The organism is Bacillus sp. P14.5 (assembly GCF_003316765.1).
Classification (GTDB): domain Bacteria; phylum Bacillota; class Bacilli; order Bacillales; family Bacillaceae_B; genus Rossellomorea.
The window spans coordinates 1-56,338 of sequence record NZ_NIJF01000060.1; the positions used below are offsets into that span (position 1 = coordinate 1).

Annotated in this window: 59 protein-coding genes, 4 pseudogenes and 2 riboswitches; of the genes and pseudogenes, 14 read left to right on the plus strand and 49 right to left on the minus strand. The window is 41.4% G+C overall.

The genetic code is table 11. From position 1 onward, the window contains the following. Positions 1-724: 724 nt before the first annotated feature. Both B9Z54_RS07370 and B9Z54_RS07375 read right to left on the minus strand, forming a co-directional pair. Positions 725-3,151 (minus strand): helicase-related protein, encoded by a 2,427-nt coding sequence (locus B9Z54_RS07370; RefSeq protein ID WP_345840699.1) that lies wholly within the window; start codon positions 3,149-3,151, stop codon positions 725-727. Between the two features lie 203 nt (positions 3,152-3,354). Further along, on the minus strand, positions 3,355-4,167 hold the full coding sequence (locus B9Z54_RS07375) for an Fpg/Nei family DNA glycosylase (RefSeq protein ID WP_113927783.1): 813 nt from the start codon (positions 4,165-4,167) through the stop codon (positions 3,355-3,357). A gap of 313 nt (positions 4,168-4,480) precedes the next feature. Between B9Z54_RS07375 and B9Z54_RS07380 the strand changes: the two genes are divergently transcribed. Then, positions 4,481-4,720 carry a hypothetical protein gene (locus B9Z54_RS07380; RefSeq protein ID WP_113927784.1) on the plus strand — a complete coding sequence of 80 codons (240 nt, stop codon included), beginning with the start codon at positions 4,481-4,483 and terminating at the stop codon, positions 4,718-4,720. A 181-nt stretch (positions 4,721-4,901) separates the two neighbouring features. Here the strand turns inward: B9Z54_RS07380 and B9Z54_RS07385 are convergent, their stop codons facing one another. The 6 genes from B9Z54_RS07385 to B9Z54_RS07410 all read right to left on the minus strand — a co-directional run bounded on the left by B9Z54_RS07385 (position 4,902) and on the right by B9Z54_RS07410 (position 11,823). After that, positions 4,902-6,806 (minus strand): PTS fructose transporter subunit IIABC, encoded by a 1,905-nt coding sequence (locus B9Z54_RS07385; protein ID WP_113927785.1) that lies wholly within the window; start codon positions 6,804-6,806, stop codon positions 4,902-4,904. A 2-nt stretch (positions 6,807-6,808) separates the two neighbouring features. Next, the gene (gene pfkB / locus B9Z54_RS07390; protein ID WP_113927786.1) at positions 6,809-7,732 is read right to left on the minus strand and encodes a 1-phosphofructokinase; all 924 of its coding nucleotides are present in this window, start codon (positions 7,730-7,732) and stop codon (positions 6,809-6,811) included. Continuing rightward, on the minus strand, positions 7,729-8,478 hold the full coding sequence (locus tag B9Z54_RS07395; protein WP_113927787.1) for a DeoR/GlpR family DNA-binding transcription regulator: 750 nt from the start codon (positions 8,476-8,478) through the stop codon (positions 7,729-7,731). Before B9Z54_RS07395 ends, pfkB begins: the two co-directional genes overlap by 4 nt. A 209-nt stretch (positions 8,479-8,687) precedes the next feature. Continuing rightward, the gene (locus tag B9Z54_RS07400) at positions 8,688-9,587 is read right to left on the minus strand and encodes a GNAT family N-acetyltransferase (RefSeq protein WP_113927788.1); all 900 of its coding nucleotides are present in this window, start codon (positions 9,585-9,587) and stop codon (positions 8,688-8,690) included. Between the two features lie 40 nt (positions 9,588-9,627). After that, positions 9,628-10,407: an SDR family oxidoreductase gene (locus B9Z54_RS07405; protein ID WP_113927789.1), complete on the minus strand. Its 780-nt coding sequence runs from the start codon at positions 10,405-10,407 to the stop codon at positions 9,628-9,630. 810 nt (positions 10,408-11,217) lie between these two features. Beyond that, the gene (locus B9Z54_RS07410; protein WP_240189836.1) at positions 11,218-11,823 is read right to left on the minus strand and encodes an FMN-binding negative transcriptional regulator; all 606 of its coding nucleotides are present in this window, start codon (positions 11,821-11,823) and stop codon (positions 11,218-11,220) included. A gap of 69 nt (positions 11,824-11,892) precedes the next feature. Here B9Z54_RS07410 and B9Z54_RS07415 point away from each other — a divergent pair, with 69 nt between their 5' ends. Further along, positions 11,893-12,573, plus strand: coding sequence for a serine/threonine protein kinase (locus tag B9Z54_RS07415; RefSeq protein WP_113927791.1), 681 nt, complete (start codon positions 11,893-11,895; stop codon positions 12,571-12,573). 538 nt (positions 12,574-13,111) lie between these two features. Here the strand turns inward: B9Z54_RS07415 and B9Z54_RS07420 are convergent. The 6 genes from B9Z54_RS07420 to B9Z54_RS07445 form a co-directional block, all read right to left on the minus strand. Next, the gene (locus tag B9Z54_RS07420) at positions 13,112-13,702 is read right to left on the minus strand and encodes a branched-chain amino acid aminotransferase (RefSeq protein ID WP_113927792.1); all 591 of its coding nucleotides are present in this window, start codon (positions 13,700-13,702) and stop codon (positions 13,112-13,114) included. 161 nt (positions 13,703-13,863) lie between these two features. Beyond that, on the minus strand, positions 13,864-14,289 hold the full coding sequence (locus tag B9Z54_RS07425; RefSeq protein WP_113927793.1) for a cell wall hydrolase: 426 nt from the start codon (positions 14,287-14,289) through the stop codon (positions 13,864-13,866). 107 nt (positions 14,290-14,396) lie between these two features. Further along, positions 14,397-15,341, minus strand: coding sequence for an MBL fold metallo-hydrolase (locus B9Z54_RS07430; RefSeq protein WP_113927794.1), 945 nt, complete (start codon positions 15,339-15,341; stop codon positions 14,397-14,399). Between the two features lie 117 nt (positions 15,342-15,458). Then, complete coding sequence (gene mtnA, locus B9Z54_RS07435; protein WP_113927795.1) at positions 15,459-16,505, minus strand: S-methyl-5-thioribose-1-phosphate isomerase; 1,047 nt, start codon at positions 16,503-16,505, stop codon at positions 15,459-15,461. 11 nt (positions 16,506-16,516) lie between these two features. Beyond that, entirely contained in the window at positions 16,517-17,689 is a 1,173-nt protein-coding gene (mtnK, locus tag B9Z54_RS07440; protein WP_113927796.1) for an S-methyl-5-thioribose kinase, read from the minus strand. A gap of 91 nt (positions 17,690-17,780) precedes the next feature. Further along, positions 17,781-17,933, minus strand: a riboswitch (SAM riboswitch). Positions 17,934-18,557: 624 nt separating this feature from the next. Further along, on the minus strand, positions 18,558-19,346 hold the full coding sequence (locus B9Z54_RS07445) for a carbon-nitrogen family hydrolase (protein WP_113927797.1): 789 nt from the start codon (positions 19,344-19,346) through the stop codon (positions 18,558-18,560). Positions 19,347-19,449: 103 nt separating this feature from the next. Between B9Z54_RS07445 and B9Z54_RS07450 the strand changes: the two genes are divergently transcribed. The 5 genes and pseudogenes from B9Z54_RS07450 to B9Z54_RS07470 all read left to right on the plus strand — a co-directional run bounded on the left by B9Z54_RS07450 (position 19,450) and on the right by B9Z54_RS07470 (position 24,021). Beyond that, complete coding sequence (locus B9Z54_RS07450) at positions 19,450-20,628, plus strand: pyridoxal phosphate-dependent aminotransferase (RefSeq protein ID WP_113927798.1); 1,179 nt, start codon at positions 19,450-19,452, stop codon at positions 20,626-20,628. 144 nt (positions 20,629-20,772) lie between these two features. Then, positions 20,773-20,873: riboswitch (SAM riboswitch) on the plus strand. Between the two features lie 91 nt (positions 20,874-20,964). After that, positions 20,965-22,172, plus strand: a pseudogene (locus B9Z54_RS07455) (2,3-diketo-5-methylthiopentyl-1-phosphate enolase). After that, positions 22,169-22,864, plus strand: a complete 696-nt coding sequence (locus tag B9Z54_RS07460; protein WP_113927799.1) for a 2-hydroxy-3-keto-5-methylthiopentenyl-1-phosphate phosphatase — start codon at positions 22,169-22,171, stop codon at positions 22,862-22,864. Before B9Z54_RS07455 ends, B9Z54_RS07460 begins: the two are co-directional and overlap by 4 nt. Continuing rightward, positions 22,836-23,462, plus strand: a complete 627-nt coding sequence (locus tag B9Z54_RS07465) for a methylthioribulose 1-phosphate dehydratase (protein ID WP_113927800.1) — start codon at positions 22,836-22,838, stop codon at positions 23,460-23,462. The genes B9Z54_RS07460 and B9Z54_RS07465 overlap by 29 nt, the downstream gene beginning before the upstream one ends. Positions 23,463-23,478: 16 nt before the next feature. Continuing rightward, positions 23,479-24,021: a 1,2-dihydroxy-3-keto-5-methylthiopentene dioxygenase gene (locus B9Z54_RS07470; RefSeq protein ID WP_113927801.1), complete on the plus strand. Its 543-nt coding sequence runs from the start codon at positions 23,479-23,481 to the stop codon at positions 24,019-24,021. 740 nt (positions 24,022-24,761) lie between these two features. On the opposite strand, the gene B9Z54_RS07475 is transcribed toward B9Z54_RS07470, so the two are convergent. The 4 genes and pseudogenes from B9Z54_RS07475 to B9Z54_RS26650 form a co-directional block, all read right to left on the minus strand. Further along, positions 24,762-25,397 (minus strand): FMN-dependent NADH-azoreductase, encoded by a 636-nt coding sequence (locus B9Z54_RS07475; protein WP_113927802.1) that lies wholly within the window; start codon positions 25,395-25,397, stop codon positions 24,762-24,764. Between the two features lie 396 nt (positions 25,398-25,793). Beyond that, the gene (locus B9Z54_RS25230; RefSeq protein ID WP_205207688.1) at positions 25,794-25,943 is read right to left on the minus strand and encodes a hypothetical protein; all 150 of its coding nucleotides are present in this window, start codon (positions 25,941-25,943) and stop codon (positions 25,794-25,796) included. Between the two features lie 90 nt (positions 25,944-26,033). Then, positions 26,034-26,726 carry an MFS transporter gene (locus tag B9Z54_RS07480; protein ID WP_481747786.1) on the minus strand — a complete coding sequence of 231 codons (693 nt, stop codon included), beginning with the start codon at positions 26,724-26,726 and terminating at the stop codon, positions 26,034-26,036. After that, a pseudogene (locus B9Z54_RS26650) lies at positions 26,718-27,295 on the minus strand (MFS transporter); the annotation flags it as partial. The gene B9Z54_RS07480 and the pseudogene B9Z54_RS26650, both read right to left, overlap by 9 nt. Positions 27,296-27,480: 185 nt before the next feature. On the opposite strand from B9Z54_RS26650, the gene B9Z54_RS07485 reads away from it, so the two are divergent. Beyond that, positions 27,481-28,287 carry an MBL fold metallo-hydrolase gene (locus B9Z54_RS07485; RefSeq protein WP_113927803.1) on the plus strand — a complete coding sequence of 269 codons (807 nt, stop codon included), beginning with the start codon at positions 27,481-27,483 and terminating at the stop codon, positions 28,285-28,287. 878 nt (positions 28,288-29,165) lie between these two features. Here B9Z54_RS07485 and B9Z54_RS07495 read toward each other — a convergent pair. Continuing rightward, on the minus strand, positions 29,166-29,381 hold the full coding sequence (locus tag B9Z54_RS07495) for a hypothetical protein (RefSeq protein ID WP_162785128.1): 216 nt from the start codon (positions 29,379-29,381) through the stop codon (positions 29,166-29,168). A gap of 287 nt (positions 29,382-29,668) precedes the next feature. On the opposite strand from B9Z54_RS07495, the gene B9Z54_RS07500 reads away from it, so the two are divergent. Continuing rightward, positions 29,669-29,758: a YjcZ family sporulation protein gene (locus B9Z54_RS07500; protein ID WP_113927805.1), complete on the plus strand. Its 90-nt coding sequence runs from the start codon at positions 29,669-29,671 to the stop codon at positions 29,756-29,758. 142 nt (positions 29,759-29,900) lie between these two features. Here the strand turns inward: B9Z54_RS07500 and B9Z54_RS24740 are convergent, their stop codons facing one another. Continuing rightward, complete coding sequence (locus B9Z54_RS24740) at positions 29,901-30,203, minus strand: hypothetical protein (protein WP_162785129.1); 303 nt, start codon at positions 30,201-30,203, stop codon at positions 29,901-29,903. Positions 30,204-30,296: 93 nt separating this feature from the next. Here B9Z54_RS24740 and B9Z54_RS07505 point away from each other — a divergent pair, with 93 nt between their 5' ends. Further along, positions 30,297-31,103 carry a hypothetical protein gene (locus tag B9Z54_RS07505; protein ID WP_113927806.1) on the plus strand — a complete coding sequence of 269 codons (807 nt, stop codon included), beginning with the start codon at positions 30,297-30,299 and terminating at the stop codon, positions 31,101-31,103. A gap of 113 nt (positions 31,104-31,216) precedes the next feature. Here B9Z54_RS07505 and B9Z54_RS07510 read toward each other — a convergent pair whose 3' ends face one another. From B9Z54_RS07510 to B9Z54_RS07525, 4 genes are all read right to left on the minus strand, one after another. Then, entirely contained in the window at positions 31,217-31,597 is a 381-nt protein-coding gene (locus B9Z54_RS07510; RefSeq protein ID WP_113927807.1) for a VOC family protein, read from the minus strand. Positions 31,598-31,722: 125 nt separating this feature from the next. After that, positions 31,723-32,034, minus strand: coding sequence for an aminoacyl-tRNA hydrolase (locus B9Z54_RS07515; RefSeq protein WP_240189837.1), 312 nt, complete (start codon positions 32,032-32,034; stop codon positions 31,723-31,725). A 435-nt stretch (positions 32,035-32,469) separates the two neighbouring features. Continuing rightward, entirely contained in the window at positions 32,470-32,982 is a 513-nt protein-coding gene (locus B9Z54_RS07520; protein WP_113927809.1) for a mismatch-specific DNA-glycosylase, read from the minus strand. Between the two features lie 82 nt (positions 32,983-33,064). Continuing rightward, on the minus strand, positions 33,065-34,111 hold the full coding sequence (locus B9Z54_RS07525) for an SDR family oxidoreductase (RefSeq protein ID WP_113927810.1): 1,047 nt from the start codon (positions 34,109-34,111) through the stop codon (positions 33,065-33,067). A 351-nt stretch (positions 34,112-34,462) separates the two neighbouring features. Here B9Z54_RS07525 and B9Z54_RS26135 point away from each other — a divergent pair, with 351 nt between their 5' ends. Together B9Z54_RS26135 and B9Z54_RS07535 are read left to right on the plus strand one after the other, a co-directional pair. Then, on the plus strand, positions 34,463-34,591 hold the full coding sequence (locus tag B9Z54_RS26135) for a hypothetical protein (RefSeq protein WP_275887795.1): 129 nt from the start codon (positions 34,463-34,465) through the stop codon (positions 34,589-34,591). 433 nt (positions 34,592-35,024) lie between these two features. Beyond that, positions 35,025-35,428: pseudogene (locus tag B9Z54_RS07535) on the plus strand (anti-sigma regulatory factor). 187 nt (positions 35,429-35,615) lie between these two features. Here B9Z54_RS07535 and B9Z54_RS07540 read toward each other — a convergent pair. The 24 genes and pseudogenes from B9Z54_RS07540 to B9Z54_RS07655 form a co-directional block, all read right to left on the minus strand. Next, positions 35,616-36,821 (minus strand): MDR family MFS transporter, encoded by a 1,206-nt coding sequence (locus B9Z54_RS07540; RefSeq protein ID WP_113927812.1) that lies wholly within the window; start codon positions 36,819-36,821, stop codon positions 35,616-35,618. A gap of 135 nt (positions 36,822-36,956) precedes the next feature. Further along, positions 36,957-37,859 (minus strand): AEC family transporter, encoded by a 903-nt coding sequence (locus B9Z54_RS07545; protein ID WP_113927813.1) that lies wholly within the window; start codon positions 37,857-37,859, stop codon positions 36,957-36,959. Positions 37,860-38,187: 328 nt separating this feature from the next. Next, complete coding sequence (locus B9Z54_RS26425) at positions 38,188-38,553, minus strand: DUF421 domain-containing protein (protein ID WP_345840702.1); 366 nt, start codon at positions 38,551-38,553, stop codon at positions 38,188-38,190. Continuing rightward, the gene (locus tag B9Z54_RS26430) at positions 38,544-38,885 is read right to left on the minus strand and encodes a DUF421 domain-containing protein (RefSeq protein WP_345840703.1); all 342 of its coding nucleotides are present in this window, start codon (positions 38,883-38,885) and stop codon (positions 38,544-38,546) included. The genes B9Z54_RS26425 and B9Z54_RS26430 overlap by 10 nt, the downstream gene beginning before the upstream one ends. 239 nt (positions 38,886-39,124) lie before the next feature. Further along, the gene (locus tag B9Z54_RS07555) at positions 39,125-39,511 is read right to left on the minus strand and encodes a YidH family protein (protein WP_113927814.1); all 387 of its coding nucleotides are present in this window, start codon (positions 39,509-39,511) and stop codon (positions 39,125-39,127) included. 50 nt (positions 39,512-39,561) lie between these two features. Next, positions 39,562-40,158, minus strand: coding sequence for a class I SAM-dependent methyltransferase (locus B9Z54_RS07560; RefSeq protein ID WP_113927815.1), 597 nt, complete (start codon positions 40,156-40,158; stop codon positions 39,562-39,564). Positions 40,159-41,045: 887 nt separating this feature from the next. Then, a complete protein-coding gene (locus B9Z54_RS07565; RefSeq protein WP_113927816.1) occupies positions 41,046-41,822 on the minus strand; it encodes a sulfite exporter TauE/SafE family protein in 777 nt (258 codons plus the stop codon). Positions 41,823-41,870: 48 nt separating this feature from the next. Further along, complete coding sequence (locus tag B9Z54_RS07570; protein WP_113927817.1) at positions 41,871-42,098, minus strand: sulfurtransferase TusA family protein; 228 nt, start codon at positions 42,096-42,098, stop codon at positions 41,871-41,873. 133 nt (positions 42,099-42,231) lie between these two features. Then, the gene (locus B9Z54_RS07575) at positions 42,232-43,359 is read right to left on the minus strand and encodes an MBL fold metallo-hydrolase (protein ID WP_113927818.1); all 1,128 of its coding nucleotides are present in this window, start codon (positions 43,357-43,359) and stop codon (positions 42,232-42,234) included. Between the two features lie 69 nt (positions 43,360-43,428). After that, on the minus strand, positions 43,429-43,998 hold the full coding sequence (locus B9Z54_RS07580) for a sulfurtransferase TusA family protein (RefSeq protein ID WP_113927819.1): 570 nt from the start codon (positions 43,996-43,998) through the stop codon (positions 43,429-43,431). Between the two features lie 59 nt (positions 43,999-44,057). Then, a complete protein-coding gene (locus B9Z54_RS07585) occupies positions 44,058-44,354 on the minus strand; it encodes a rhodanese-like domain-containing protein (RefSeq protein ID WP_113927820.1) in 297 nt (98 codons plus the stop codon). Positions 44,355-44,430: 76 nt separating this feature from the next. Next, positions 44,431-44,784, minus strand: coding sequence for a rhodanese-like domain-containing protein (locus tag B9Z54_RS07590; protein WP_187444384.1), 354 nt, complete (start codon positions 44,782-44,784; stop codon positions 44,431-44,433). Positions 44,785-44,808: 24 nt separating this feature from the next. After that, positions 44,809-45,312 carry a DsrE/DsrF/DrsH-like family protein gene (locus B9Z54_RS07595; protein WP_113927822.1) on the minus strand — a complete coding sequence of 168 codons (504 nt, stop codon included), beginning with the start codon at positions 45,310-45,312 and terminating at the stop codon, positions 44,809-44,811. 42 nt (positions 45,313-45,354) lie between these two features. Further along, positions 45,355-45,582 carry a sulfurtransferase TusA family protein gene (locus tag B9Z54_RS07600; RefSeq protein WP_113927823.1) on the minus strand — a complete coding sequence of 76 codons (228 nt, stop codon included), beginning with the start codon at positions 45,580-45,582 and terminating at the stop codon, positions 45,355-45,357. 83 nt (positions 45,583-45,665) lie between these two features. Continuing rightward, on the minus strand, positions 45,666-45,926 hold the full coding sequence (locus B9Z54_RS07605; protein ID WP_113927824.1) for a metal-sensitive transcriptional regulator: 261 nt from the start codon (positions 45,924-45,926) through the stop codon (positions 45,666-45,668). Then, positions 45,916-46,293 (minus strand): rhodanese-like domain-containing protein, encoded by a 378-nt coding sequence (locus B9Z54_RS07610; protein ID WP_113927825.1) that lies wholly within the window; start codon positions 46,291-46,293, stop codon positions 45,916-45,918. The genes B9Z54_RS07605 and B9Z54_RS07610 overlap by 11 nt, the downstream gene beginning before the upstream one ends. A gap of 531 nt (positions 46,294-46,824) precedes the next feature. After that, complete coding sequence (locus B9Z54_RS07615) at positions 46,825-47,208, minus strand: DUF302 domain-containing protein (protein ID WP_113927826.1); 384 nt, start codon at positions 47,206-47,208, stop codon at positions 46,825-46,827. 37 nt (positions 47,209-47,245) lie between these two features. Next, a complete protein-coding gene (locus B9Z54_RS07620) occupies positions 47,246-48,373 on the minus strand; it encodes an MBL fold metallo-hydrolase (protein WP_113927827.1) in 1,128 nt (375 codons plus the stop codon). A 402-nt stretch (positions 48,374-48,775) separates the two neighbouring features. After that, positions 48,776-49,714: pseudogene (locus B9Z54_RS07625) on the minus strand (NADP-dependent oxidoreductase). A gap of 133 nt (positions 49,715-49,847) precedes the next feature. Continuing rightward, entirely contained in the window at positions 49,848-51,020 is a 1,173-nt protein-coding gene (locus B9Z54_RS07630) for a CHAD domain-containing protein (protein WP_113927828.1), read from the minus strand. A 279-nt stretch (positions 51,021-51,299) separates the two neighbouring features. Next, on the minus strand, positions 51,300-52,016 hold the full coding sequence (locus tag B9Z54_RS07635; protein WP_113927829.1) for an SGNH/GDSL hydrolase family protein: 717 nt from the start codon (positions 52,014-52,016) through the stop codon (positions 51,300-51,302). A 152-nt stretch (positions 52,017-52,168) separates the two neighbouring features. After that, positions 52,169-52,522: a VOC family protein gene (locus B9Z54_RS07640; RefSeq protein WP_113927830.1), complete on the minus strand. Its 354-nt coding sequence runs from the start codon at positions 52,520-52,522 to the stop codon at positions 52,169-52,171. Between the two features lie 131 nt (positions 52,523-52,653). Continuing rightward, on the minus strand, positions 52,654-52,887 hold the full coding sequence (locus tag B9Z54_RS07645) for a hypothetical protein (RefSeq protein ID WP_113927831.1): 234 nt from the start codon (positions 52,885-52,887) through the stop codon (positions 52,654-52,656). A 520-nt stretch (positions 52,888-53,407) separates the two neighbouring features. Beyond that, entirely contained in the window at positions 53,408-54,001 is a 594-nt protein-coding gene (locus tag B9Z54_RS07655) for a kinase (RefSeq protein WP_113927833.1), read from the minus strand. A 204-nt stretch (positions 54,002-54,205) separates the two neighbouring features. Between B9Z54_RS07655 and B9Z54_RS07660 the strand changes: the two genes are divergently transcribed. Together B9Z54_RS07660 and B9Z54_RS07665 are read left to right on the plus strand one after the other, a co-directional pair. After that, entirely contained in the window at positions 54,206-54,406 is a 201-nt protein-coding gene (locus tag B9Z54_RS07660; RefSeq protein ID WP_113927834.1) for a hypothetical protein, read from the plus strand. Next, positions 54,407-54,676, plus strand: a complete 270-nt coding sequence (locus B9Z54_RS07665) for an OsmC family protein (protein ID WP_113927835.1) — start codon at positions 54,407-54,409, stop codon at positions 54,674-54,676. Between the two features lie 227 nt (positions 54,677-54,903). On the opposite strand, the gene B9Z54_RS07670 is transcribed toward B9Z54_RS07665, so the two are convergent. Beyond that, entirely contained in the window at positions 54,904-56,079 is a 1,176-nt protein-coding gene (locus tag B9Z54_RS07670) for a TraB/GumN family protein (RefSeq protein WP_113927836.1), read from the minus strand. Positions 56,080-56,338: the final 259 nt, after the last annotated feature.

Sequence of the window (56,338 nt, forward strand, 5' to 3'; positions counted from 1 at the left end):
CCTGAAGTGTTCTATAGAAGCTCTCTAAACGACACTTGGGCTGGAATTAAAGTGTGAAGTGTTCTATAGAAGCTTACTAAGCGACACTTGAGCTGGAATTTAAGTGTGAAGTGTTCTATAGTAGCTTACTAAGCGACACTTGGGCTGGAATTTAAGTGCGAAGTGTTCTATAGGAGCTTTCTAAGCGACACTTGAGCTGGAATTAAAGCCTGAAGTGTTCTTTAGAAGCTTACTAAGCGACACTTGGGCTGGAATTTAAGTGCGAAGTGTTCTATAGGAACTTTCTAAGCGACACTTGAGCTGGAATTTAAGTGCGAAGTGTTCTATAGGAGCTTTCTAAGCGACACTTGGGCTGGAATTAAAGCCTGAAGTGTTCTATAGAAGCTCTCTAAACGACACTTGAGCTGGAATTTAAGTGTGAAGTGTTCTATAGTAGCTTACTAAGCGACACTTGGGCTGGAATTAAAGCCTGAAGTATCGTTTAGAAGCCCTCTAAGCGACACTTGGGCTGGAATTAAAACTTGAAGTATCGTTTAGAAGCCCTCTAAGCGACACTTGAGCTTGAATTTAAGAGTGAAGTGTTCTTTAGAAGCCCTCTAAACGACACTGGGACTGTAAACTTTACCTGAAGTGTTCTATAGAAACTCTTTAAACGACACTTGGACAGGAATTTTTGTCTGAATTGCCCTTGATAAATAAACTGCACTGAGAGCTTCTCATGTATTCAGCCTTTATTTTTCCTGGGTCCTCTCTTTCGTACTCGGGAGTAATGACAGCTATCACAAATTGGAAATTTGAATCCCGCAGGCAGTCTCTTTCCGCATTTCTTGCATTTTTGAGTAATGGTTGAAACCTCTGTGTTCAAACTCTCATGTACACCATCAGCGATGTCCTGACGGAGACGCTCCCAATAAATCGCTTCAGTTCCTCTTCCCAAACGATATAGGAAAAGAAGGTGGAGACCAACTGCTTTGTATGCGACCTCCTGTTGTTCAAGGTTTTTTCTTTTGAATTTTGGTTCTGGAAGATCATTTCCACTTATAAGTGCGTCCATAGTTTCTAGCCATTGAGAGGTTAACTCAGGTTCCTTCTTTGAAAAAGGGAGATGAAGAAAGCCATAGAGGTCCATCATCGACAAACGTCCCTCTATCTCTGTGCCCCTAACCAGTTCATACAATTCCCGTTCTTCGTACAGAGAAGCTTTCTGCGTTCCAAAAGGACTTTCAAACCTTTCCCATAACTCAAAGAACCGGCCAAGGTCACGATGATATTTTTGAAAACGCTCAAAAACTGAGTTTGTAGGTGCAATAGCAAATGACTGTACAGGTTCGTCTTCCTGTTGCAGCAGGTTCGTCATCATTTTGATGTCTTTAGTGAATGCGACTTTACCTACGTCATAAATGCCTTTTCGCCCAGCTCGTCCGGCTATTTGTTTAACTTCTTGTGAGGTCAAGGTCCTTCTTCTTGTTCCGTCAAATTTATCATTTTCCAAAAAAACGATTCGGCGGATCGGCAGGTTAAGCCCCATTCCGATAGCATCCGTTGCAACAATGACCCTTGATTCTCCCTTAATAAACCGCTGCATCTGTTTCTTGCGAGTTTCAGGAGGCATGCTTCCATAAATCATGCTGACCGTATGTCCGTTATTCTGCAGCCTCGATGCAGTTTCAAGCACTCTTCTCCTTGAAAAACAGACGAGTGCATCCCCTCTTTTGGCGTGCTTTAATGAAAATTCCCGCTGTTCGACTTCCAGAGGAATGTCCCGGGTATAATCGATGATTTCTACATCGCAATTTTCAAGCAGTCCGATCAGCATCGGTTTGACATTGCGGCTCCCGATGATATGAACTTCATTGGCCCGTGCTTGGGTTATGGCTTTAAACCAGGAGAACCCGCGGTCCTTATCCGCCATCATCTGGGCTTCGTCAATGACTATCACATCATACTCCTCTTTTTCATAAAACATTTCGACTGTACAGGATAAATGGCGAGCTCCAAGCGCTGTTTTTTCCTCCTCGCCAGTTTTCAGGCCACATGGGACACCTTCTTTATTCAGCCTGTCATATACCTCGAGGGCAAGCAGCCTCAATGGAGCAAGGTAAAGACCGCTCTCTGCCCGTTTCATGCTTTCCAATGCATGATGGGTCTTTCCGGTGTTGGTCTCACCGATATGAAGGATATATCGGGTATTGCCGCCAAGAGAAACGCTGTACTCTCTACCAAATATATCGTTCATCATACGTTCTTCTTCTTCTCTTTTGCGTTGTATTGCTGCTTGCTCTGCAGCTTTCCTTTCTTCCCTTTGTGATTCATTTCTTTTCAGTATTGCTGCATGGGTTTCTTCTTCATATGGAATTTTAGCAAGGTCCAAGAGGTCTTCGATGTATTCTTCTTGCAAGTGATCCATGTAAATCTCGGCTTGGTCAATAAATTCATGCTGCATCCACTTTCGGATCTCATCAGAGGTAAGGTCGTCTTCAAAAGCCTGCTGGTACTTCAGTGAGTGCTCATCTGATACATGCGGGAGCAGCGAATTCGGAAATGTTTTAAGTGTAAAGCTCTTCACAAACTCTTCGTAAACATAATAATAGGTTTCGTATTCCCAGTAACTTCGTCCTCTGTGAAGAGTGCGGTGTATAAGTCCATTCAATTCGTTGAAGAATTTAGAAAGGGTACTAAAATCATCCGGGTTAAATGGACCCAGTTCTTCCAACTGCTCCTCCAGCATAAATGTTTCCACATGCTCGTATCGGACTTTCTCCTGAAAATCATTTGCAAGCTTCTGGGCAACCGCAAACCGGACAGGAAGATACCACCTATGCTTCAATTCTTGGAACTTCACACCAAGGCTGCTGGCGATGTCTTTTGAAATCTTCTTTTGTTCCTCTTCAATCTTGTCCTGCTCAAGACGCAGCAAATATCCTTCCCTGGCTAGTTCATACCGTTCCTCCCATTGTTGTTCCTGATACTCGGCAAGTTCCTGAAGCCAGACAACGACGTCAAAGGGTTGATACTCTCTCATTTCATTGCGGAAGACTTTATTGATTAATTTCTTGTCGACGCCTTCCACCTCATAGTCCCTGCCTCGGAGAAAGGATTTTTTGTCACTTCTGCTGATAAAATTTGTGACTTTATTCAACCAGACGTTCATCCAAAGCTGCTCTATATAATGAATTCTTTCATTCAGATAATCGTCGAAAGAAGGAAGCGTTTCTTTTTTTCCATGAATCGGAATACATCTTCTTTTACTTTTCTTTTTGTATCCTGAACGGATTCCTCGTGCAGTTCAATCAATTTTTCCATTGGTATCACCTTTTCTTAGAGAGCTTTCTATAGCTCTTCTTTTTCTGTTTATTATCTTTGACATACTGGGCAGTAAAACGTTTTCTTAGAGGAGATTTTATTGTTCACTATCTGGCTTCCACATCTGATGCAAGACTCTCCTTCCCGGTCATATACCCTGCATTTGGAAATATACCCTCCAGTAAGGGTGTCGCCAGGAAAGAATGGATTTTCCATATACCCTCCACTATTCAACGCATCCTTTAAAATATACTGCATGGATTGATAGAGCTGGCGGCTTTCATTTATTGATAATTCGTTAAATTTCCTTTGGGGAAGAAGTCCGGCGTGAAAACATAATTCATCCGAATAACAATTACCGATTCCTGATAAAAAGCTTTGATTTACCAGCGTGGTCTTCAAGCTCCCTCTTCTTTTAGAGACCATCTCTAAAAAGCGGTGTTCCGTTAAGTCGCTGGACAACGGCTCCGCTCCCAGGTCCTTTAGTTCTTCAACCGCTTTATCCAATCCTCTATATAAATGTAAATACCCAAGCCGCAGCCCGATAAAATATAAATGATTATTAAGGAATGACAATTTAATCTGAATGCTCCTTTCAGGCTTTTCTTCTTCTTTGCCGAAGAACATCCATCCTCCCAGCATTAAGTGCAATATTAATACTACATCATTATCGAGATGAAACAGCAAGTGCTTTGCTCTTCTTGACACATCTTTTATTGTTTGATTCCTGACGAGTGAAATAAATTCCCTTGCAGGAACATTTATCGACTTCTCCCTTTCGATTTCCACATCGGTTATCTTTTTATTTTGGAGGTGCGTCTTTAACATTTTCTTATAGTGCTCCATCTCAGGCAATTCCGGCATAAGTCCACCCCTGCTCTTTTTTCTTATCATTTCCGAATAAGCGAAAATAACTAAGTTCATTTGAAGTTCACATGGGAAATTTTAATGTCATATGTATTCTGTTTTTAATGCAAAATACAACGTATTTTAAAAGTGGAAAGTGGTCTGGCTTTAATGCTTTAAAGTGCGAAAAGAGACTGTCCCTTTTTGTAATTTAAAGCGTGAAAGGGTTTTCTTCTCTGTAACGCAAGCCTGTTTTTAATGAAATGGGAGGCGAAAATCTAATTTTCCCCATAAGATAAAGCGACTTCGATGTTATTTAAGGAGGATGTTTATGTATTATAGAGAAGATTTCCCTGTATATGATCAAGATGATAGAGTGTTATTTCCTTTGCTTGCTTTAGGTGCAGTTGGGGCATTTGGCGGAGGGTATGGATATGGCCGTCCGGGTTGGGGGTATGGAAGGCCTGGCTGGGGCTACGGGTATGGCCGTCCTGGCTGGGGCTACGTCCGTCCGGGTTGGGGTTACGGCAGACCTGGATGGGGATATGGACGTCCTGGATACTGGCGTTAAATTAGAATGCATAAATAGAGAAAAACCTTTCCAATTATTCGGAAAGGTCTTTTTCTTGTCTTTTATATTTTGTGTAACCATCCTATTTCGATTTATCGAACCGAGACTGGATTGCAAATTTTTATAATTTACTAAGCAGACAAAAAAAGAAGGCTGGCAGCAAGTCCAGCCTTCTTCCCTTCTATTGTTGAGCAGGCTTCTTCAGCAAGCCAACCATAACCGCAGTAACAAGCGAACCGATCAGGATTGCTAAAATATACATGAAAGGATTTCCGCTTACTACCGGAATAACAAACATTCCGCCGTGTGGTGCAGGAAGTCCAATCCCGAAAGCCATGGACAGCGCACCAGCTACTGCCGAACCTACGATTGCTGAAGGAATCACGCGGCCGGGATCCGCTGCTGCAAATGGGATGGCTCCTTCGGTAATGAAGGAAGCACCCATGAAGTAACAAGTGAAACCAGCTTTTCGCTCTTGAGGTGTAAATTTATTTTTAAAGAATGTTGTTGCAAAAGCCAACCCAAGCGGAGGTGCCATCCCTCCTGCCATGATGGCAGCGTGTGGACCGAAATTACCGGCATCAATCATTGCGATACCGAAAGTGAAGGCAGCTTTATTGATAGGACCGCCAAGATCGACCGCCATCATACCGCCAAGCAGCAGTCCAAGAAGTACAAGGTTGGTTGTTCCCATTCCTCCCAGCCAATCTTGCAATTGCTCATTGAGGAAGGAAACGGGCTCATTTACTACGAACAGCATAATCAAGCCTGTAATTAAGATACCAAAAATCGGATAAAGCAATACCGGCTTCAATCCTTCAAGCCAATCAGGTAGATTAGCAAACAATTTCTTCAGTAACAATACAACATAACCAGCAAGGAAACCGGCAATCAAACCGCCGAGGAATCCTCCGCCGCCAGTAGCAGCAAGGAAACCGCCGACCATACCAGCTGCAAAACCAGGTCTGTCTGCAATACTCATCGCAATGAACGCTGCAAGTACAGGAATCATCAGACCAAATGCGCCGCTTCCGCCGCCGATGGTCATAAGTGCCTCTGCAATAGGGCTGTAGCTTTCGTGGTTAGGATCTGCTGATTGAATGCCGAACATGAAAGAAATGGCGATTAAGATTCCGCCGCCGACAACAAACGGAAGCATATTGGAAACACCGTTCATCAGATGCTTATAGAATCCGCTTCGTTTATCTTTTGGTTCACCTGATTCTTCCGCGGCTTTTCCGCTGCCTTCGTAAACAGGAGCGTCACCGCTTACTGCACGGTCTAATAGTTTGTCAGGATTGCGAATGCCTTCTGCTACAGGGACCTGGATGACTTTCTTTCCTTTAAAACGTTCCATTTCAACTTTTGTATCAGCGGCAACAATGATTGCCAAAGCATTTTCGATCTCTTCTTTTGTCAGCACATTTTTCGCGCCGGAAGAACCATTTGTTTCCACTTTTATGTCAATATTTTTATCTTTTGCTTTAGCTTTAAGAGAGTCCGCTGCCATGTAGGTGTGGGCAATTCCTGTAGGACATGCTGTTACCGCAAGTACTTTACCTGCCGCTCCAGCTGAATCAGCCGATACTGGCTCTTCCCTCGACTCAGCAGGCTCCTCTTCTGCCAGTACTTCTGTTTCCTTTTCGTCAATCAGTCGAAGAACCTCTTTCTCATCAGAAGCATCCATTAACTTCTTTCTAAACGCATCGTCCATCAAAAGGGATGATAGACGGGAAAGGGTTTCCAGGTGGGCATTATTGGCTCCCTCGGATGCCGCGATCATAAAGAATAAGTGACTGTTCTGTCCGTCCAATGCTTCATAATCGATACCTTCTGCCGAACGACCGAAAGCGATGGCTGGAGATTTGACTGCATCTGTTTTGGCATGGGGTATCGCAATTCCTTCACCAATCCCTGTAGTACTTTGTTCTTCTCTCGCCAGTATTGCTTTTTTGTACAGCTGGCGGTCATTCAATTTACCTGCATCATCGAGTTTTCTGACAAGCTCATCGATGACATCTGCTTTTGACCCTGCTTTCAAGTTAAGGATCATGGTGTTCTTCTGGAGCAGTTCTGTTATCCTCATAGTTATTCCCTCCCTGTAATAGGCTCTATTTCTATTTTTTCTAAAAGATTTTCTATCGATTCTTTTGTGCAGAAGCCTTTAGAGTAAGCGGTTGCACTTCCTGCGGAAGCTCCGTATTTAAAACTTGTCAAAGCATCCCCTGTCTGGACATAAGCTGCTATAAAGCCTGCAACAACTGAATCACCAGCGCCTACTGAATTAATCAGTTTTCCTGGAGGTACAGGCGCAAAGCGGGCATCAGTTTCGCTCAAATAAAGAGTCCCATTCCCGCCCATTGAGACAATGACATGCTGAGCTCCCATCTCCACGAGCTTCTTTCCATATTGAATGGCATCCTCTTTATTGTTGATAGAAACATCAAAAAGGCCGCCAAGCTCATGATGATTCGGTTTAATCAAGAAGGGTCGGTACTTAAGTACGTTCATCAGCTTCTCCTTTGTTGTGTCCACTACAACCTTGACACCTCTGGAATCGAGCTGCTTCATGACTTGCTCATAATAGTCTGATGCCATTGAAGAAGGAATGCTTCCTGCCAAGACCAAAATATCGCCCTCTTGGAGAACTTCCAATTGGGAAGTAAGACCACTTAATGCTTCGGTTGATATCTCCGGGCCAATTCCGTTGATTTCAGTTTCCTGTGTACCGCGAAGTTTGATATTGATCCGGGTATCAGTCTCGACTCTTATAAAATCAGAGTCGATGTTTTCCTTTTTCAATTCTTCAAGGATATAGTGGCCTGTAAAACCGCCTAAGAAGCCAAGCGCCTTGTTTCTTATTCCCAAGGACGTCAAGACTCTTGAAACGTTGATACCTTTCCCTCCCGGAGCTTTGTCCTCATGCTCCATCCGGTTTGTTTCCCCTAATGTCAGTTCTTCGACTGTTACAAAGTAATCAATAGAGGGATTAAGAGTAAGTGTGTAAATCATGTTGTCACAACCTTTATTGAAGTATGCTGCTGATAATTCTGTATGCTTTCATTTGCCTGGTTGGTAATCAAGACGGCTTCTTGCAGGTCAGTTATTTTACTGAAAGAAACTTCTCCGATTTTCGACTGATCTGCCAATACATAGCCTTCCTGTGAAAGTGAGATGGCCATCTGTTTAACAAGCGCCTCTTCGGGATCTGGTGTAGTATAGCCGAAATCAAGATCAACCCCGTTTGTACCAATGAAACATTTGTCAAACCTGTACGTTTTCAGTGTTTCAATTGCAGATCTCCCAATAATGGCCCTGGTTGAGCCTTTTACCATACCGCCAAGCAAGTAGGTGGAGATTCCTTTTTCGATCAGTGGTTCGACCAGGGTGATTCCATTAGTAACAATCGTTAATTCTTTCTGCTCCAAGAAGGAGATCATCTGCTGTGTTGTTGTTCCGGCATCCAAATAGATAGAGTCCCCATCCTGGATGAAGGAAGCAGCTGTTTTAGCTATATTAATTTTATCTTGAAGGTTTTTGAATGTTTTTTCTGACATGCTCGGTTCTGTCCGTTTACCTTGCAGTAAGGAAGCTCCGCCATGTACACGTTTAAGCTTCTTTTCCTCTTCCAATTGAATCAGGTCGCGTCTTATTGTAGATTCTGAAGCGTTGGTTTCTTCGATAAGTTCTTGAAGCTTTACTACTCCCTTTTCTTTCACAAGAGAAAGAATGATAAAACGTCTTTCCGGTGTAAGCATTTTTATCCTCCACTTCTCGTTGAAGTACCTTCATTATAAAGTAAGCCTTTACATTTTTCAATCATAAAAATTCATTTTCTTTCACAAACGTTCAAAGTATTGATTTTTCTGACTTTTTAAGCCTTGTTATTCTAAAAATCATTTATGTTGTCCCACAGGTCTTGGGTATTAAAAAAGATCAGAGACTCAGCTCTGATCTTTTTACGACGCTATTCTATCCTATTTACTTTGGAATATGCCTCAAGCATTTCTTCTACCAATATCCCGTTGATTTTCATGCCAGACAAATTACAATCGTTGATTTCAGCATTCCGAAGTGAACTGTTCGTGATGATAGTTCCTTTCAAGTCACAGCGCATGAAATGTACCTGACTGCCTTCACCTTCCAAAGTAGTATCTTGAAAAGTAACGCCACCCAGGTTGACAAGCATAAACCGGCTCCGAGAAAAATTCAGATCAGCATAAAGGGAGTTTTGCAGATTGATATTCTGGAAACGGGAATGGCTTAGATTACAATTACTGAAGGAGGTTCCCTCTATATTGCTGTTACTGAAGGAGCTTCCGCTTAAATTGACGCTATAGAATTCAGAATCTGGCATTTCTCTGTTCTCGTGTTGATTTGCTTCAGGGCGGTTTTTCACTGCTGCTTTCTTATAGCAGTATTCTTCTTCAGTCTGAAAGACTCTTTTATAGCCCATCTTCTCATAAAAATGGTGATTATTCCGTTGTCTGCTTGATGTCTCCAGATCCCAGAACCTGATCCTGTGGTATTTTTCCTCTACTAACCGGATGGCTGCAGTGCCAACGCCTTTCCCTTGGCATTCAGGGGCAATAAAAATCCTGTCTATTCTACCGTAAGAATTTCCAGTAATCGTCAGGATGATTCCCCCGACTAATTCTTCATTCATCATGATTTTGAAGTATTCCAATTCATTTATCATATATTTTGTCATTACGACGGATGTATAACCTGGCGGCTGAATATTATAGTCCAGAACACCTTCTTGATGAGAAAGCCATCTTTTTGCTTCCTCATCAAATGTTCTTTTCATAATATCCGTTAATCTATCTGCATCATCAATGACTGCTCTTTCAAGATAGATATTCATATATTTACACCTGCTCTTTATTATTGATTCTGAAAGATACTTATCTCCCAGTAAATCCGCCTTCTGATTTAATGGTCTGGCCGGTTATCCAGCCGCCATCCCTGCTGGCTAGAAATCTGATTAGCTTTGCGGCATCTTCTGGTAATCCAAGACGCCCTGCAGGAAATAAAGGAAGCAGGTGATTCTTAACCTCTTCTGTCATCCAGCCTGAATCAGTAGGTCCTGGATCAACAGAATTCACTGTAATGCCGACGGGAGCTAAGGAAACGGAAAGAGGTTCTGTAATACCGATTAACATTCCTTTAGTGGCTATATAAGCAAGATTATTGGGATCGGGGCCTTTAGAAACCATATGAATGATTCTCCCGTCCTTGCTCCCCGGATATGCAGCTTCAAATCTTTTGGCAAATTCCGTGGAAAGCAAAATGGTTCCGCTGTTATTTACGCTATAATGTTTATCCAAAATTTTTCTATTTAATGTTCTGAAGTCTGCATGAGATTCATAGGTGGCATTATTAATGAGAATACAAGGTGCTCCCAAGGCTTCCTCTGCTTTATCTATAATCAATTGAGGAGTTTCTTCCCTGCTTAGATCAGCTTGCATATGAGCTGACCGGACTCCGAGCATTTGAAGCTCTTTCTTGAAAATCTCCGGGAAATCGGGCTCCTCTCCATTACCTGACTCTCCATCAAAAGGAGACCAATGAGTGAAAAAAATATCCGCTCCCGCTTCTGCAAGGTTTCGGCAAATGGCTGCCCCGATTCCCCTGGTCCTGCTTACCCCGGTTATAACCGCTATCTTTCCTTTTAATCCTGTCATGAAAATACCTCCTAAGTTAGAGCAGAGGTGTGTCAGAGATGTAAATCCTTCTTAAATTCAAAAAGCGGATACCAAGGTATCCACCAGTGTTAGGTTTTACAAACACCATGCCGCCCTTGTGAATGATTCATAGATAGACATACTTCTCCTGTGTAGCTCTAAGGGGAAGCATTCTATTCTAACCTTCGGATCATTACAAGATTGTCCACATGTCTGAATTAGTTCCTTTCCTTTACATCTCTATAAAATAGTATAAAGGAAAAATTTTCTTGCTGCAATTGTATTACATGAGCGTTCTCCTTGTAAAAACGCTCTTATCGACAAGTTTTGTGGCTATTGAGAAGTAATGGATTTCCGCTCCAGCCGTACGACTCCGCGGGGTCTTCCCTGTCCCGCTAGTCCCGCAGGAGATCGTACGACTTCCGCTCCAAACCTCCTACGTCAAAGGGAAAGGTGAAATCACATTTCAAAGCAATATTTACTTTAAAAAAAGCCTTTAAAGAGTCTGTTTCACATTTCCTTGCTTTTCGAAAAAATCAAAGCAGGGTTTTCCTGGTCTTAAAGAATCAGAAAAGAGAGAGTCAGGATGGTTATTAAAGGCTGCCTCTTAAAATTGAGTTTTCAAGAGCCGGATTTTTCCCTGGATACTAAGGTTTTCTCTCTAATCGGAGTGAACAGCTCTTTTCTTTCTTGCTTACTAGTATTTATGACCTTACCAAATTTATATTAAGAGTAACAAAGTTTACGAATAGCCCCTTTTAAATATGGTTAGTTGTCAATGCCCTTAGATAATGAGGATTCACTCTATTTTTATTCTCTCTCCATTAAATCTGCAATTTCGTGAGAATCATAGATTTTCTGTTTTCTTAGATTTTCAATCACTTTCTCTTTGTTTTCTTTGCTTTTGTTTTGATTGAGCTTCCATTTTCCTTCCAGCTGCTCAATTTTAATTCTGAATCCAATGATCCCGCTCAACAGGCGTTTGACTGTTTCAGGTTCATCTTCCATTTTCCAAGGTTCTTCAAAATCTTTTTCATAGTATTGCACCGATTGATGGAGGATGGATAACAGTGCATCTGCTTCTTCCAGAATTTCTACCGTTCCCTCCACATGCACGGCAACGTAATTCCATGTCGGGACATTTCTGCTCTCTTTATACCAGGAAGCGGAAATGTAGGAATGAGGCCCTGAAAACACAACCAATGCTTTCTTTCCCTTCAGGGTTTTCCACTGTGGGTTTGCTTTTGCAAGATGGCCGATGAGCTCAGGCTCCTCATCCTTGATAAGTATGAATGGCAGGTGGGTTGCTTTTGGTCCCTCCTCATCTTGAGAAAAAAGAATGCCAAAACTATTCTCTTGGATGAACTTCAGCAGCTGGTCCTGATTCTCCACTTTAAATTCTTTGGGGATAAACATAGTTTTCCTCATTTCATTTGTTTACTTATACTATACTATAAGAGTAGAAAGATTTGAGGAGTGAAATCCATGCAGGCTGAATGGCAGTCCGTTATTCCAGCTTTAAATAAACTTGTAATCTCAGCAAATCCTGACAATGATCCGGTTTCCATTGATGGAGAATCGGAAGGTCTCCTTTTAGTAGGTACGGGTACAGACGCAGCTGTTTTTCGGTCAGAGCATTTTCCCCATCTGGCCTTCAAGGTATATGCGCAGGAAAAAGCTGAAAAGAAGTCCATTGAAGAACATGTATACGACCAGCTTGGTTCTTCGCCCTACTTTTCAAGGAAGCTTGGCAGCGGCGAAAACTTTCTGGTATTGAGTTTTGAAGAAGGGACGACCCTTTTTGACTGTGTACTTCGGGGGATTTTTATCCCTCCCTCCGTTATAGATGAAGTCGAAGAGGCAAGGAACCACATCCGTAATCGCGGACTCAACCCGCGGGATATGCATCTTAAAAACATCCTGCTGCAGAATGGGAAGGTCAAAATAATCGATGTATCAGAATATGTCCTTCCAGGCAATGATCAAAGATGGGAATATTTGAAGAAAGGCTATCAGCAATATTATCGGTATATTAACGGCAAGCCGGTTCCGTCCTGGTTGATGGAAACCGTACGTACCTGGTTCAACCAAACAAAGGGTCCTGACTTTACCTTTGAGGAATTTATGAAAAAGGTTATGGCGTTCACGTTTCGGTGGAAATTATAAAATATTATTGAACAGAATGAAATTAACTTAGATAGAGTTAATCCTATTTAAACAGCAGCAATCTAAGTACAGAAAAGAAGGTGAAAATTAGATTAACAAGTGTATGCAGATTAGTGCAGATTTTATAAAGAGTTTGGGTTACAGGAGATTCCCCGCCCGCTAAGAGGAGCATGCACGGCTTAAGCGGACATCTTAGAAGGATTCTATATCTCCTGTCAGGCTTTTATATCAAGGCTGTTTTCGTATAGATTGTTGCTTTCGGAAAAATCCCAAGAGCCGGATTTTTCCCCTGAATACTAATGTTTCTCTCTCTTAAAGGGGCGAGTGGCTCTTTTCTTTCTTGCTTACCAGGATATTGAAGGTGAATTCTGGTGATGCCTTTCGAAATTCATAATTAATAGCAACAAAGTTTACGAAAAGAGCCTATATCAATAAACAAAAGGAGGACGAAATCGTATATGATTTCGTCCTCCTTTGTTTCTGCATTTTTCTCAATAACTGAACCCTTAACCCTTTATTGAGATTGGTTTTTAAATGGTTATTTACCTTCCAATTCCTTCAATACAGTAAATATGAAGTGGTAAATTAGCTGAAGATTTTTCCCAAGGGATTCATTCTCGTTAAAGCCATCAAGTTTGTCAATGGAAAGATTCAAATCGAATAATCCGTCTTTGTCATTCCACATCAGTTGAACTTTATCTTCCCCGTGAAGTTTTTCTGAAAGGGCGGCTTTCAAATCGTTGGCCATTTTCTTTTGCAGCTTCAATCCGGTAAGCACGCTGTAATGTCCAAAGACATCGTCGACTTCCAAAGTCAATCCATCTATTCTGATGATTTCAAACCATTTGCTGTCGATGAATAGAAACTCATTGATATTTCTCTTTACAAAGTTGACGGGAGTCTCAAGGAACTGAGGGGTTTCTTCTGTCTTTATCAGTTCTTCGGTTTCCTTGCCGACTCTTTCAATCAGGGAGTCATGAAAACGGACAGTATCGTCCAAAGGTTCGACTGTGACTTCTTCTGAAAGAAGGCCGGTCTCCGAGGCGAATATACGCTCATCTGAAAACAGACTAATCTTGTTACCGCTCATTTCTTCAACTATGTAAGCTTTTAGTGATTTGGTCAGCATTTAAGGTCCTCCTATTTTCAATTCAATATTAGTTATATCATAACCTAAGCGATAATTCGTAAACTTAGGTGTAAAATCTTCATTATTACCGGTATTAGGTAATATAATAAAAAGTTTAAAAGGCTTGCGGTTAAATCCGCAAGCCTCTATTTCTGTTTTTCTTAATAATACACCTGAGGACAGTCTTCCTGTGTAGGGGCAAAAAAACAATGTGACTTGAACCTTCCAACGTTCCTTTGGTCGTACCAGGTTGGAGGGCAGTCCCCTTCAGGCCTGTAAAACCATAGCGCATAAGAGGCGGGATGGTACTTCCATCCCTTGATAACCTGCCTTGCCAATCCTATATCTTTTTCTCTGGCCCTTTGAAAAAAGTACCCTTTCACTGTAGCTTCATAACCACCTGGACGTTGATATACCATATCTTTAATAGTCCGCAGATCTTTGAAATCCAGGCAGTTGGAAATAACTCTGTTAATCCCGACATTGCCGACTGTCAGCATACCCAGCCGCCCGTCACCTTCCGCTTCAGCCCTCATTAACCTTGCCAAAAGTTTCACATGCGCTTCTGGTGCTTTCACCACCGCCATATAAAACCATACCTCCTTTTGTAAAACCTACTACACATTTATATTCAAAAGGAGTAAAATAGTGGCGATTAAATAAAGGTTGGTGTCGTTTTTGTAAGATGAAAATTTTAAAATTGAAAATCAGCTTTCTCAAGCCATAAAGTTTCACCGATATCCAGCAGCTTCAATCTCTTTTCTTCCATACCGGTTCTATCCCACTCAGCAAGCAGTCTTTCACGTGCTTCAGGTCCTGTATCATCAGCAAGGCGGTAAGCCCCGTAATGCATAGGTATAAACAATTCACCATTCATTTCTGCAAAAGCTTTGACCGCATCTTCGGGATTAATATGACTGTCCTTCATAAACCACTCCGGTTCATAGGCTCCAATCGGCATTAAGATGAGTTGGGGAGAAAGTTTTTCAGCTATCTCGCTAAACCCTCTGAAATATCCTGTATCCCCGACAAAGTAAATGGACTTTCCACTCTTGCCAGGATTCAATACCCATCCTCCCCAATGGGAAGTGTTCGTGTCGGTAATTGTCCTTTTGGTCCAATGCTGAGCAGGGACAAAGTGCAGTGTCACTCCCTGTTCATTGAAGTAATCCCACCAATTGGCTTCAATCACATTCTTATAACCCCGCCTTATAAAAGCAGACCTTAGACCATGAGGAACATAAAAGAATGGGCTGCCTTTTATCTTCTTGATTGTGGCAAAATCCAGATGATCATAATGTCCATGCGAGATCAAAACAACATCAATTACCGGCAGTTCCTTCAAATCAATGCCTGGGTCCGTTAATCTCTTTCCTGTCCCCATCCTTCTTGCCCATACGGGGTCAGTCAGGATGTTCAAGCCATTTAATTGAACAAGGAACGTGGAATGCCCGATCCATGTAATGGAGTTCAACTCCCTATTGGACTGAAGCTTGTCCACTTCCTTCTTATCTGTATGAGAAATTTGGGTAACCAGATCTTTTGTTTTTGCACGCCGCTCCTTCATCCACCTCATAAGTTCTTTAAAAGTTTTTTGGTTACTGACATCATCTAAATTTTTATATCGCTTTTTTGCCATAGTGATACCTCGATTTTTCTTTTCATTATACTTCAGGAAGAGGCATCTAGTACAAAAACAAACACAGAGCTTCTTGGTACTATAAAGCTGCTTTGTACCGAAAAACTCTGTAGTTGTTTATTTAATGGAAGCAAGCACTTCCTTGTAATTTTTACTAATGATTCCTTTTTCGGTGATGATGCCAGTAATATACTCATGGGGTGTCACGTCAAACGCTGGGTTATATACTTTCACCCCTTTAGCAGCGACTTCTATCCCGTTTATATGGGAAACTTCCTCTGGATTTCTTTCTTCAATTGGGATTTCAGTTCCCGTTTCTATGGCCAAATCGATTGTTGATAAAGGTGAGGCTACATAGAAAGGTATATTGAATGCCCTTGCCAGGATAGCCAGTCCGCGGGTCCCGATTTTATTGGCTGTATCACCATTGGCTGCAATCCGGTCAGCACCTACTATGATTGCGGCAATATTCTTTTCGGCAATCGTGTGGGCAGCCATATTATCGGTGATCAGTGTTACATCTATACCTGCCTGCATCAACTCCCACACTGTTAGTCTTGCTCCTTGAAGGACCGGTCTGGTTTCTGTGGCATAGACCTTCAATTCAATCCCTTTTTCTTTAGAAATATAAAAAGGTGCCAGAGCTGTCCCGTATCTTGCAGTTGCAATTCCGCCTGCATTGCAGTGAGTGAGTACCGCATCTCCATTGGTAAACAATCCTGCCGCATGTTCCCCGATAGACCGGCAGACTCTCTCATCTTCTGTGGAAATTGCCCTTGCTTCCTCGATAAGAAGAGATTGACCTTCCTCCACCGTGGATGCTTCAGAAAAGCGTTTCATGAGCCTGGCAAGGGCCCAGGACAGGTTTACGGCTGTTGGACGGGAGCTCTCCAGATAGCTCCTCTTCGCTTCTAACTCATAGTAGAACCCAAGGAAATTCTCTTTTTCGGTAAAGGACTGTGCCCACAAGGCCAGGCCGAATGCAGCCGTGATACCGATGGCAGGTGCCCCCCGGACTTTCAAAGAGTGAATACCATCCCATACCTCTTCTATGGTTGTCAGTTTAATGAATTCAGTTACATGTGGAAGCTTTTGCTGATTCAAAAGAAGGATGTGGTCGTCCATCCATTGTACTGAGCGTATGGTTGTTGTACTGGTTGTCATGCTTTTCCTCCTTAATATAATGCGATTTGCTCTGGAACTTTGATGAGCTTTCGCTGAAGTACCAGTCTTCTTCCCAAATCAAGCGCCTCAGTTTTGGCTTTTATCCTCAAGGCGGGATTCTGTATTCCATCCAGGTCGGCCACGTGAGCAAGTCCTATTGTCCGGCGAATGATTTCGCAGCCTGCAAAGCCGATGGAGTCTTCGAAGATTTCATCCAGGATGTGGTCAAGGTATCCGGCAATCGTGGAATATGTTTCTTGATTATGGTCAAGCCATAGTTTGGTGAACTCTGCTCTAAAAATGCTCCAAGTTTCTGATATAATGCTTATTCTGGAAGGCTGGTCTGCTTTCGGCCGAGAAAGAGCATTGAGCAGAATGTTGGCAAAAAATTGACCGATATCAAATCCGATTGGACCAAAAAAAGCAAATTCAGGATCAATAATTTTGGTTTCTTCCTCTTTGACAAAGATACTGCCAGTATGAAGGTCTCCATGGAGAAGAGCATCTGCCTGTGTTAAAAACTTTCTTTTCAGTTTCCCTACTTCGAGTTTCAGGATGTGATCCTGCCACAAACCTTCAACCTTTTCCCTGAGCTCATCTTCAAAATCGTTGCTGTCATGGTCATAAAAAGGGTCTGTAAACACGAGGTCCTCGGTGATTTTGCATAATTCAGGATTGATGAACTGGCCGACGAGTTCTTTTTTCTCTTTGCCGTTCAATCCGAAGTCTGAAGTGAAGAATAAAGTCTTGGCAAGGTATGTACCGACATGATTGGCCAGCAGTGGATACGTTGCCCCTTCATTCAATCCTTTTCTTAGAATCTTATAATCTGATAGATCCTCCATAATGGTCAAGGCAAGCTCGTTATCTGTATAGAATACTTTTGGAACCGACTCAGGAGTGAATTCGCTGTATTTTTTCAGGGCGCTGCTCTCGATTTGGGCACGCTTAAGTGTAAGCGGCATGCTCTCCCCGACAACCTTTGCATAGGGAAGCGCCTGTTTAATAATAATCGATTTACCAAAAGACTTACTGACAATTCTGAAAACATAATTCAGGTTTCCGTCCCCGATCTCTGTGCTGTCAAGTTCTTCATTTTCTGAAAAGAACCCAAGTGAATTTGCCAGCACCTTTGCACTATTTTCAGTTAAAGGGTAATAACCCGCTTGTTTTACCATGGCCATTTATATTCCTCCTTGTTTACAAGGCTTTTCAGCATAGTAAAAAGCCCCTTTCATTCAGAAAGAGGCTTGAAGACGATAAAAAGCTTCGCACCTCTTATCTGCCAGAAAGATTTCCTTTCTGTTGGAAGTAGCACCGTGCTGTCAGGTTGAACCAGCGTTTATAGAAAACGCTCCAGTATACACTGGTCACAGTCGGTTGCTGGGCTTCATCGGGCCAAATCCCTCCGCCTACTCTTGATAAGAGAATGTAGTATTTGATTTTTCTAAACATTTTTATTATTACTGATGAACATTAAACTAGGTTTATACCGAATTGTCAATAGTTTTTTTTGTGTGCAAGTGCTAACTTGGTTGTTTATTTAAAATCAACAAGCTCTGCGAGATTACGCTCATAAGGGACACTTGGGCGCTTATTTTCCGGTGAAGTGTCTTATAGACTGCTCCTAAGAGACACTTGGGTGGTTTATTTTAGCCGAAATGTCTTATAGACTGCTCTAAAGAGACACTTGGGTGGTTTATTTACCGGTGAAGTGTCTTATAGACTGCTCCTAAGAGTCACTTGGGTGGTTTATTATAGCCGAAGTGTCTTATAGAAAGCTTCTAAGAGACACTTGGACGTCATTTTACCGGTGAAGTGTCTTATAGACCGCTCCAAAGAAACACTAGAGCGTTATTTTTCAGCCGAAGTGTCTTATAGAAAGCTCCAAAGAGACACTTGGACTCTTATTTTCCAGTGAAGTGTCTTATAGAAAGACCCTAAGAGACACTTGAGCGCCATTTTTAAAGTGAAGTATCTTTTAGAAACCGCTTAAAATACACTATATCGGCTTTTTTAAGGAGAAGTATCGTTGATCCCCTTCTCCATTCATCAATATAGTTCCGGCCTTCTATCCTGGAAAATCGGGATTTGTTTTCTCACTTGTTCGACCTTCTTTAAATCCAAGTCTGCAGTAATGACTTCAATATCCTTCCCAGCCTCTGCCAACACTTCCCCCCACGGATCGATGATCATTGAATGTCCGCCGAATTCATTATTGGGGTCACTTCCGCTCCGGTTGCAGGCAACAACATAGCATTGATTTTCTATAGCTCTTGCAAGCAGAAGTGTCCGCCAGTGGCTAACGCGCGGCAACGGCCATTCGGCTACCACATACAGAACCTCGGCTCCGCCCGCTGTATGAGTTCTCATCCACTCAGGGAAACGGATATCGTAGCAAATGAATGCGGCAGAAGGAACTCCTTCGATGGTGACCGCCCCGCTGGTGTTACCCGCCGAGAGGTAATGATGTTCATCCATCAGTTTGAACAGATGGACCTTGCTGTATTCGCCAAGAAGATTGCCGGCTCTATCAAACGAGTAGAGTGTATTGGTCACATTTTCACCGCTTTTTTTAGCGACAGAACCACCGACGATATTTGTGTTGTATTTTTTGGCCAGACCGGAAAGGAATTCAATGGATTGTTTCCCTTCTTCATCCGCTATTTCCTCGAGCCTGGTCAGATCATACCCAGTTGTCCATAGTTCAGGGAGGACAACAACATCAAGATTTTCCTCTTTCTCAAACAGTCTTTGAAACTCTTTGGAAACATTTTTTCTGTTCTCTTCCGGACTTCCATACTGTATATCAATCTGTAAGCATGCTATCCTTAAACCCATAATACCCCTCCTCGAAATATTCAAAAAATTGGCTGGACATTTTTTCATTAACCATATAACATAAGCTACTAGAATTTCAAGAATCTTTCAAAAGGAGCGTCTTATGAAATCTTTTAAACAGTCTAAAACGTTGGAAAATCTTCCTCAGCAGTTTTTCGCGAAACTCGTTAAAGACGTTAATAAAGTGACGTCAGAGGGTCATAGTGTAATCAATTTAGCACAGGGAAACCCTGATCAGCCTACCCCCGGACATATTGTTCAATCTGCGGAGGAAGCTGTCGGGAACCCCCTGTTTCATAAATATTCTCCTTTTCGAGGCTATACTTTTTTCAAAGAAGCAGCTTCCGAGTTTTATAAACGCGAGTACAACGTAGATATTGACCCTGAGACAGAAGTAGCAGTACTGTTCGGAGGGAAAGCCGGATTGATCGAAGTCAGCCAGTGCCTGCTGGATGAAGGAGACATCTCACTTGTGCCGGACCCAGGGTATCCTGATTATTGGTCTGGTGTATCACTGGCAAAAGCGGAAATGGTCCCTATGCCTTTGCATGAAAAAAATGAATTCCTTCCTGATTACTCCTTGCTGGATGAAGCAGTACTTAGGAAAGCTAAACTGATGTTCTTGAACTATCCCAACAATCCAACCGGAGCCATTGCCACGGCTGACTTTTTTGCAGAAACAGTTGAACTGGCAAAAGAAAATGATTTCTGTGTCGTCCATGACCTGGCTTATGGCGCAATCGGGTTTGACGGGAAGAAGCCATTGAGCTTTCTTCAGTCTAAAGGTGCGAAAGATATAGGCATCGAGATTTATACTCTGTCGAAGACCTATAATATGGCAGGATGGAGAGTCGGATTTGCTGTTGGCAATCCGAGTGTTATAGCGGCCTTGAACCTTCTGCAGGATCACCTTCACTGCAGTCTTTTCGGAGGTATTCAAGAAGCTGCTGCCACCGCGCTGACGTCTTCGCAGGAATGTGTGGAAGAACTGGTCTCATTGTATGAAAATAGACGTAATTTCTTGATGGAGCGACTGCAAGAAATAGGATGGAAAGCCCAAGCCCCAAAAGGGTCATTCTTTGCATGGCTCCCTGTCCCTGAGGGGTACACTTCAGAATCTTTCTTCAAAAAATTGCTGGAAGAAGCGCATGTGGCGGTTGCACCCGGTACCGGATTCGGTGAGTTTGGCGAAGGGTATGTCAGGGTCGGCCTCCTTCAGGATGAAGAAGTTCTTGCGGAGGCTGTAAGGCGGATCGATGAGCTGGGGCTTTTTAAACAGTAGGCTCACTATCTTTCAATTCAGTTACCTATCTATCCAGCACATTACTGGTTCTGAGTTGACGAAAAACTCAAAAAAATGTTTGACAACAATTCAAACACGTGTCATAATCCATTTTGAATTAAAACAAAATTTATACTATTCCTATTCTTATCAAGAGCAGGCGGAGGGACTGGCCCGATGATGCCCGGCAACCGACTTTAGAGCACGGTGCTAATTCTTGCAGCATAATTGCTGAGAGATAAGAGTTTATTTTTTACTGTAAAAAATAAAACCTCTTCCTCAGCGGGAAGAGGTTTTTTATTTGTTTCTGCATAAGTTTTGAAAGGAGCGTCATTTATGACAAGTGTAACAGCATCTTATATTGTCCATGGTTCGACTGACAATTTGGAAAAGAAAGCTGAAGGCATTGCTCTCGGGCTCACGGTCGGATCATGGACAGATCTTCCCCGCCTCGAGCAGAAGCAGCTTCAGCGCCACAAAGGCAGGGTCGTTTCAGTAGAGGCTCTCGAGGAAAAAAAGGGCTTATCAAAATTTATTATCCGGCAGCCAATTTCAGCACTGACCTCCCTGCCATCCTTACTACGGTGTTCGGGAAGCTGTCTCTTGATGGGAAAATCAAATTAGCCGACCTTCACTTCTCCGAAGAGTTAAAGTCTGCTTTTCCAGGTCCTGCTTTCGGTATAGAGGGAATCAGGAGAATATTGAATAAGTACGACACCCCTCTTTTAATGAGCATCTTCAAAAGTGTCATTGGAAAAGAACTTGATTACTTTTCCTCTCAGTTGAGAGACCAGGCACTCGGAGGTATCGATATTGTTAAAGATGATGAAATCCTGTTTGATAATCCCCTTACCCCCTTTACTAAAAGAATAGTAAAGGCAAAGGGTGTATTGGACACTGTCTATCAGGAAACCGGCAAGAGGACCATCTATGCCGTCAACCTATCCGGAAAGACCTTTGATTTAAAAGATAAGGCAAAGCGGGCAAAAGAATCGGGAGCTGATCTCCTCCTCTTTAATGTTTTTGCCTATGGGCTGGATGTGCTTCAGGCGATTCGGGAAGACAATGAAATTGGACTGCCGATCATGGCGCATCCTGCAGTCAGCGGCGCGTTAACATCTTCCCCTTACTATGGTTTTTCCCACGGGCTGCTATTAGGGAAGCTCCTTCGGTATGCAGGGGCTGATTTATCTCTTTTCCCATCACCTTACGGAAGTGTGGCGCTCGCAAAGGAATCAGCTTTAGGAATAGCGAGAGAATTGACGTCTGAAGATAGCCGTATTAAGAAGGCGCTGCCAGTTCCTTCTGCCGGCATCCATCCAGGTTTGACACCGCTTCTATACAGAGATTTTGGTATGGACTCTGTCATCAATGCAGGCGGCGGGATCCATGGTCACCCACTTGGTGCACGAGGCGGAGGAAAAGCATTCAATCAAGCGATTCGTGCAGTGGTCAGTGACATTCCTCTTGAACTTGCTGCAACTGATCACCTTGAGTTGAGACAGGCAATCGAGCTTTGGGGAGTGAGCGAGACAACGGTATGAAAAAGTTGAAGATCTACTGCGATTTCGATGGAACCATCACGACAACGGATAATATTATTTCCTTAATGAAAAAGTTTGCACCTCCCGAATGGACATCTATAAAGGATGATATCCTGGCACAAAAAAAATCTATCAAACAGGGTGTTGGCGAGATGTTCCTTCTCCTCCCCTCTTCTTCCAGGACAGAACTGATAGACTATCTTTTGGACACCTATCAGCTCAGGCTGGGTTTCCTGGAATTCATAGAATGGAGCAATCAAAAAAATATAGATTTAAAGATTGTCAGCGGCGGGATAGATTTCTTTGTAGAACCAATTTTGAAGGAAATCGTTCCATTTGAAAAAATCTATTGCAATAGCTCTGATTTTTCAGGAGATAAGATCAGGATCACTTGGCCTTATTCTTGTGACGTGCATTGCAGCAATGAATGCGGCTGCTGTAAAACAAGCATCATTCGAACCGACTCTGAAAAAGGTGATTATATAATAGTGATTGGTGACTCAATCACTGACCTGGAAGGAGCGAAACTTGCAGACCTGGTTCTTGCTTGTGATGACTTCCTGGCAGACAAATGCGGTGAATTAGGATTAAATTATCGGTTTTTTAATACATTCAACGAAGTGATTTCAATAGTAAACGAGAATAATAGAGAGGCTGAAGCTGATGGGGAACTACCTTGCAAAGTGGAATGAATTAAGTGATGTAAAATCGGAATTGGCCGAGCGGGATTGGTTCTATGGAACAAGCGGTAACCTTTCCATCAAGGTGGACTCCTCCCCGCTCACTTTTTTAGTGACAGCCAGCGGCAAAGATAAGCGCAAGACAACTGATGAAGATTTTCTATTGGTGGACCGGGATGGCTGCCCTGCAGAACAAACTTCTTTAAAGCCTTCAGCGGAGACCCTGCTTCATGCGGAAATCTATGGAAGGACAAATGCAGGCTGCTCCCTCCACATTCATACGGTCGATAACAATGTTATTTCCGAACTCTATGGAGATGCGGGGGAAGTGACTTTTAAAGGGAAGGAAATCATCAAAGCATTCGGGTTGTGGAAGGAAGATGCGGAACTACATCTGCCCATAATTCCAAATCACGCAGATATCCCCCTTTTAGCTCAAGAGTTAACCCCTCACATACATGGAGACAGCGGGGCCGTTTTGATCCGTAATCACGGTATAACGGTATGGGGAAGAAATGCCTTTGAAGCAAAAAAACATTTAGAAGCATACGAGTTTCTATTTAATTATCATGTAAAACTACTGACTTTGCGCCAAGCTGCGCTTAACTAATAGGAGGATTCAGAATATGGCTGTTATTAAAGTAAGAAACACAAATGAAACAATTTCAGGTGAAGAAAACGTCCGTGAATTTTTGGCGAAAGAAGAAGTGTTGTATGAACACTGGGATATTTCCAAGCTTCCAGCCGAATTGCGGGACCGCTGCCTAATATCAGACGATGAAAAACAAAGGATCCTTGATACCTATGAAAGTGAAATAAAATCTTTGGCAGAACGCCGGGGGTACGGAAGCTGGGATGTGGTGGCCTTATCGGAAGCAACACCCGGCATTGAAGATCTTCTGAAAAAATTCGAACAGGTACATACCCATACCGAGGATGAAGTCCGGGCCATCACAGCAGGCCACGGAATTTTCATTATAAAAGGAAGCGGCGAAACGGGTTACTTTGATGTTGAATTGGAACCTGGTGATGTCATCTCTGTACCTGAGGGCAATCCACACTTCTTTACGCTTATGGAAGATAAACAAGTAGTGGCGGTCCGTCTCTTTATTGAGTCAGAAGGCTGGGTGGCCCATCCGTATAAAGATCCTGAATTTCTACAATTATAAATTGTAATATGACCGGCGGAGTAAAGATTCGCCGGTTTTTTATTTGATGGAGTATTTTTGTTCCTGGAAGTTCCGTTGAAGCATCCTAGAGACCTCTCCCGTGTAGTTTTAGGATTTTACGGGTCTCAAGAAACGTCCTAGAGACCTCTTCCCTGGAGTTTTTGACTCTTACGGGTCTCAAGAAGCGTCCTAGAGACCTCTCCCCAGCAGTTTTAGAATTTTATGGGTCTTTAAAAGCCTTCTAGAGACGTCTCCCCAGCAGTTTTAGAATTTTATGGGTCTTTAAAAGCCTTCTAGAGACCTCTCCCGTGTAGTTTTAGAATTTTATGGGTCTTTAAAAGCCTTCTAGAGACCTCTCCCGTGTAGTTTTAGAATTTTACGGGTCTTTAAAAGCCTTCTAGAGACCCATCCCGTTCAGTTTTAGAATTTTACGGGTCTCAAGAAACGCCCTAGAGACCCATCCCGTTCAGTTTTAGAATTTTACGGTTCTCAAGAAACGCCCTAGAGACCCATCCCGTGCAGTTTTGGAAATTTTCGGGTCTCAAGAAACGCCCTAGAGACCCATCCCGTGCAATTTGGAAATTTTCGGGTCTCTAGAAGCGTCCTAGAAACCTCTAAAGCGCATATTTTGTAAAGTAAAGGTCTCCAAAGTAACCATGAGGCCATCACCTTACAATATTAAAAGTATTTGAGTCTCTTATCTAAAAAAGCCAGCAGTTCGCGTCTGCTGGCCTTAACAATTAAAATGTCTTTCCTTTATCCTTCGCGCGTGCAATTCCATCTTCCTTGATTGCCTCCGCTTTATCAGGCATTGCATTGTGGCCTTCGATGAACAACCCTTCAAAGGAAGGTACGCCAAAGAATTGCATGATGATGTCCAGGTATCGATGGCCCATTTCCATTTGAGCTGCGGGGCCTTCAGAATAGATGCCGCCGCGTGCCTGAATATGCAATGCTTTTTTGTCAGTGAGCAATCCAATCGGACCTTCGGCTGTATATTTAAATGCCTTACCTGCAACTGCAACTGAATCTATATAAGCTTTCATGACAGGTGGGAATGAAAAGTTCCAGAGAGGAGTAACAAAAACATATTTATCGGCTGAAACGAATTGTTCACTTAATTCAGAGAGCCTCCCTACTTTTGCTTTTTCTTCCTGAGAAAGTTCCTCAAAACCTGATCCTTTTTGAAGTTTTCCCCAGCCAGCAAAGACATCTACATCAATTTGCGGGATGTTCTCCGTATACAAATCTAAATGAATGACCTCATCGGATGGGTTGGATTCTTTATATGATTCCAGGAATGCCTTACCTGCAGCCATGCTGAAAGACTGCGTGTCATCATGCGGGTGTGCTGTTACGAATAATAACTTTGCCATACTGATCTTCCCTTCTAAGTAACTTGATGCTTTAGTTTTACTTTTTATGTATTCGTTTATTCAATAATCATAAGTCATTGAATGAACAAATAGTATTTACCCAATATGACCGCAGGTAATCATGCTAATTCAATTTGGTAATCTAATATCATTGGAGATAACCTGGGCCTTGATGAATAATTGAGAGTCAGAAGCTATCTAAATAAGGGATCGAGGATAGGGTTTTACGCTGATTCATATTAAGTGTATACAACTAAGTTTTTTCACTGAAAGCTCGCTGCTGAAGGTTCACAGTCCCCTTCCCTTACCTCGGTTAAAGCCGCACCTTTTCGTTTTTCAGCAGCAGAATTATAAGCATGAAAAAAAGCTGAATTAATCAGCTTTTGAAGATGGATATTATTCTTGTCCATTTACCTCATAAGGATTTCCGCCAAGATTTTTACGTGCTTCAGGAGTTAAGATGAATGGCTGTTCGCTTTGAGCAGTATTTACTGCCTCGTCTTCACTTCTTATTGTCCCGTCATAATGCAGGGGCTTGTTATCCATGAGTAATTCCTCCTGATAAAATAGTTGTATATAGTGTTAACGCTATTTTACCATTTTACGCAGGATTTTTCAGGAAAAAATGGAATTAATTTAGGAAGCAGCTGCTGGTTGTTTATTGATCGAGTGAGATTTTTCTTTAAATACTAATAAAAAATATATCGCACCAATGAAGTAGATACAGCCTGTAATGGCAAAGACAATGGAATATCCCCAATAAGATCCGTAGGCTGCAACTATGTAGGTTGACACAGGTCCCATCGTTGCCCACCCCATGGAGAAGGCCATCTGGCTGAGAGAATTGGCGATGCCTTTTTTATCATCCGGGACTTTCCGCATCATGAGAGCCATCTGGATGGGATTGCCGGCATTCATTAGTGCCTGCCTGAATAAGAACCCAAATACCGCGAGATACAAGTTTGTCGTTATACCTGTTAAGATCAGGAATGGAAGTGATAATAATTGCAGCAGCACCACAGCTTTTACTTCACCAATCTTGTTTACTACAGCGGGCCCGATAATCATGGCTATGGCCGTTGCTCCCTGACCTAATGAAAGGATGAAGCCAATTGCGGAGTGTGAGGTTTGGAATCGATCGGCAAAATAAAGATTGAGATAAGGCACAACCAGACCCGAACCTATACCGATTATGAGTTGTGCACCAACAAATAGAAACACCAGTTTCCACTGACTTCCTTCCCCTCTCCAATGTCTCTTATCTGCTATCTTCTTCGGCTGAATACGGACCGATTCCTTCATTTTAAGAATTGGCAGGATTCCCGCCATATATAATAAACTTCCCAAAATTAAAGTAAGGCGCAGACTGTTAAGGGAGTTTAAGCCGATTACTGCCAGGGAGTCGGATAATACCCCGCCTGAAAGATTCCCGACGACATTTGCTGCCATCATGATAGCAAAATGCATGCTGAATAAGTGCACTCTTTCTTTTTCCGTTGAGTTTTCAGCAAGCCATGGTATCATGGACACTTGAATGAAGGCCATAAACGCCCCGCTTCCAAATGCCAATATGACCAGAGTCGTTTCACCTTCAAAGAAGGATCGTCCAAGGAGTGTGGCAGATGCAAGTGCTGCTCCTAAAACCATCATTTTTTTCTTCCCCATTTGTCACTTAAGAAACCGGCAGGCACCAGGAAAATCGCTTGTGCGAGTGCGGTCATGGCAATTACGTTTCCATTGGTGAGCTCGCTGTATCCAAGATCTCTGAGATACAAATTATAAAGGGTCATAAAGATCCCCAGGCCGATCTGGGTTAACAAGTTAGCGGCTATTGCCATCTTGACGTTAAAATTGTAACTTCTATAGTTGGTCATACATTCAAGGAAATATGATTTCATTCTGATGTCCCCGCCCCTATTCTTTCGAATCCTTTTACATAATAAATCAATATTTCGGGAATAGAAACATTTTTTTTCGAATGCTCTCCATTTTTTTAAAAAAACAGGGTATATAATTACCGGAAACACCACATATTCACTTTGAATTAGACAGATACTACCGCAGAAAAGCTAGGAGGATGACTATGAAAAAAATGCCAATGACTTCTGTAGCAAGCGGGATTGGGATTGAAGTGCTTCCTGATCTCTACAATTTTACTGTGCAAATCGTCAATATTGCTTTTGTTGGAAATCCGAGGGTGAGCAATGAATTTATATTAATCGATGCCGGAATGCCGGATTCACATGAAATGATTATCAAAGCAGCACAGGAACGCTTTGGAGATGACTGTGTATGTAATGCGATTATCCTTACGCATGGACACTTTGACCATGTGGGGGCTCTTGAAGGGCTGCTGAAAAAATGGGATGTCCCTGTTTATGCCCATTCGATGGAAAAGCCTTACCTCTCTGGGGAAAGCGACTATCCGCCTCCTAATACTGAGGAGTCAGGACTGGTGGCAAAGATGTCCACGACATTCCCGCGTCATAGTATTGATATTTCCTCCAACTTGAACATCCTCCCTGAAGATGGGACGATTCCTGTCCTTCCGGATTGGAGATATATCCAAACGCCGGGTCATACACCAGGACACATTTCACTGTTCAGGGACAGAGACCAGGCTTTAATTGCAGGTGACGCATTTATTAATGTTGAGCAAGAAAAGCTTTATGATGTACTGACGCAGAAGCAGGAAATCCACGGACCTCCTCAATATTTCACAATGGATTGGCAGGCATCATGGAATTCGGTCAAAATTCTTTCGGATTTGAAGCCTTCTGTTGCAATTGTTGGCCATGGGCTGCCCCTTGCAGATGATGAGCTCACCACTAACCTGGAACGTCTTGCAAGAGAATTTGGTGAAACAGAAATACCTGAAAATAAGAAATAGAAAGGTTACCCGCATAAGTTGGCCAAGCCAAAAAGAGGCTGGGACAAAACCTTATAAAAAGCTCTTTTCAAAAGAATGTGTCTGAGTATAAAGAAAGGATTTCCGCTCCAGGTGCACGACTCCGCGGGGCGGGCGCTGAGCCTCCTCGGCTTCATAAAAAGCGGAAGCGGCCGTTCAGCACCGTACGGATTGTAGGGCTCCTGCATGAGATAAAGGAATCACGAAGAGCGAAAGCGATTCGATGATGACTTATCGCAAGGAAGGAGACCGAAATCCGCTAGGTGCTGGCCGCTGGAGCTAGATTTGCCTGCGGGGTTACGTTCCAGTGGGTACGTAACCTTGGTCTCACCTGTCATAGTGGAAGCGCCTTGGTCAGCCCCGACAGGCAAATGTTCCTCAGAGAAAAAAAGGCGGTCTTTCCTTTTATTCTCTGAGGGTTGTTTGACCCCGAGGGGCTAGGCGCTGGAACTAGACGACCGCTAGTCCCGCAGGAGGTCGCACACCTTCCGTTCCAATCCGCCTACTATCAGGAACTGGCGGATAACCTAATCTAAAAAATAACATCTTTAAGGTAAGAGCCTAATAACAAAAATGAACCGCATGAGATCAAGTATATAACCTTGATCTCATGCGGTTTTATTTTCGATGATTTCTACTTGCATCAATTAGTTTTCTACTTTTGTCCCAGCCTCTTTTTTCTATTAACGCATTCCCGCACTAAAAGGGACTGTCCCTTTTAGTTGGTTAAAGCACTAATGCACAAAAGGAACTATGCTTGTTCCTTTGGAGAGCAAACTTTGCATTATACCCTTATTGATTAGATAGGTATTTAATAAGTGAATACATAGAATAGCAAAAGCTGCTGTTTTTTTATCACTCTATAAGGATTGATTCCCAGACTCATCGTTGTTATAAAGAGTCGCAGTAAAAATGGCAATCTTAATTAGTTTTTCCATATCTAAGGTTTCCAGGAAAGACGGTTTTTTAATCCGGGAATCCCTTCCCGCCAGCCTCTCTATCATTTCTTGCTGTTTTTCAACAATCGTCTGCAATGAAAAGATCATCGCCTCATGATCTTTCAATGTTTTCCGCATACTCAACAATGTTTGTTCAGATATAGGCTCTTCTCTAAAATTCACACCTATCACTCCCTTCCTCTTATAGTATGTCCTGTTCATTTAGAGTGAATGGACGATTGATAGAAAAAGATAATAATAGTTATTTAACCCTGGCTAGCTGGTAAAGAAAATCAACTATTACACCATGGTGCTTGTCCGTTTCAGTAAGATAAGCAGCGAATATAGTAATAAAGAAAGAAAGAATTCTTTCAAAATATTTTTCAAAGAATCATCGCATTTTTTGAATGCTGGAGGTGAAATAAATGAGCGGATTCGGAAGAGGTTATGGCGGAGGATTTGCGCTGATTGTAGTATTGTTCATTCTGTTGATTATTGTGGGCGCAGCTTTCTAGAAAAATAGTATTCAGCCTATTGTTGAAAATTTTCTAAAGGATTACAAGGGGCTTTGCTTCTTGAACAGAGAGAGCAGTAGTATTTCCGGGATAAAGCAGCCCTCATAAAACCCATAAACTAAAAAAGAATGAAGCCGTTAAATCATGCTTCATTCTTTTCTTTTGTTAATTTTATTATCCTTGAGAAAATCCACGCTAACAGAGTAACGACAATAACAGGGATGAAAATGATCAAGTAAAGAAGGATACTTTCAAACAAAGGCCTCTCCTCCTCCTCTGTACTACGGCTGTTATTTATATCTGCGGAAGTCAAGGTAACAGTTTGGCTGATTTGAAAGCCTGCAGCTGCAGCATTTGGGTATCCAGTGTATGTAGGTAAGGCAGACAGTGAAATTAATAATAATAACAACATTGAAATAGATCTCGCTATAGTTATTGGCTTCAAGAGCTGGGAGCTCCTTTCATTCAGAGTATAGAATATCGGGTTGGAAAGGCACAGGTTCAGTCTTGCTAAATAGGATGTAAAGGAAGTTTGAAAATGATGACGCTGAAAGGAAGGTATTACTTCGTGAAAAATATATACCCATATATAGTGTCAGGAATGAGCACAGATTCTATACCATCAACCCATGGAAATATAAACGGCAATCCCTATTTTATGACAGATGCCTATTCATATGGAACCGGCAACTATACCGGCATAGATGCTTACAGAATAAATCCTTTGCAAATGTCGGGTATGGATGAAGACTCTTTAACACCTATTGACCCTTCGGACTACTTTGGAACGCAGCAAGGAATGAACCAATCTGATATGTACGGAATGATGGAAGGAATGAATCCAGTTGATATGTACGGAATGCAGCAAGGAATGAACCCAGCTGATATGTACGGGACGCAGCAAGGAATGAACCCAGCTGATATGTACGGAATGCAGCAAGGAATGAACCCAGCTGATATGTACGGAACGCAGCAAGGAATGAACCCAGCTGATATGTACGGAACGCAGCAAGGAATGAATTCATCTCAACAGTCACCTATGACTATGAACCCCTACCCTATGAATGGCAGTACAATGGGCAACAGTACTGGACAGTTTCAAGGAGGAATGGGAGGAGATAGTCCCTTTCAAGCCTATGGCCAGCAAAACGGCGGCGGCTTCATTCCCCAATTCATGCAGGAAACCGGAAATACTGGCTATGGTCCCGGCAGTCCTTATGGATCGTACCAAACTGGACCCTCTCAAGGAGTTCCCGGCCAGCCGTTTATGGGTGGCGGTCCGTCTCAAGGGATGCCTGGCTCTTTCGGGATGAACCCAGGTTTTCCTAGAAGATTCTTTTGGTGATGGAAAGCAGAGCAATTTATGCTCTGCTTTTTCTTTCGATTACAAGTTGAAGCCCTTTTAATGATTGCGTTGCCAAGCTCTAGCTTCTGTTTTATAAATCGACGATCAGCCTTTTAATATGCGTGTTTTGGATTGAAGAGCAGTAATTTAAGATCCTGATTAAAAATGGCAAACTTCAAAAGGATTGCCGTATGGATCTTTAAAAGTAAAAAAGTGACAGTTCCATCTTGTTCGAGTGACCCGACCTCGACCCCAAGGCCTTTTAATTTTAACTGAGTCTCTTCAATGGCATCGGAAAAAAGAATTGCTTTTACAGTGGTTGATCCAGTTTCACCTTCCATTAAAGTAATAGGTGTTTCTCCCTGCCCGACTTTAAAAACAACATGGTTCCCGCCATCGAAAATTTCTTCAAGTTCCAGTGTTTCCTGATACCAATGCCTGGCATCTTCTAAATCTATTACATTCACTAGAACAGTGTCTATTCTCGAAAACATTCTTATATCCCCTTTCGTTTCTTCAATAACGTGTATTTCCTTCTTTTATAGCCATTAAACCGCGTTAAGATGTATAAGGAACTCGTTGTATTTCCATAATATTTTGACTGCTGCAAGCAAGAAAGTTATTTAAACAAAGACAAATTTCCTACTATTGCCTTGGCTTCTGACTTAGGCATGGGCGGCATCGCAATGACTGTTAGGGAACCAGAAGCAATTTCAGTTCTGCCGCTGTCATGTACGGTGTAAAAGCCTTTCTCTGCCAACCTTTCTAAATCTTTCTGTCTCCCTCTTAGAACAATTTTTGTCATTCCGGTTTGATACCATTGAATGAAGACATCTCTAAATTCCGGAAACTTTGACGAATCCGAAAGCATGTCGATCGTACTGATTGTTGCAGCATGAGCAGTTTGTGCAGCTATTTTTCCCGCTGACATATCCAACTCTTTATTTACAACGTAGTATTGAACAATTTCGCTGTTAATGATAATACTCCTCCTGCCTCTTTAAAAATGTCAGGGTAATTGACTCCTGTTTCGTTATCCAAACAACAATTTTTGAAATTCTATAAGAGTATCCCCTGCTTGGCAAAAGCCTGCCTCACGCCCTTTATCTGGACATGTTTTCCTGTTTCTACTATACGCTGAAATTAATAGCCTTGGAAAGCAAAATATCTTTTTACGACAGCAGACCTGAGTGCTCCCTGTTCTCAAGGAAGAGCTTGGATTCAATATAATTATTTTTAATAAAAACCAGCAGAATCAAGTGGAAATGATGGTTGGTTGTACCAAAAAACCCCAAAACCAGACATTTATCCAGATGATAGAGATTTCTCTTAAAAAAAGCGTAACCGAAGCGTTGTTTCTCTTCGGTTACGTTTCTTGTTCTTTGAGCAGGGTCAGTTCTTTGTAGACGGAGATGATTTCATCCAATTTCATCCTTACGAGACCGCTAGATGAAGGTGCAACAAAATCTACTACTCCTTCAACGACAGAGTTCTCCTGTACTCCCCATTCAATCTTCCGTTTTTGTGTAAATTGTTGATACACCCCTTTGCCTACATAGCAGGCAATCTTGGGTGCATAGGCTTGCAGTTTTTTCTTGAGGATGACTCTTCCCTCGCTGTACTCCTCTTTCGTTATATCTGCAGCCTCTTTCGTGGGGCGTTCCACAATATTCGTTAGTCCATAGCCTAACTCCAGTAAAGATGAATCTTCCTCTGGTGCGTAATGTCTTGGTGTCAGTCCTGAAAGATGGAGGATTTTCCAGAATCGGTTGCTGCGATTAGCGTAGTTATGGCCCACTTCCCCGGATTTAAGACTAGGGTTGAATCCGATAAACACAATATCAAGATTCTTTTGTAAGTGATCGGGTAAAGGTTGCATCCCTATCCCCCTTTCATTTCTTCATTACTATGAAGCGCGAAAAGGGACTAACCCTTTTTACGCTTTAACGCGATAAAAAAGATTACTTTTTATAGCTGCCAAGGATAAATTTAAGGTTGTCACAAGTCAGTTCCAATTGCTTCTTGCCGGCTCTTTCAAGCAAAGTGTCTGTGTTTTGGCAAGGGAAATGAATCTCCCGAGTGAAATAGTGCCTGAAAATACTTAATGCTTCATTAAATGATTTTTCAATTTCACTTAATTTATCTGCCTCTGAGTAAGGTACTAACTCAAGATTTGGAAATTCCAGCACTTCTTTTACAACTTGAAATATTTCTTCCTGCTTGAAAGGCGATGGATCCGTAATATTATATATTTTCCCATTTTCCCCTAGGACCAATGCTTCTTTAAGTACTTTAGTGACATAATCGACGGGAACGAGATTCATCTTTAATTCCTTTTCTCCAAGAAAACGATAGGTATTGTATGTCCATCCATTCTTTTTTGAAACTTTCCGCTTGAGCAGTGCGGCTGCTTTCAGCAATCCATACACTCCAAAGGTCGTGTCGGCTTCTCCTGTCCTGGAATCTCCGATGATGATGGAGGGTCTAAGGATGATAACCTCCATTTTTTCCTTGAAGGTATCCACTAGATGTTCTGCATGGTTCTTTGATTCTTCATAATGGTTCACAAACTTTCTATCGGTGCTATATAGTTCTTCTGCACCTTCGATCTCCATTCCGATTGTATAGGCAGTGCTTACATATAAAAACCTGCCGCATTGAATCTTCTCTGAGAATTCCAATGCCCTCCTGGTTCCTTCCAAGTTGACATCGAATGTTTCTTTCTTTTGTTCAGGATCAAATGAAAGATAGGCGGCCATATGATAGACGGCTTCAACATTCCCTTTCAATTCCTCTATTATATCAAGGGGCAGCCCCAGTAAGCTCTCGTCCAGGTTCCCTGTAATACAGGTTACCTTTTCCCGGAAATGCACCGGTACATCTGAAATAAACACTTGCGCTTTTTTTTCGTTTCTGCAGAGAATAAATAAATTATGGTCTTCAGCTAACAAATCTTTCGCTAATTTTTTGCCTACAAAACCCGTGGCTCCAGTTAAAAATATATTCAATAAGAATCCCTCATTTCTATTAGCTATTTTACAGTATGGTAAGCAGAAGTAACAAATGGTTGACCCTCATTCTTTAATAAGGGCTCTTTTCGGAATGTTTATCTGAATAATGTTGCTTCAGGAAAAATCCCAACAGCTGGATTTTCCTTTGGTTTCTGAGGATCCACTCTAAAAGGGAGAGCATCTCTCTTGCTTACTATCCAGTGTTTGCGACTGTTTACTTCGAAATTCATATGTACTTATGTACTATAGAGCATATCTAAAATGCCCATATATATAGTGAAGCCCTTTCCTATCGTACATATTCATCTGAAAAATGAAAAGGATAAGAAGGAAAGGAGGTTGATCACCGTGACGAATAAAAATGATAACCGCGAACGAAAGAACAAATATCCAAGAAATAAGGAATTCAATGAAGAATTTGCGAAGGATGCGACTATCCGAAGCGAGATTACACAGAAGGATATTAAAAAAAATTAAAATGACCATTGGCATCCTCTGTTCAGGGAACAGAGGATGTGTTTTAAGCAGAAATTATTTTATTGTAAAAAAATAAAGGGTTTTCTTACCAATTATCGAAATCTATATATATCTAGTGAATGTTACGTTATAATGGAACAATCGATGAAACCTCCTCCTATCGGGTTAAGGATATGAAGCTGGCGTCCAAAAAAGGCTTGGAGGGTAAGTCGTAAAAATAGCAGCCAGAATCTTTCCAAAAAGATAGACTTTTACATAGTTGGCCGTAATGAACTGGGCACTGAACTAGTCATAAGCCAAAAAGACGGGGCACCACCCTTCTTTTTGGCTTTTTTTATATGTAATTACGGAAAAATTAATGAGGTGAAATATATGAAACACATTATATTAATAGGACAAAAACATCCAGTGGTCTTGCAAGGAGTCGCACGGTATGGATAAATCAATTGTAATTTATATAAAAGAGGAATCCGATATTATTGCTGTGAGAAAAAAGGAAGAGAAATTGCAGAAAAATTGAAGTTCGATTTAACCAATCAGGCGAGAATATTGACCGTTGTTTCGGAACTCTCCAGAAATATATACAGGTATGCAGGCACAGGGCATATAGAGTTTGAATTAGTAGAGCAGGCACGGAAAAAAGGAATCAGAATCATATCTACTGACGAAGGATGCGGAATACCAGATATCGAAAAGGCAATGCAGAAAGGGTATTCAACCTCGGGAAGTCTTGGTGTAGGCCTTCCTGGTGTCAGATCCATAATGGACGAATTTAAATTAGAATCTACTCCCGGTAAAGGGACCAGGGTTGAAGCTGTTAAATGGCAATTAAGATAGATTCATAGAAAGAACCGTCCATCAATTGGCCGGTTCTTTTCTATGTTAAAGCATTAAAAGGCATAGTATACCTTAGCTATTTATGTTCAATAGTTTGGTGAAGTAATAGTTTCCTTACACCATGAACTGCCGTCCTGGCTAACATCATCTCAACAGTAAACATTCTAATAGTCGAATCAAATGATCTTTATACTTTTTGCTTTTCCTTTAACAAAAGACCGGCTGCCATAAGAAAAAAGAATAAACTGGTCAGGGCAATCAGTGATACCAGCCACAGCATGATTGTACCTCCTGCTTCATGAAACAGAAAGCCTCCCATGACCGGGCCTGCAAAATGACCGATCTTCCTGAACTGTCCTGCGCCAAAATATAATCCCCTCAAATGTTCAGGAGCCAGCCTGTCAATCAATACAGAGTTTGCAGGAAAGATCAAGATTTCACCTAATGTTAGGAAAGCGACTGAAACAATAGACAGAATCCACCCGTTAGAAAAACCGAAACCGGTCAACCCCAAACTTATGAATATGGCTCCGGCTACCATTGTTTGCATAGGGTTGAACCTCTCGGCTAGGGAACTTACAGGCATCTGCAAAAACACAACCATTACCGCATTTATCGATAGCAGGATGGAAAATATAAAAATTCCCTCATCCAACTCCTTTTCCAAATGCATCGGCAAAGTTGACTGCAATTGTGAATAACCGATATTGACCATTATAATGCCTAAAATCAAATAGCGGAAAGCCGAATCCCGCTTAACAATTGATAAAGCATCCACAAATGTAAGATTTGATTTTATTTCAGCAGAACTGCCTAATTTGAATTTAGTCAAGAAAGCTGTGAGTGTGACTGCATAAAATAAATAAACTGAGCCTGTTATGACAAAGGTTGATTCCGCTGAAAGGTTGGCCAAATAGGCACCAGCTAACGGACCAGCAGCTGCTCCGATATTTATGGCAGTGTAACGGAGAGAATAAGCCTTCATCCTCTCTTCCTTCTTGGTTAGATCCGCCATTAATGCCTGAGAAGTTGGTTCAAAAAAAGAGTTTGACAATCCATTCAACGCATTTAGTAAGATGAACCATAATGGATGTTCTGCAATACTGAATCCGTAGAAGACCAGGGAAATTGTGATTAAAGATACCATCAGGACTGGTTTTCGTCCAAATCTGTCAGATAAGTGTCCCCCTATGAAACCACCGATCGTTGCTATAAGCGGGCTTATTCCAACAGTCAAACCGATCATCAAAGGGTGCATTTCCATGTTCCTGGAAAGGTATATCGCCAGGAAAGGCATGGTCATGAACATGGCCCCTCTTGATAAAACCGTTCCCGTCAAAAGAACCCAAATGATCGGATGAAACTGGTTTATATAGTTTTTAAGATTATTCATCAGGAAGTCCCCCCTCTTCGCTATCCATAAATTACTATATATCGAAGAGGTTTATAAGTAAATTTTATTTTATTTATGATTTAACATTAAAAATACTTATCGCTAAGTGTTTAGATTGACTAGCCTTTAGTCTATCTATGAAAACAGCATGATCATAATTGGAACAGTTATAATGCTCAGGGAAGTTGTAACCAGTGTGCTGAAGGAGACCAGGTCGGGTTCAGTATCGAATTGGACAGCAAACATCGTTGTATTGGCAGCGGTAGGCATTGCTGCGAGAACAATTAGTACACTCGCAAGCAGACTATCCAGGGAAAGCAGAACCGTAATGGCATAAGCGATCACCGGAGAGATGACCATTCTAATAAGAATCACACCTGATAATTCTTTCATTTTCACATTCTTCTTTGATATGCTGGCCAATTGCATTCCCAGAACAAGCATGATGGTAGGAATTGCAGCTGATGCGATAAGATTCATCCCATTATAAATAAAATCAGGTATAGAGACTGACGCGATCTGCATGAGGATTCCGCCAATTGAGCCATAAAGAACCGGCATTTTCAGGATTTTAACTAATGACGCTTTCAAAGTCCCTCCACTTTTGCTTCCTTTTGCAGCAAAATACAAACCGACCGTATTCATTAATAGAGATTGAATGACCATCATAATGACTGCATATTGAAAACCCGTTTCCCCAAATGCAAAGAGAATTACCGGCACACCATAGTTTCCACTATTCATAAAGGCTCCTGCCAATACGAAAGCAGGTGTTTTACTGTGAGGACGGTTAGTCATCCTTCCTGCGATGAATGACACAAGGATTAACCCAAACAGGAGAAGAACACAAAACAGCAAGATATATAGATAATCCATATTCAGATCATTTTCATAAAAGGTTTGAAACGCCAAAAATGGCAGCATTAAATATAGAGCTGCCGTTGAAATGGACTTAATATCCAAGTTAAGCAGCCTTTGTCCTGCAAAGCCAACAGTCAGGATGATAAAGACAGGTATTACAATTAAAATAAAGCTCATTCTCAAAACTCCAAATCAATATTTTTCTAAAATAACAATCTAACCATTGTATTAGTATAATTCAATTTGCGATATCCTGCCTGCCTTTTGCCTGACAATTTATGTCTTTATTCCATCTTGAAAAGTATATAAGTGGTAACTACTGTAAATTCAACCATGACTAACCAATACAAACTTAATACAGTTGTGATAAAATCAACAATTCACAATAAAAAAGCAGATAATTCTCTTGAGAATTAATCTGCATTTTTTCCATGATTTAAAGCTTTAAACCGCTAAAAGGGACTGTCCCTTTTTCAGCTTTTATGAGCTAAAGTGATCAATTCACCTAGTGAGTCATATTATCTCTTTTGACGTCGACATAGAGCGAACCGTCTTTTTGAACTTCAGCATAAAAAACCTCTGAAACAGACTGAATTCCTTTTTGTCTTAGCTGGGACATAAGCCATTCTTCCTGAAGGTTCAGTCTCTTCAAGTTGTTATCAATCACTCTTCCATCAGCAATGACTTCTGTCGCTGCAGGATGAATTCCACTAGTGTATGGGATATTCAAATCATTTTTTGATACGGTTTGTTGTGCCTGTTTCTTAAGAACAGATAACTTGCCGTTTGTTTCAAAAATTGCATAATCCACATCACTCATGGAAAACACCTGTTTTTCCCTGAGCAGGGCCAATAATCCATCTACATCCAACTGTGTTTTTTTAAACTGTGCTCCATTATTTTTCCTTGTTTGACAACAATGATTGGTTCTCCCTCGATGATTTTCCGGGCGCCTTTTGACTTAATGTCTATGTAAGCAAAAGTAACCGTTAGTATCAGCCAGCCCGTAAGCGCAAGGACACCATTTCGAATACTCAATTCTGCTGAGACGACAATTGTTCCTCCGATATTCCCAACGGCAATCGCCGAAATGAAATTAAAGAAAGTCATTTGGCTGATTTCTTTTCTCCCTGAAAGCCTCGCCATTATGAATAACGAAACAAATGCAATGACGACTCTTATTGTAAGTTCAAGTATGCTCATTTTTTAAATACCTCCTTCTTTTTATTCTCTGTAAAAAGAAGGTTTATTATTGGTTTATTTTCAGCACGTGTGCTGGTAAGGCCGGAAGCAGAAAGTGAAAAACCTATTTCCGCAGACTTGTTGAATGCCTTTTCATAAAATTAAACCACCACTATGTTCTCTCTTGATGTATATTCCTTTTATCCCTCATTAGTCGTCGGAAGGTTAACAAGTTACATGGCGGTGGGTCTTTTTAAAGTTTAAACAATGAGAAAATAAGTGCCAAAGATGAGGGCGATGATAATGACGAAAACGGCCAGGGTGATAATAGTGACTCTTGAGGTACGGAAAGACTGAGTATTGATGGCATCTATTTTTCTAATATAGGCAGCGAGCGCCATGATGATAGTCAGGATTCCAAGGCAAACAGACGATAAGCCAATAATGTTGGCAAGAAGATCGCCGATGGGAGACAGTTTGTCTGCCATTGTAAAATGAAGGTTCGTTACAAGAAAACCGACCCCTATGATGGCAATGGCTGTGCGAATCCAAGCCAGAAATGTCCTCTCACTCGCCAAATGCTGCTGGATATACTTTGAGTCAATGGTGCTTTTAGAATCATGGTCAGGACTTTCACGATTTGTCATGATACCCCTCCTTTAAGCTTTGTACATTGCTGCGGCCTGTCCTGCAGATTTTATTGTTTTTGTCCGATGAATTGGATAACATGTGACAGTCCATTATGCAAATCTCCTTCATGGCGAGTGACTTCTCCCATGAAAAAGTGGATGATTTTCCAATCGTGGAAGGTATTCAAAAAGTCTTCCGGACGGTACAGCATGGTTTCTTCCTTTGGTCCGCCGCTCTTATAAGGAATTTGAAAGATAGAATACACTTCGCTCACAAAATACCCTCCAGGCTTAACAGTCTCCTTTATTCCCTGCAGTGTTTTTTGCCTAAGATCCTCAGGGAAGTGGCCAAAGATACACACTACCCCATCCCAATGATTTTGTTTGAAAGAAGCCTTTTCCAAGTCAATTAATTCTGTATGTACCTGCACCTTTTTCGAGAGGGCAAGCTTTTTGGTTTTTGCAAGCCCAGAAGCTGCATAGTCCCATGAAGTTACATTCATTCCCTGAGAAGCAAGATAAACAGCATTCCTTCCTTCTCCTTCTGCAATTGCCAATACCTCACCTGATAGATCCGATTTAGCCATTGCATTTTTCATAAATATATTTGGTTCAGTCCCGTAGACATATTTATCTTGTTTGTATCTTTCATCCCACTTGTTCAACCCTATCCTCTCCTTCGCGTTATGTACAGTTTATAACCTCTCTTTTAGAAGTACCCTTGTTGTAAAAAAATATTTTAATAATTGGTAAACAAAAGGCCCCTTACTCGATTGAGCAGGGTCCTTTCATCAGGGTCTTTGAGGTAAACTTTGCTGCTATTAATAGTGCCTTTTGAAATAAACGCCATTATTCACCGGAAATATCCTGCCGAGTATATAAAAGAGCAGCTCTCTTCGTTACAAAGAGAGCCCGCTTCTTGATTGTTCCTGAAAGCAACACTATATCGAATACAACCTTAATTAAAATATTTTATTCAGCAGTAAAATGACTCCTGCCAGGAGCCATATGAGAACACCAGGTCAGATGGGAGGAATCGATCTCTCATACTTTCCGGGATTCTTTGTATTGATGCCTCAGGTGCCCTTGCTGCACTTTTGATGTTTTTTCATATAAAGTCCCTCATGGTCAGTGTTATTAGACACGAAGCACCTTAAAGTCTCCGCCTCCAAGCAGTGTTTTTACATAATCGATTTTGGCATCATCAAAATAAACCTTGTCCTTTTCATTAACAAGAAATTGAATCCCTTCAATTTCAGTAACTTCATCTTTTTCTAAAGCTGACTCCTCCAGAGTCAGACGCAGTTTAGGACCTCCTCAACCAATGCCCATTTCAAGGCGGATAAATGGTTTCTTTCCTGATTCGATAACGTCTTTCACTTGGGAACGAATGACATCAATTGCTGCTTGAGTCACTTTAACCATGTGTATCCCTCCTTTTCTAAATCTTTCTCCAGTTAATATCATTGCTTAACCAGAGCAGTGCTGTCAAATACCGTATAGTTTGATTTTACCCTTTTGACAGTAGGGTATAACAACGAAATACTAATTATTATAGTATATCCATCCAAATCTTTATGGCTGTGCCCAAAATCAGGAATGCCAGTATAAATTGAAGTATCTTTGTGTTTACCTTCTTACCAGCCATTGCACCAAGTGGTGAGGCAATCAAGCTGGCGACTACCATTACTAGTGCAGGGAGATAATCCACCTGTCCCGTTGTGATCTTTCCGACTGTAGCTCCTATAGAAGAGATGAATGTAATGGCAAGTGAAGATGCAATGGTCATTCGGGTAGGGATTTTCAGTACGACAAGCATGATGGGCACTAGCAAGAAGGCACCGGCTGCCCCGACAATTCCTGCCCCGACTCCAACAATCAGAGCCAGTGAAGCTGCCAGCCACTTATTGAACACTACTTTATCAAGAGGAATGTCATCAATCCCTTTTTTAGGAATGAACATCATGACAGCTGCAATGAGTGCTAACACGCCGTACACTAAATTGATGCCGCCTTCCGACATCGCTTTAGAACCAAAACCGCCAATGAAGCTGCCGATTAATATAGCTCCACCCATGTAGGCTATCAGTGTCTTGTTCAGGTAACCGCCCTTACGGTAAGCCCAAACACCCCCGATTGTGGCGAAAAAAACCTGCACAGCGCTGATGCCCGATACCTCGTGGGCACTGAATGCCGCTAAGCCAAATATAGGCGGAATATATAGAAGCATTGGATATTTGATTATCGAACCGCCGATTCCCAGCATTCCGGAAATATATGAACCTATGAAACCAATTAGAAATATAACGATAATAAAACTCAAATCCATTTGGAGTCCTCCTTAAAAGAGGGAACCGTCTTCGGTTCCCTTACAATATTAACCTTTTCTGATCCAGAACTTGAAAACATCGTTCTCTTCTTCATGGTGGACAAGTTCATGCCCGCCGGATTTAGTCCATGCAGCAAGGTCGCTTTTTGCTCCTTTGTCTGTAGCATGAATTTCCAATATGTCTCCTGATTGAAGCTCATTGATTGCCTTTTTTGTTCTTACGATAGGCATTGGGCAAGCAAGCCCTTTCGCGTCTAATACTTTTGTTGATTCCATTGATATAGCCTCCTGTTGATTCATTATTAAACCTGATTATGTGTAATGTGAGAGCAATAAATAATACTAATATGAGCAGATATAACTCGCTAAAGACTCCGGCAGGTTTTATCCTGCCTTAAAACTTAAACTCTTATCGTACTGCACATCGGTTTGGTCCGATTTCCATTTCTCTCTGCTCATCATTATCTGGTGTGATTTTGCCCATGTTCGTCTTCCGGATCTCTAGATAGGCATTTGGCTGAGGAGGAAGATTTTCTGTTACAAGGGCTCTGAATTCTGCTTCGTCCTCAATGTTTAAGCCATGGTTCTTCTCAAAGAGGACTCCAAGCTTTTCAGAAACGCTGCCGTCCTCGTTCAATTCGTCAATAATCATAAAGTGAGCAGGAAGGACAACCAGCTCATCTGATAACTCTTTGTAGCGAGTGTAAAGGGTTTCTCTTAAGTCACCGACCCAATCATCAGCCAGCCCTGCAAGGTCAGGTCTTCCGATAGAGTCAATGAAAAGGATGTCTCCTGTCATCAAATATTGCTCATCCACGACGAAAGAAGTGGATCCGATCGTGTGGCCGGGTGAATAAAGGGCATGAATATTGATTGTTGTGTTTCCAATCTTAACTTCGTTTCCATTTTCCAAAGCCGCATATTCAAAAGTTACTTCCTCTGCATCTTTCGGGGGCAGCCAGTAGGTGGCACCTGTCTTCTCCGCAATAATCCTGCCGCCGGAAATATGATCGGCGTGTAGATGGGTATCAAATACATGAGTGATATTCGCATTGATGCTTGAAGCAAACTCAATATAGACATCTGCCATTCTAGTAGAATCGATGATGGCTGCTTCACCATTTGAAACCACCATATATGAGAGACAGCCCTTGCCAATCCTTACAAATTGGTAAAGTTCTCCCCCGTTTTTCAGGTCACCGACTTTAACAGGCTGCAGGTGTTCACTCCATGCTTTCATACCACCTTCAAGATAAGCTGCATCCAAACCTTCTTCAGAGAGCATTTCTGCCACCATCACAGAAGAACCTTCTTTTGCACAGACAACAAGAATATCCATGTCAGCCGGAAGTTTATCCTTGATTTCCTCGACTCCATCCAGAAGATCGAAATACGGAACATTCAAGTATTCAAACTTCTTGCCTTCAATCTTCCAGTCTTGATAAGCCTCTTCATTCCGTACATCCAGGATGAAAAGTTCTTCGTCATTAAAGATTTTCTTAGTTATTTCGGTTGAGTTCATTGCTTTAACAGTCATTATTAATTACCCCCTTAGGTATTATTATTACTAAAAATTTTAAAGAACTTATTGTATATAAAATTATTATTACTTATCTACTGATTCAGTGACGCCGTTCCATTGACTCATTCCAGGAATCACATTGATAACATTAGTAAAGCCATTTTGTGCAAGTTTCTGGGCAGCAAGGTCGCTTCTGCTTCCAGTACGGCACACCACAAAAATTTCATTTTCTTTCTTCAATTCCATCATACGTTCTTCTAACTCTCCCAAAGGAATTGAAATGGCATTTGGAATGTGCTTAAAGGCATATTCTGCTGCTTCCCTGACATCCAATACCGAAATATCTTCATTCAATTTAGCTGCCAGCTCTTCGTTTGTGGCCACGTTAGGGTGTTTTTTTTCAATTGATTCTTCTCCTGAAGCTTTTCTCAAATAATGTTTCAACACATCGCCTTCTTCAATGGTCCCCAGATATTGATGCCCGGCTTTTTCGGCCCAGGCCTTGATATCTGCTTTCGATCCTTTATCTGTAGCTGCCACTTCCAGCACCTGGCCGGCTTCAAGTTCATTTATAGCTTTCTTTGTTTTCACGATTGGCATTGGACAAGCTAAACCTTTTGCATCCAACACTTCATTAGCTTTAATTTGTTCCATTTTAAAACCTCCAGTTTTATAATTTAATACTCCGAGGGGTATTATTTTTGTTAAAAAAATTATTCTGTTTTGCCTTCCCAAGCCAGCATGCCGCCATTCATATTGGTCACCTTGTAGCCTTGACTTTCTAAAAATTGACATGCGCGACCGCTTCTTCCGCCTGAACGGCAAACCATGATGTACTCCTGCGATTTATCTAACTCACTCATTCGAAATTCAACTAATCCTAATGGAATATTGACAGCTCCAGGGATTTTTCCATCGGCCACTTCATCCGTTTCACGTACATCAATGATATTGGCCGGTTTACCTTCATTTACAATCGATTCAAGTTCTTTAGGTGTGATTTCTCTCATATTAAAACTCCTCCCTGTTAGCTCTTTTCCTATAGCACATGCTGGGGAAAAGAGCATGAAACTAGCGAATAGGTTATTATTTAGACCAGGCGCTCATGCCGCCTTTTACATTGGCAACTTTATTGAAACCTTTTTTTCTCAATAGCTTGGCCGCTTTGTTGCTTCTTGTGCCGCTTTGGCAGATCAGCACTATTTCCTTATTAGAAGTTAGTTCTTTAGTGTTGTAAGGAAGTTCATACAAAGGGATGTTTTTAAATTCTTTTATACTTCTTTTGTTAAATTCACCTTTTGTACGTACATCTATGAACATTTTATCTTTATCCTGCAGTTCATTTTCCAGATCAGCTGTAGTGATGTGCCGTACACCTCTGGCTGGCATAAGACGCATAATAATGATGATGACTAAAATACCGACAAGGATATACCTCATGTACTCCAAGTTATTGCCCCCTTATTAGATGAACAGGTTAACGTTTCCGTCTTCTGCATCCGCTAAATATGCCGCAACCCCAGCATACTCGATATTATCTAATAACTCTTCTTTTTGCAAACCAAGAAGATCCATTGTCATCGTGCAAGATACCAATTTAACATCCTGTTCTTGAGCCATTTCAATCAAAGCTGGAAGTGACATGGCATTGTGTTTCTTCATGACACCCTTAATCATCTTAGGTCCCATGCCGGCAAAGTTCATATTGGAAAGCCCCATCTTATCTGCGCCTCTTGGCATCATCTTACCGAACATCTTTTCCATGAAACCTTTTTTCACTTGAATATTTTCATCTTTGCGGAGTGCGTTCAATCCCCAGAAAGTATGGAAGATGGTTACTTCATGATCATAAGCCGCAGCTCCGTTTGCAATGATGTAAGCAGCCATGGCTTTATCATAATCTCCACTGAATAATACTATGGTTGTTCTTTTTTGTCTGACATTTTTTCTCCTCCAGTTATATTCTATATTTACCCCTACCCACAGGGGTATTATTGAAATGAAAAATTTTTATCCTTTTTTAATCCAAAAAGTAAAGATATCACTTTCTTCTTTATGATCCAGCATCTCGTGCCCGCTTGATTTAGCCCAGGCAGTTAAGTCGTTCTTAGCTCCTTTATCCGTTGTAAGAACTTCAAGAACTTGACCTGTTTCAATTTCATTCATAGCCTTCTTGGTTTTTACGATTGGCATCGGACAAGCCAATCCCTTTGCATCTAATACTTTATCTGCATTCATTTTCATTCCTCCAAATATTTTAATTTTAATTACCCATAGGGGTATATTACTATGTGAAAAAAAGGATGTCAACCCCTTATGCTTTATCTGCTTTTAACAAGCAGGTTGACAGCCTCTTTGATCATCTCGTCAGATTTCTCTCCGCGCTTCTCTGCTTCTAGAACACATTCAACGAGATTGGAACTCACAATCACTCCGACTGTTCTGTCTACTGCAGAACGGACAGCGGATAATTGAGTAATGACTTCTTTACAGTCTTTGTTCTCTTCCATCATCTTCAAAACGCCTCTTAATTGGCCTTCCATCCGCTTTACGCGATTTTTGACCCCATCGTTATATTCCATAACAATACCCCTTTCCTTTATTCTGTTTTGGCGGAGATTGTTTTTCAGTCAATGTATAACCAGTTACCTCATACCCTTTTCTTTTAAGCATCCTGATGCTCATGTTTTTTTCAAGCGAAGAGGATGCAGCGATATGAATACGGGTGGATGTAAGATCGTCCCAGTTTCTTTCCATATATGCTACTGGTAAGTTAATAGCCCGTGGTATAGGACTGGCAGATGACTGGTTATAATCCCGAACGTCTAATATGAGAATCGATTCCGCTGATGGCAGTTCAGTACTGCACTGAACTCCTTTAACGGGAAAGTATCTATTATATAGTGCAATTAATATGCTGCTTATTACTATGATAATCAATAATAACATTTTCTTACCACCCTTATCAATTTATAAGGAATTATCTTGTTTACATCACCTATTATATACCCCTATAGGTATAATGTCAACCTTGTTTCTGCCCATAGTCATAACACTCTTTGGATGTTCGGGATAATACTGATGGACTTTTTGCTAATATAGCTAAGCCCTTTATGAAGTATGTTAAAAAAGGTAAACACCCTGCTAGGAAGGGAAAGCCTTGCGTGAAGAAATGTATTATAAAACAAAACACCCTGCTAAAATAGCATAACACCCTGTGAAGCAAGGTGATTAAGAGGAAAACACCCTGCTAAATGGCAGAGCCTCCGTAAAGCATAGTAATAGGAAACTAATGATCCAGGAGTACGGTAAATGCTTCGATTCCAATGCCTAAGTCGTCTCGTTGAGCAATCATATTATTTCACTGCCGCAACATTAACACATCAAGATAAGCATTACCAATAACAGTGCCTGCAGAATAGATGAGGATTATAGAAAAGGATGAACCCCTGTGGATTCATCCTATAAGTTTCTTCTTTCTTAAATGCTATTTTTCATACATCCTATTAGGCGGTCTTCGATATCTTTTGCAAATTCTTTCATCTTTTCATCATTCAGCATGGAGATAAGTGAAGTTGGCTTAGGCATGCCAATCTTTGTTTCTCCATTTTCTTCATAGACGACCATTTTACATGGAAGAAAGTAGCCGGCCATCGTATTTTCGTTCAGTACTCTTTGAGCTTCTTTTGGATTGCAGACTTCCAGGACTTTAAACTCTTTTTCAAACTCTAGTCCTTTTTCCTGGAGCTTCTCCTTAATATCAAAGGTCCAGAGCACCCCGAATTGTTCTTCCTTCAGGCTGGTTTCAAGGCTTTGGACTGCCTCATCGATGGTTTTCTGGGTTGAAAGGGTATAATCAAACATGTATATTCTCTCCTCTTTATTGGAATTTGACCAGTCTTTATCTGACTGCACAGCGGTTAGGCCCTGTTTCCATAATGGTCTGTTTTTCTTCGTCGGGACTTTCTTTCCCCATATTGGTTTTACGGATCTCTTCATAAGAGTTAGGCTGCGGCGGGAGGTTTTCAGATACCGTTTTCCTGAATTCTTCCTCACTTTCTATATTAAGTCCATGGTTTTCCTGATAGAGGGTACCGAGCTTTTTAGAAATGCTTCCATCGTCATTCATCTCATTGACTCCAGTATAATGCGCAGGCAGAACAATTAAATCATCAGCAAGGTTTTTATAGCGGCGGTAAAGGGTTGTACGCAAATCTTCAACCCAATCTTCCGCTTTTCCTGCCAAGTCAGGCCGGCCGATCGAATCGATGAAAAGGATATCCCCTGTCAATAAATAGTGGTCATCGATGATGAATGAAGTACTTCCGATGGTATGCCCCGGCGAGTATAAAGCTTCAATGATTGAATATCCCACCTCATATCGGTCTCCGTCTTTGACCGCCTTATAAGAAAACTGCACTTCTTCTGCATCTTCCTGGGGCAGATAGTACTCCGCTTTGTTATTTTCAGCGAGCTCTCTCCCTCCTGAGATATGATCGGCATGTAAGTGGGTATCAAGCACACGGGTCAATTTGACATCATTTTCACTCAACACTTTTCTATATGGTTCAGTAATCCGGGCAGCATCGATGATAGCCGCTTCCCCATTGGATTGAATTAAGTACGACAAGCACCCTTTGCCGATCCGTACAAACTGATGTAGTGTTCCTCCCTCCTTCAGGTCTGCGATCTTAATTGGCTCCAGATGTTCGCTCCAGGCACTCATTCCTCCTTCAATTGAGATAACATCTGTGTATCCTGCATCTGCAATTTCCTTCGCTGCCTTAACAGAGGAATTCCCCTTTGCACAGATCACATGAATTTCCTGAGACTTAGGCAGCTTATCGAGGAATGGATCAATGCCTTTTTCTTTGATTTCTGAGAAAGGTGCATTGATAATATCCACCTTTCTTCCTTCTACCTTCCAATCATCAAAAGCATCGGTGTCTCTAACATCAACGATAAAAACTCTTTCTTTGCTTATAACTTTATGTGCTAATTCTTTAGCTGATATGTTCTTTACAGTCATTAATGTGCCTCCTTTTGTTAAGTCCTTCAATATTCCCTTACCCCTATCGGTATTATTTACACTTCTTTTTTAAAAGTTTAAGTCTGCTTATATTGTGTATTGGTTAGGGGTCCTATTCTTGTCGGTTCTTCTAAAATGATAAGGTTGCTGCCTTGCCATATATCTCAGTCAAACACCATCTTTATGGAGCAATATTGAAAAAATGGACACTATTATATGTGTAAAAAGATATGGTTTCAAAGGGTAGACCTTAGATGGCGGGTGGAAGATTTGATCTGCTGTAAAGGCAATTATCGCTATCCTTACCAAAAAGCTTTCTGGAAGAGAACACCTCTTTTTGTTCTTCTGCTAATTCCTTACATGAAAAAAAGCGAAAGAAGCCTTTCGCTTTTTAACCTCTTATTATTCTTTTACAGTGATGACTATTTTTCCACGGGCATGATGAGTTTCACTTAAAGCATGCGCTTCCTGAAGTCCCTCTGCACTAAAAGGAAATCTTTTTCCAATTACAGGTTTTAAATTACCTGAAGAGTAAGCGTCCGCCAGCTTCTGTAATTACTCCCCATTAGGATCGAGCCAGACAAAGCCGGCATTAACTTTCGCTTTCTTTGCTTCTTCTTCATCAGGGGGTGAGACAATGGAAACCAGTTTACCGTTTTCTTTCAGCACCAGGTAACTGTTTGACTGGACTTCGCCGCCAATAGAATCCAATACAAGGTCTACGTCTGACAAAACTTCACTAAACTCTTCCTCTTTATAGTTGATTATACGATCTGCGCCAAGTGATGTGAGAAAATCAATATTCTTTTCGCTGGCTGTCGTAATGACCTCTGCTCCAAAACTTTTTGCAATTTGGATAGCAAATATCCCTACACCACCGGCTCCAGCATGAATGAGCACTTTATCTCCCTGTTGAATTTTCCCGGAATCTACAAGGCATTGCCAAGCTGTCAGTCCTGCAAGCGGGATTGACGCTGCTTCCTCGAAGCTCATCTCTTCAAGCATTTTAGCCAGAAGATGGGAATCGACTGCTGTATATTCCGCATAGGTGCCTCTGTTAGTGGTTGCGGGCCTTGCGAAAACACGGTCTCCCTTTTTGAAACCAGACACATTTTTCCCGGTTTCCGCTATAATTCCTGCTGCGTCCCATCCAAGAATAATGGGGAACTTAAAGGGCAGCATTTCTTTCAAATATCCTTCTCTCAGTTTCCAATCGATTGGGTTAATTGATGTGGCGTGGATTTCCACCAGTACCTGGTCATCTCCTATAGCTGGAACTTCCAACTCTCTTTCTTGCAGGACCTCTTTCCCGCCGTATTGATCTATTACGATAGCTTTCATCATGCAGCCTCCTTATATGCCCGTTATTTATTTGATACTGTAGCTTTCCTCAATTAGTTACTATTCAATCATAAGTGATAGAGAACTATTCCAATTCCACCTACTTACACAATGAAAATAAGGGATGCTCACATCATAGTCTTACTTGCTTTACCAGCTTTTTTAAATTTTGATTGAGCTGCTTTCTTATCTTTGGAAACTCGTTTTCATTAACATCGACCTGCTCACTTAATCGATTTGTTTCATTCAGCCAGTCTCGCAGGTCAATGATATCTCCGTACTCTTTTTGGAATTTTTTATAGTGCTTAGCTTTCTTTGAGTAGTCTTTTGTCTCAATAAGATCGAGGAAACTGTAGATATATCTCAGCTTTTTCGCCTTTTTTCGGACACTGTGAAGTGCATTCAGCCCTTTATCCGACTTTTTATCTTTAATTCCCTTATATTCTTTCACCCGCTCATTAAAATCCTCTTCATATTGACTGGCAGCTGTCTCTGTATCCAGCCTGATGATATAATCCTCTAATTCATCCCGTAAAAAGGCTTCCCACAATAGTATAAATTCATCATCAATTATTTTGGGCAGTTGCTGCTGCAATTTCTTGCGGTGTTTTTCTCTTTCTACTATGGCTTCTTGGGCGAAGTTTTTGTAAACATCCATGTATTGGCCGGTTTCGGCTTCTTTTTCAAATGCCTCAATGAATACATCGTCCTCTCTTACTTCTCCTAAGAAATCGTGTGCTTCTTTCAAACGTTTATTTAATGGATGCTCCTTTTTCATTCCAATGAATCTAAGAAGTGTACGCAGTCTTCGCCCTTTCGTTCTTGCTTTGTGGACGTTTTCTGAACCTGCCGAGGTAATGGCTGCTTCACAGTATCCCTTGTACTTTTTAAAGAGTTTATCAAGGACTATGGACCACTTTTCAAATACAGCTTTGGTCCCGGTTTTAATACAGTCCTCACAAACAAGTGTTTTCTTTACTGAAAGAAGTGCCTGGTTGCTGCCGCATATGACACAGGAGGGTGCACTCCCTTGCAGAACGCCCTCTTCCCCTTGCAGGTAAAGACCGACTACTGTGCCGGTCTCCCATTCCAGTTTCTTCAAATATTCAGGAGGAAGGGCCAGGCGTCCGCTTTCATCAAGGGGCACCTTCTTGCCTCGCCCTGTACTTCCGAACTTTATTAAGTGACTCTTATTATCAATTCTCATAACCAAGTAATCTTCAAGATTCAAAGCTTTTCTTACATCAACAGGGAAAACGATCCGTCCCATGTCGTCAATAGTTCTGGTGACTGATATAATATTCATTATCAGACTTCCCTTCTTGTACGTGATACAAATCCTTTCCCTATAGTCCAATATAAAAAACTAACATTATTTCAGGCCTTATCCATTTCTTGAGTGTAGATGATTCCTTTTGCGCTCCTAATGTTTAACCACGAATTATTTTAAAACTTCTGCTTTTGACAAAAAAGCATTCCAGCCGATTGTCTCGGCTGAAATGCTTTATTTAAGTCAATTGAAATCCTTCTATTCATCCACCCCGGTTTATTCGAGCTTTCTGGACTACAAGAAAATTATTCTATTTCAGCTTAATAGTGACGTCGAAAGCTTCTTCTCTTCATTTGCCCACTTCTCAATATTACGGTAGATTTCCTCGCTGAGTACTTTATAACCGGCTGCAGTTAAATGAATGCCATCGTCACTAATGTAGTCAACCAGGTTTCCAGCTTTTTTGAGTGCAGACCTGACATCTACTTTAAGAGTGCTGCATTCCTCTGCCAGTTTGTTTAAATTCCGGTTGTAGAGGCCATGCCAATAGTCGATGCCGCCGACTTCACTGATCCAGTGGCTGATGGAAGGGCTGTACCTGCCTGAAATATTTTTATAATACCTGACAGGATCCAAAGGCGGGAGAGTCGCGATCACGGGAGTAATTCCATGCTCCTTAAGATTCGTGATGATGCTCTTTATATTATCTATGTATTGATTCATCGGTACAATCGCTTTATGTTCTTCCCAAGGCTTTTCGGCAACTTCATTCCATTTGAAGTTACAGTCATTTCCCCCGATTTCAATGATCACATATTGAGGATTTTCATTGATTACGTCCTTTTCGAGTCGTTCCAAGAGATGGTGGGAATTATCATTAAATACACCTTTATTAATGACAGATACTTCTTTATTGTTTTCGGAAAATAATTGTTGAAGGGCATTAGGGTAATTTTCTTTCAAGATACGAAGCCTGCCTTTTACAAAGGAAACCCCGCGTGTCAAGCTGTCACCAAAGCAAACGATTTTCATTATTGACACCCTCTTATACTAGTAAAATAAGTTTTTATTATTTTACCATAAATTATCAGGATGTCTTTAAATATTGCTCAGGAAAGGCAGCCTATTATAAGTAAAACTTGGTATGCTTTTGAAAAGTATTCTTCTGCAAAGTCTAAGGCCTTTTAACACTGACAGATCATTAAGTTGTTGCCATCTGGGTCTTGGAAGGTAAAGTAATGCTCATGCTGGATTTCTGATTCCAGTTTAACACCTTTTTCCTTCATGTATTGGTAGGCTTCAACGATATTTTCCGTATTAATATGAAAGGGTGAAATTTTATAGGTGTTCTCCCTGGAATAGATTTTGCTGTCCAATATAATATCTGTACCTTCCATCGGCAAGGTGTAAAGGTGTCCAAACATTAAATCGCCATCAGCGGGAAATCCAAAAATGTCACAATACCAATCACGTGCTTTTTCTATATCACTTACAGGGATGAAAATTACCCCGATTTTTCTCGTCAGCGGGTTTTTCAAAATACATTCCTCCTCACTTTACTCCTACCGTCTCTATTCGCCAGTCACAGCTATTTTCCTCCAGAGATTTATACTGGAAGTTCTTTAGTTTTTGTAATAAAAAACCCGGGCAGCACCCGGGTATAGGAGAGTCAGCGTTTATTGAATTTATTGTCCGGTGCTATTTCATTGGCAAATTCAGCCATTGCCTGCTGGAGCATACTCATATTCCTGTTCTTCATGAGCCCTCCCTGAACTATGCCGGATGAGTGGGTATTCGTCCGTCTGCGATTCAAGCCATACGCAGCTGCACTCATTCCGAGGCTGAGAATGGAGCTCCACATCATTCTTCTGTTCATACCTTTTCTTCGGCCAAACAAATTCATAAAGGAAGATCTCCTGCGGCTGAAAAGCCTTGACAACAAATTATTCAAACGAAACACCTCTTCGTATAGAATGGGAAAGAACCAATGGCTCTTTCCAGGATTAGTATCCTCGTATCACAGAAGGCATATAGCTGGAAAATTTTTTCGGTTTTTAAAATATACTTCCAGTGCCTTTATAATCTAGTCTTCTTGCTCAAGAGGAATACGATAGTGGTCACATTCCAATGATGTTTCGAATAAATCGATTCCATCGTTTCTTTAAAATATCATCCGCACAGGAAAGCTTACCGCTCTGATTAAAAAGCATTTTATTGCCAACGAAGTCCTCCTTAACAAATACTGGATAGCTGTCTTGTTGAACATTTACCTGCTCTTGATTATAGTGACAAAACCGCAAAATCTTCCATCACCTGTTCCTATATCTTCTGCTTCCAAGACCTTTTAACCTATGGTGTCCGCGAATGAGGAAGAATATCAATATGCTTAATGATAATGATGACAGACTAAAAAAGGAAATCGTCTATAATTGCAATACTAAATCTGCCTTCTGTTTAGGGGATACAGCCTTCAAGTAAAAATCTTCCGCCTTCCAATACCTGTTGCGGAATTTATCTGGATTTTTTTGTGTTTGCTCGCTTTCTCTTTGAAATCTTATTTCTTTAGGGCAGTCCAAAAATACCGTAAAATCCAAAAACCCCCTCCATTCCTGTCGCTGAAGAAATACTCCTTCAACTATAATGACACATTCTTCAGGCAGATAAATCGATTGCTGTGTGTGTGAATCCAAGGTACCATCATAGAAGTGGAGGTTCAATGTTTTTGAAAAATGAAGTTTTTTAAAGAAATTCTGCCGGATTGAGTGCAGATCCCATTGCAGAAAGTAATACTCAAACCACTCATCGCGACCGGTATTATACCTTTTCTTTTTCTCGACGATATGATCATCGATATGGAAAACGGTGTGGGGTATATTCTCTTTCTCCAGCTCTTGGCAAAGGTTTTCGGTTAAAGTCGTTTTGCCAGACCTGCTCAGTCCGTCGATAGCAAGTATGAAGCGTTTTGCATTTTTATTTTCTTTGACCGCTTTTATCAGCTGTTGAAGATGATCTTCCAACCTATCTCCCTCCTCAGTTTCTGGATATTTTCAAGGTTATATCACAAAATAAAATGATTATTCCGCTTTTTCGGAAATTTAAGAAGCTCCTCCGAAAATTATTCGGAGTTACCTCACTAATCGAATGTTCTGTTGTGCTGCAGTACAACTTGTTTGCACTGTTTTCTTGGAACCGTTATCCTGTTTAGAAAGGTGGTGGTACAAATGGGGAAACCAGAAGAATTGACTGAAATAACTATTATTCAAAAGGACACACCAAATAAGATTCGAGAAGCTTATATAGGTGAGTTCGAGGAACCTGTTGTATTTGGTGTACACGGAGGAGTCAAAAAGTTTTATGGCGTGGAACCCGAAGTGGAGTATCCATCCACTCTGGATCACATTGTTGCCGCAGCAGGCGGCTGACTGGTCGGGACCTTATCAGGCGCGCTGGAGGCGCGTAAAATACCAACGTCACCGGACTTGGTCTCTGCCAAAGTTCAAGGTGTGATTGAAGCTCCAGAAGGAGTTTTGAAAATCACTGCAATCAACTGCCGATATTATTTAAAAGTGCCGGAAGGAAAACGTGATGCTGCCGAACGGGCATTATCTGTTTTCGAAAGAGGATGTCCTGTTGCACAGACGCTGAAAGGCGCCATTGATTTTGATCATTCGTGGGAAATTGAAGAGTATTAAAAGCACATATTCCGTAGTCTTGGTTTTAATTAAGAAAATCAAAAAGAAAACGCCTATCTCACTTGGATGATAGGCGTTTTTGATTTGCAGCTTTACATGTGAGTCTGTTTGAAGCCCCTCTTTTAAATGCAGTCTGTCTTATGCATTAAAAGTTTGCAATTAATTCGGCATCTTATCAATGAATAAACCAGATTACATTAGAAATTCTTGTCCATTTTTGTTGAAGTTTACAGGTTTTCTAAAAATACCCTTATGACATCTGCCCCGCCGATGAAAGTTCCTAGTGAGCTTCCCAGGTTGGCAAGTACAACAATCAATAATACCCTGGTGACTTTGTTGTTCCAAAAGCCTTTTACACTTAAAACGTCTTCTGGCAGTGTCTCAAAGTCGTTGACATTCGGACGGCGGAAGTAAGCTTGGACGAATCCGGCGAACCAGCCTGCTGCAAGAAGCGGATTCAAAGAGGTGATAGGAGCAACCACGAATGCTGTCAGTATTGCAAGCGGATGACCCAGCCCAATCGCTGTCCCTAATGCAGAGAAAGAACCGTTCCAAAGGACCCAGCTGATTGTCTGCTGAATTCCAGCAGAAGGATTGCTGATAAAAGTATAAGCAATTACAGCAAGGATGAGAAAAGGTATGGTCCAGCCGATGACTTTGGGCACTTTGGACTTTGGAGGACGTTGATTTAAAAGCTCCAAATCATGCTCCTTTTTGATTTCTTCTTTAATGCCTGGTACATGGGCTGCACCCAAGACGGCGACAATTTTCTTCCCTGGTGCGTCTTTAATTTTCTGAGCTAAATATTGATCCCGCTCGTCAATTAAAGGCTTTTTCAAACGAGGGAAATGTTCTGTGAAGTCAGCCAGCATACTGTCGAGCATGTCCTGCTGTTTAATTTTCTCAAGTTCTTCTTCGGTAATGGTATCATTCGAGAAGATGCTATAAATGATTTGTGTCATCAATTTTCCTTTTCCGATGAACCCCACTCCGCTCCAGATACGGGCGAAGGTAATTTGGATGTTTCTGTCCGCGAGTACAAGTTCTGCTCCGGCTTCTTTCGCTGATTGTATGCCCTGTATCATTTCCTGCCCCGCATTGATGCCGAACTGTTTGGCCATTCTTTTTTGAAAGGAAGAAATCGCAAGGTTCATTAATAACAAGGAAGCCTTGCCTTCTTTGATCACCTTGAAGATATCCATCTCTTTCCACTTGTTCCCGTCCATTATCGATTGGTAGCGGGGTTCGTCCAATTCTACACACACAGCATCCGGCTGTTCTCTTTCTATGACCTCTTTAACCTGTTCGGCGCTTTTTTTGGAAACATGGGCTGTGCCGATCAGGATGAATTCTTTTCCATCCATATGCAGCCTGGTGATGTTCTGTTCATTTTCAATAGACATAAGTTACCTTCCTTTGTGCTCAATTAATCAATATAAGATTACTCACCATCATTCAAGCTTTAAGCTGGTTGATGTATCAAGGTATGTATGGATAATGCATCTTTTGCGTAGAAGAACATAACTATAGTTTACCATTTTTGAAGCAGAAATGGATTAGTACTTTGACAAACATATTAAATTCAATGATGGTTTTATAGAAATTCCCTTTTATATGCATAAACTTCCTTAAATAGACAAACTTTAAGAGGAAGCTAAAGTG

What these genes read in the sequence shown, in the direction of transcription:
- B9Z54_RS07375 (WP_113927783.1), bottom strand. Translation starts at nt 4,167, where the DNA reads ATGCCGGAATTGCCTGAGATGGAGCACTATAAGAAAATGTTAAAGACG.
- pfkB (WP_113927786.1), bottom strand. Translation starts at nt 7,732, where the DNA reads ATGATTTACACACTTACTCTTAATCCCTCTATTGATTACTTTGTAACA.
- B9Z54_RS07370 (WP_345840699.1), bottom strand. Translation starts at nt 3,151, where the DNA reads ATGAACGTCTGGTTGAATAAAGTCACAAATTTTATCAGCAGAAGTGAC.
- B9Z54_RS07580 (WP_113927819.1), bottom strand. Translation starts at nt 43,998, where the DNA reads ATGGAACAAATTAAAGCTAATGAAGTGTTGGATGCAAAAGGTTTAGCT.
- B9Z54_RS07515 (WP_240189837.1), bottom strand. Translation starts at nt 32,034, where the DNA reads ATGTCAGCGGGAAAAATAGCTGCACAAACTGCTCATGCTGCAACAATC.
- B9Z54_RS07395 (WP_113927787.1), bottom strand. Translation starts at nt 8,478, where the DNA reads ATGCTTACACCGGAAAGACGTTTTATCATTCTTTCTCTTGTGAAAGAA.
- B9Z54_RS07505 (WP_113927806.1), top strand. Translation starts at nt 30,297, where the DNA reads ATGATGACGCTGAAAGGAAGGTATTACTTCGTGAAAAATATATACCCA.
- B9Z54_RS07465 (WP_113927800.1), top strand. Translation starts at nt 22,836, where the DNA reads ATGGGGAACTACCTTGCAAAGTGGAATGAATTAAGTGATGTAAAATCG.
- B9Z54_RS07495 (WP_162785128.1), bottom strand. Translation starts at nt 29,381, where the DNA reads ATGCGGAAAACATTGAAAGATCATGAGGCGATGATCTTTTCATTGCAG.
- B9Z54_RS07415 (WP_113927791.1), top strand. Translation starts at nt 11,893, where the DNA reads ATGCAGGCTGAATGGCAGTCCGTTATTCCAGCTTTAAATAAACTTGTA.
- B9Z54_RS07485 (WP_113927803.1), top strand. Translation starts at nt 27,481, where the DNA reads ATGAAAAAAATGCCAATGACTTCTGTAGCAAGCGGGATTGGGATTGAA.
- B9Z54_RS07380 (WP_113927784.1), top strand. Translation starts at nt 4,481, where the DNA reads ATGTATTATAGAGAAGATTTCCCTGTATATGATCAAGATGATAGAGTG.
- B9Z54_RS26430 (WP_345840703.1), bottom strand. Translation starts at nt 38,885, where the DNA reads ATGAGCATACTTGAACTTACAATAAGAGTCGTCATTGCATTTGTTTCG.
- B9Z54_RS07575 (WP_113927818.1), bottom strand. Translation starts at nt 43,359, where the DNA reads ATGACTGTTAAAGCAATGAACTCAACCGAAATAACTAAGAAAATCTTT.
- B9Z54_RS07645 (WP_113927831.1), bottom strand. Translation starts at nt 52,887, where the DNA reads ATGAATTTGTTTGGCCGAAGAAAAGGTATGAACAGAAGAATGATGTGG.
- B9Z54_RS07520 (WP_113927809.1), bottom strand. Translation starts at nt 32,982, where the DNA reads ATGCAACCTTTACCCGATCACTTACAAAAGAATCTTGATATTGTGTTT.
- B9Z54_RS07460 (WP_113927799.1), top strand. Translation starts at nt 22,169, where the DNA reads ATGAAAAAGTTGAAGATCTACTGCGATTTCGATGGAACCATCACGACA.
- B9Z54_RS07670 (WP_113927836.1), bottom strand. Translation starts at nt 56,079, where the DNA reads ATGTCTATTGAAAATGAACAGAACATCACCAGGCTGCATATGGATGGA.
- B9Z54_RS07635 (WP_113927829.1), bottom strand. Translation starts at nt 52,016, where the DNA reads ATGAAAATCGTTTGCTTTGGTGACAGCTTGACACGCGGGGTTTCCTTT.
- B9Z54_RS25230 (WP_205207688.1), bottom strand. Translation starts at nt 25,943, where the DNA reads ATGGATAACAAGCCCCTGCATTATGACGGGACAATAAGAAGTGAAGAC.
- B9Z54_RS07620 (WP_113927827.1), bottom strand. Translation starts at nt 48,373, where the DNA reads ATGACTGTAAAGAACATATCAGCTAAAGAATTAGCACATAAAGTTATA.
- B9Z54_RS07450 (WP_113927798.1), top strand. Translation starts at nt 19,450, where the DNA reads ATGAAATCTTTTAAACAGTCTAAAACGTTGGAAAATCTTCCTCAGCAG.
- B9Z54_RS07570 (WP_113927817.1), bottom strand. Translation starts at nt 42,098, where the DNA reads ATGGAATCAACAAAAGTATTAGACGCGAAAGGGCTTGCTTGCCCAATG.
- B9Z54_RS07500 (WP_113927805.1), top strand. Translation starts at nt 29,669, where the DNA reads ATGAGCGGATTCGGAAGAGGTTATGGCGGAGGATTTGCGCTGATTGTA.
- B9Z54_RS07605 (WP_113927824.1), bottom strand. Translation starts at nt 45,926, where the DNA reads ATGGAATATAACGATGGGGTCAAAAATCGCGTAAAGCGGATGGAAGGC.
- B9Z54_RS07600 (WP_113927823.1), bottom strand. Translation starts at nt 45,582, where the DNA reads ATGAATGCAGATAAAGTATTAGATGCAAAGGGATTGGCTTGTCCGATG.
- B9Z54_RS07430 (WP_113927794.1), bottom strand. Translation starts at nt 15,341, where the DNA reads ATGGCAAAAAAGCGATATAAAAATTTAGATGATGTCAGTAACCAAAAA.
- B9Z54_RS07475 (WP_113927802.1), bottom strand. Translation starts at nt 25,397, where the DNA reads ATGGCAAAGTTATTATTCGTAACAGCACACCCGCATGATGACACGCAG.
- B9Z54_RS07630 (WP_113927828.1), bottom strand. Translation starts at nt 51,020, where the DNA reads ATGAATATTATATCAGTCACCAGAACTATTGACGACATGGGACGGATC.
- B9Z54_RS07480 (WP_481747786.1), bottom strand. Translation starts at nt 26,726, where the DNA reads ATGGCGGGAATCCTGCCAATTCTTAAAATGAAGGAATCGGTCCGTATT.
- B9Z54_RS07585 (WP_113927820.1), bottom strand. Translation starts at nt 44,354, where the DNA reads ATGAGAGAAATCACACCTAAAGAACTTGAATCGATTGTAAATGAAGGT.
- B9Z54_RS07660 (WP_113927834.1), top strand. Translation starts at nt 54,206, where the DNA reads ATGGGGAAACCAGAAGAATTGACTGAAATAACTATTATTCAAAAGGAC.
- B9Z54_RS07510 (WP_113927807.1), bottom strand. Translation starts at nt 31,597, where the DNA reads ATGTTTTCGAGAATAGACACTGTTCTAGTGAATGTAATAGATTTAGAA.
- B9Z54_RS07445 (WP_113927797.1), bottom strand. Translation starts at nt 19,346, where the DNA reads ATGGGTTTAAGGATAGCATGCTTACAGATTGATATACAGTATGGAAGT.
- B9Z54_RS07565 (WP_113927816.1), bottom strand. Translation starts at nt 41,822, where the DNA reads ATGGATTTGAGTTTTATTATCGTTATATTTCTAATTGGTTTCATAGGT.
- mtnK (WP_113927796.1), bottom strand. Translation starts at nt 17,689, where the DNA reads ATGGCCATGGTAAAACAAGCGGGTTATTACCCTTTAACTGAAAATAGT.
- B9Z54_RS07400 (WP_113927788.1), bottom strand. Translation starts at nt 9,587, where the DNA reads ATGAATATCTATCTTGAAAGAGCAGTCATTGATGATGCAGATAGATTA.
- B9Z54_RS07410 (WP_240189836.1), bottom strand. Translation starts at nt 11,823, where the DNA reads ATGTTTATCCCCAAAGAATTTAAAGTGGAGAATCAGGACCAGCTGCTG.
- mtnA (WP_113927795.1), bottom strand. Translation starts at nt 16,505, where the DNA reads ATGACAACCAGTACAACAACCATACGCTCAGTACAATGGATGGACGAC.
- B9Z54_RS07470 (WP_113927801.1), top strand. Translation starts at nt 23,479, where the DNA reads ATGGCTGTTATTAAAGTAAGAAACACAAATGAAACAATTTCAGGTGAA.
- B9Z54_RS07425 (WP_113927793.1), bottom strand. Translation starts at nt 14,289, where the DNA reads ATGGCGGTGGTGAAAGCACCAGAAGCGCATGTGAAACTTTTGGCAAGG.
- B9Z54_RS07385 (WP_113927785.1), bottom strand. Translation starts at nt 6,806, where the DNA reads ATGAGGATAACAGAACTGCTCCAGAAGAACACCATGATCCTTAACTTG.
- B9Z54_RS07610 (WP_113927825.1), bottom strand. Translation starts at nt 46,293, where the DNA reads ATGTTATTATTGATTATCATAGTAATAAGCAGCATATTAATTGCACTA.
- B9Z54_RS07540 (WP_113927812.1), bottom strand. Translation starts at nt 36,821, where the DNA reads ATGAATAATCTTAAAAACTATATAAACCAGTTTCATCCGATCATTTGG.
- B9Z54_RS07545 (WP_113927813.1), bottom strand. Translation starts at nt 37,859, where the DNA reads ATGAGCTTTATTTTAATTGTAATACCTGTCTTTATCATCCTGACTGTT.
- B9Z54_RS07555 (WP_113927814.1), bottom strand. Translation starts at nt 39,511, where the DNA reads ATGACAAATCGTGAAAGTCCTGACCATGATTCTAAAAGCACCATTGAC.
- B9Z54_RS07590 (WP_187444384.1), bottom strand. Translation starts at nt 44,784, where the DNA reads ATGAGGTATATCCTTGTCGGTATTTTAGTCATCATCATTATTATGCGT.
- B9Z54_RS07615 (WP_113927826.1), bottom strand. Translation starts at nt 47,208, where the DNA reads ATGTTTGATTATACCCTTTCAACCCAGAAAACCATCGATGAGGCAGTC.
- B9Z54_RS07420 (WP_113927792.1), bottom strand. Translation starts at nt 13,702, where the DNA reads ATGCTGACCAAATCACTAAAAGCTTACATAGTTGAAGAAATGAGCGGT.
- B9Z54_RS07405 (WP_113927789.1), bottom strand. Translation starts at nt 10,407, where the DNA reads ATGACAGGATTAAAAGGAAAGATAGCGGTTATAACCGGGGTAAGCAGG.